Here is a 57,392-nt window from a genome sequence, read left to right on the forward strand (position 1 = left end):
GATCGTGCCGCCCATCGCTTCGGTGAGGCCCTTCGCGATCGTCGTGCCGAGGCCGGTGCCGCCATAGCGGCGCGACAGGCTGACGTCGGCTTGCTCGAACGCCTCGAACAGGCGCTCGCGCAGAGCGACCGGTACGCCGATGCCGGTATCGGTCACGGTGAAGCGCAGGCGCACGTGTTGGCCGTCGACCAGGGTTGGTGCCACGGTCAGGCGTACTTCGCCTTCGTCGGTGAACTTGACCGCATTGCCCGCGAGGTTCAACAGGACCTGGCGGAGGTGTCCAGCGTCGCCGCGCAGCTTCGCCGGGATGGCGTCGTCGACCTGGCCTTCATAACGCACCTGCTTGCCGCGCGCCTGCGGCATCAGGATCAGGCCGATGCTCTCGACCAATTCGCGTGGCGAGAACTCCACGACATTGAGCTTGACCTTACCCGCTTCAATCGCGGAGATGTCCAGCACGTCCTCAACCAGACCCAGCAGGGTCCGGGTGGAAGCCTGGATCGTCGACAGGCATTCGCGCTGTTCGGTATCCAAGCGCGTGGTAGCCAACAGCTCGGACATGCCCGCCAGACCGTTGAGCGGCGTGCGGAACTCGTGGCTCATGTTGGCCAGGAAACGGCTCTTGGCCTCGTTCGCACGGCGCGCTTCGTCGGTGGCGCGGGTCAGGTCGCGCAACAGGCCAGAGAGGTACATCGGCACGGCGATCAGGCCGAGCACCAGGCCGATGCCCAGTGTCGCGTTCGCGCGCCAGTAATCGTTCATCCACACCACCGCGGCGAACGCGGTGCTGGCCATGGTGACCGCGACCACCAGGTACCGGTTGCCATAGCGGAGGCCGTTGCCCACGGTAATCCACATCAGCACGACGTAGGCCCACGACAGCGGCTCGCCCATGCCGTTCATCGCTGCGGCCAGCAGGCCGTAGTCGGCGATCATGCCCAGCGCGCGACGGGCGTGGGACTTGCCCGGCTGGACCAACAGCCACGCGAAGATGCCCAGGCCATTGATCAGCCCGGAGGTGATGATGGTCAGGACGATGGTGTATTCATCGGCCGGCAGGGCCGCGCGCGACGAGGGCAGCAGCGCATAGGTCAGGATGATGGAGATCAGCGCAACGCGGATCAGCGCCTGGCCGTGCTCGCTGTCGCCGCGGTGTGCCAGCCGGGATCGTACCCAGGAGAAGACGTTGGACATGGCTCACTCCATCCCTGGACGGCTCTGCACCGTCGAGTAGCGTTCGCAGATGTCGTCCAAACGCGTCCGCCCGCGGATCAACGCGTCGACACATGCGGGGTCGAACAGGCGACCACGCTGGGCGTACAGGTAAGCCAGGGCGGCGTCCTTCTCCCAAGCCTTCTTGTACGGGCGCGGCGAAATCAGCGCATCGAACACGTCCGCAACCGCGACTATCCTTGCTTCCAACGGGATCTCGTCGCCGACGAGGCCATCGGGGTAGCCGCTGCCGTCGTAGCGCTCGTGGTGGCGCAGGGCGATGATGGCGCCGGCCTGGATGAAGCGGTTCTGGCTGCCGGACAGCAACTGATGCCCGATCTTCGGGTGCCGGCGCATGACCTCGGTCTCGTCCTCGGTCAGCGGGCCCGCCTTCATCAGCACCGAATCCGGGATGGCGATCTTGCCCATGTCGTGCAGCGGGGCCGCCATCTCGATGGCGCGCACCTCGTCCTCCGGCAGGCCCAACTGTTCGGCGATCAGGCCGGCCACGTGTGCCATGCGCTCGAGATAGGCGCTGGTGCCGCTATCGCGGTATTCGATCGCACGCGCCAAGCGCGACAGCGTCTCGCGCTCACGCTCTTCCACCTCGTGCATGCTGGACAGCAGGCGCTGTTCAAGCGAAAGCGCACGCTGCTTGACGTTCTCGGACTGCTGGCGGAGCTGCAGCAGGTTGCGGCAGCGGGCACGCAGTTCGCGTGGCCGCACAGGCTTGACCAGGAAGTCGATGACACCCGCCTCGAGGGCGGCCTGGCGGATGGGCTCGTCGCCCACCACGGTGATCAGGATGATCGCGATGTCGCGATGCATCGGCAGCCGGCGGAAGCGGCGGGCGAACTCCAGACCGTCCATGCCCGGCATGCGGTAATCGAGCAGCAGCAGGTCGGTACGGTTCTTCTCGCACCACTCCAGCGCGGCCAGGGGGTCGCCGAAATCGTGGACGGCCAACTCGGACGCGATGTCCTCGATGACATGGCGCAACATCGTGCGCGCAGACGTCTGATCGTCGACGATGACGATATTCAAAGCGTTACCCACCCCTTGGGGCCACATCAAGTGGCTGTCGGGCAAGGATACTCCGGCGGTGGCAACGCTCGCATCTAACATGTCGGCAGTCCTGTTCGACGACGCAGACCCCACAGGGGTCCGAGATCCACGAAGGGAACCGATGCGAATCGCGGGGCCCCCTCCCCCGATCTCTATCGGCGCGGACGGCCTGAAATTAACCGCCCTGCGTGTGAATCCACGCAGGAAGCGTGCCAGCCGGGGCCAGGGCATCTTGGGCTGGAACAACGGGACCTCCGTCACGGAATGAGGCCGTTCCGTCCATCCGTGACGGGCGACACACTGCGGGAGCGGTGGGCCGGCAGGGGTCCTGCTGCCGGGGTTGGACCTGCCGCGTCACACCGGCCGGAGCCGATACTGCCCCGGTGCGTCACTATCTTGACGCACCGGGCCTGCCGTCAACCCTGGCTTTCGGGCCGCATGTAGGGGAACAGCAGGACGTCGCGGATCGAGTCGGAGCCGGTCAGCAGCATCACCAGCCGGTCGATGCCGATGCCCAGGCCGCCGGTGGGCGGCAGGCCGACCTCCAGGGCGCGGATGTAATCGGCGTCGAAGTGCATGGCCTCGTCGTCCCCGCCCTCCTTGGCCTGGACCTGGGCCATGAAGCGGGCGGCCTGGTCTTCGGGGTCGTTGAGCTCGGAGAAGCCGTTGGCCAGCTCCTTGCCGTTGATGAACAGCTCGAAGCGGTCCGTGTAGCCCGGGTTGTCGTCGTTGGCGCGGGCCAGCGGCGAGACTTCCACCGGGTGATCGGTGATGAAGGTCGGCTGGACCAGGGTGTGTTCCACGGTCTTCTCGAAAATCTCCAGTAGCAGCTTGCCCCAGCCGTAGGCCGGCTTCACATGGATCTTGAGGCGCGCGCAGTGGGCCGCCAGCGCCTCGCGATCGGTGCAGTCGGCCGCGCTGATCTCCGGGTTGTAGTGGCGTACCGCTTCGTCCATGCGCCAGCGGCGGAAGGCGGGCTCCAGGTCGATGTCCTGCCCATCCCAGGTCACCTGGCCGGTGCCCAGCACCTCGTGGGCGACATCGCGGATGACGCCCTCGGTGAGGTCCATGATCTCGGTGTACGTGGCGTAGGCCTCGTACAACTCGAGCATCGTGAATTCCGGGTTGTGCCGCGTGCTGACGCCTTCGTTGCGGAAATTGCGGTTGATCTCGTAGACGCGCTCCAGCCCGCCGACGACCAGTCGCTTCAGGTACAACTCGGGCGCCACGCGCAGGTATAGGTCGAGATCGAGTGCGTTGTGGTGCGTGGTGAAGGGCTTGGCCGCCGCGCCACCGGGGATGTAATGCATCATCGGTGTTTCGACTTCCAGGAACCGCCGCGTGTCCAGCCACTCGCGGATCGCCCGGATGATGCGCGAGCGCTTGATGAACACGTCCCGCGCTTCCGGGGTGACGATCAGATCCACGTAGCGCTGGCGGTAACGCTGCTCGACATCCGACAGGCCGTGCCACTTGTCCGGCAACGGACGCAGCGACTTGGTCAGCAGACGCAGCGCCCCGGCCTTGACCGACAACTCGCCGGTTCGGGTGCGGGTCAGGCCGCCCTCGACGCCGACGATGTCGCCGATGTCCCACCCCTTGAAGGCGTCGTAGGTGTCGCCCAGCGCGTTGGACTGCAGGAACAGCTGGATGCGGCCGGATTCGTCCTGGATCTGCACGAAGCTGGCCTTGCCCATGACGCGCTTGGCCATCAGGCGGCCGGCCAGCTTCACGTGCCGGCCCGCGCCTTCCAGCGCTTCGACGGTCCACAGGTCGGCATCGCTGTACTGCGTCTGCAGGTCGCCGGCGTAGTCGCTGCGGCGGAAGTCGTTCGGGAACGCGATGCCCTGCCCGCGCAGGGCGGTCAGTTTGGCGCGACGCTCGGCGATGAGGCTGTTCTCGTCGGCGAGGGGTGTCGCGGGAGTCTGGTCGGTCATGGCGTCTGCGGATTGGGGGGTGGAAAGGGACGGCAGCGGGTCGCGACGGCCCGGGGGCGGATCGCAGGATCAGGCGTCGATGCGTTTGGCGCCGGCTTCCAGGCCGGATTTCAGGCTGGCCTCGACGAACTCGTCCAGGTCGCCATCCAGCACCTTCTGGGTATCCGAGCGTTCCACGCCGGTACGCAGATCCTTGATGCGGCTCTGATCCAGCACGTAGTTGCGGATCTGGCTGCCCCAGCCGATGTCGGACTTGGTCGCTTCCACGGCATCGCGTTCGGCGTTGCGCTTCTGGATCTCCAGCTCGTACAGCTTCGCGGCCAGCATCTTCATCGCGTTGTCGCGGTTCTGGTGCTGGCTGCGGCCGGTCTGGCAGGCCACCACAATGCCGGTTGGCACGTGGGTGATGCGCACCGCCGATTCGGTCTTGTTGACGTGCTGGCCACCTGCACCGGACGAACGGTACACGTCGGTCTTCAGGTCGGCCGGGTTGATGTCGATGTCGATGTTGTCGTCGACTTCCGGTGATACGAACACCGAGGTGAAGCTGGTGTGGCGGCGGTTGTCCGAGTCGAACGGCGACTTGCGCACCAAACGGTGCACGCCGGTTTCGGTCTTCAGCCAGCCATAGGCGAAATCGCCTTCCACCCGCAGCGTGGCCGACTTGATGCCGGCGACGTCGCCGCCGCTGGCTTCCATCAGCTCGGTTTTCCAGCCGCGCGATTCGCACCAGCGCAGATACATGCGCAGGAGGATTTCCGCCCAGTCCTGGGCTTCGGTGCCACCGGCACCGGCCTGGATGTCGACGAAGGCGTTGGAGCTATCCATCTTGCCGGAGAACATGCGCTGGAATTCCAGCTTGCCCACGTGCACGGCATAGCGCTCGACGTCAGCGACCACGGCCTGTGCGGTGTCCTCGTCGTTCTCCATTTCGGCCAGTTCAAGCAGTTCTGAGCCGCCGGCCAGGCCCTCCTCGATCTCGCGGATGCCGTTGACGGTCTTATCGAGCAGCGAGCGCTCGCGGCCCAACTGCTGCGCGTAGTCCGGGTTGTTCCAGATGTCCGGGCTTTCCAGCTCGCGGTTTACTTCTTCCAGGCGTTCGCGCTTGGCATCGTAGTCAAAGATACCCCCGGAGCGAGGCCAGCCTGTCCTGCAGGTCGGCGATGCGCTGGCGGATGGGATTCAGCTCGATCATGGTGCTCGTGAACGGGGGACGGAAACGGCCGGCAAGGATACCAGAGCCAGGCGCAGGAGCCGCCGGAAGCGTTTCCGGAACAGGAATTGCAGGGAAATGCGTGCCCCTGCCCCGAGTCGCCGTCGGTCATGTCCACCTCCGCCCAGTCGTCCCATCCCTTGCTGTCAGGCCTGCTCGGCCTGGCGATGCTGGTCACCCTGCCCTCGTCCGCGGCGGCGCCTGCCGAAGATCGTGCCGCGCAGGTCGGCCTGTGCCTGAAGATCCGGCGCGACGAACCGGTGAAGGCGGTTGCGCTCGCGCACCGTCTGCTGCAGGCGACCGATCTGTCGATCGAGGACGAACTGAAGACGCTCAGTTGCCTCGGCATCGCGGCCGGCCTGAGCGGCGAGCCGGAACAGGCGCTCATCGCCGCCGAGCGGATGGAGCGCCGCGTGGGCGAGCGCCCCGACCTGACGCCCGACCTGAAGATGCGTGCCTATTCGCAGGCCGGTTCCATCTACCAGGGCGCCGGACACATCCACAGTGCGGAAGCAGCGTATCTGCGTGCCTACGAAGTGTCGTCACGCCTGGATGCGCATGATGCCGCGCTGGTGCAGGCCGCCACGCTGACCAACATCGGCCTGATCCACGCGGATTACCTCGATTCGCCCGACGTGGCCGATGAGTACTACCGCAAGGCGCTGGCCGTCGCTGCCACGGTCGGGCTCGAAGACCCGCTCATCCTCCACAACCATGCGCTGAACCTGATCTCGCTCGGCCGCAATACTGAAGCCATGGCCGTCATCACGCAGGGCGAGGCCATGGCCAAGGCCAAGCAGGCGCATGCCGTGCTGGACCGTCTGCATGCGGAGCGTGCGGGTCTCTGGATCCTGCAAGGCAAGCGTACGCAGGCCAAACCACTGCTCGACGCCGCCATCCGCTCGCAGGAAGCCAGCCAGGATTTTCCCGGCCTGGCCGGCTCGCTGGCGAAGCGCTCGATCCTGCAGCGGCAGTCGGGCGATGCGCCAGGCGCGCTCGCAACCGCGCGACGCGCCTGGGCCCTGGTCGATGGCCAGCCGCAGCCGCAGAAGCAGCGTGAGGTGTTGCTGGCATGGATGGCCGCACATGCGGCGATGGGCCAGTCGGACCAGGCGCTCGCCGTCGGTGCGCGCCTGCATGCGCTGGAGATGGAATCCCTGAAGCAGCAGCGCCTCGAGCTGCTGGCCGACCTGCAGGCGCGCAGCGAGAGCGCCGATGCACAGCGCGAACTGGAACAGCTGCGTCACCAGGCGCAGATCAGCGCCCTCAACGACGACAAGGCGCAACTGCTGCGCCGGGCCGGCGGCGCGTTGCTGGGCTTGCTGGTGATCGCGGGCGTGGGCTTCGGCCTGCTGCAGCGGCGCAAGAACCGCCAACTGCGTGCCGTCAGTGCGACGGATCCGCTCACCGGCCTGCGCAACCGCCGCGCCGCCGGCGACGCCCTGCAGGCCATGGCGGCGCAGCGCGCTTCTCCGGGCATGCGCCATGTGCTGTTCCTGATCGACATCGATCATTTCAAGAAGGTCAACGACGGCTTCGGTCATCACGCGGGCGACGACGTGCTGGTGGGCATTGCCGATGCGCTCCGCGCCCTGTGCCGTCCCGGCGATGTGATTGCCCGCTGGGGTGGCGAGGAGTTCCTGATGGCCTGCCCCGACCTCACCGCGGCACAGGCCTGCACGGTCGCCGCGCGCCTGCACGAACGCCTCGGCGGAGCGCGTGAACTCGCGCCGGGACGCGCCTGGGACCTCACCGTTTCGCTGGGTTTCGCGCCGTTCCCATTCTTCGAGGAAGGCCGTGAAGGCTGGGAGTACGCCATTCGGTTAGCAGATCGTGCGCTCTATGCCGCCAAGGACCGTCGCAATGCATGGGCGGGCCTGTGGGGCCGCGCCTTACCCGATGGGACCAGCGCCGCCAACGTACTGGAGGAGCCCGAGAGCGCCGTGCGCGGTGGGCACGTGGACCTGATGGCGAGCTATGCCATCGAGCGCCTGCCCAAGGTGGTCATGCGGGCGGCCTGATCGCCTACGCCGGCTCCGCGCCGGTGCGGGCCCGTAGGTCCTGGCGGTAGCGCCGGCTGCAGGGCAACGTGGTGCCGTCGCGCAGGTGCACACGCGCGTCGCCGGTATCGAGCGGCTCGATGGACGCGACATGGTCCAGCGCCACCACATAGCTGCGATGGATACGAGCGAAACGGCGCGGATCAAGCCGGGATTCGATCCCAGCGATCGTGCTGCGCAGCGGGTAGTCGTGGCCGCGTACGCGCAGGTTGACGTAGTTGCCCGATGCCTGCAGCCACTCGATATCGTTCGCCGCGACGAGGAATTCGCGCCCCAGCTTGCGGATCAGGAAGCGCTCGGGACGGTCCACCGGCTCCAGTGGCGGGCCTTCGTCCGGTTCCGTCAGCAGGCTGGCTTCGCCCTGCCACCGCCGTAACAGCAGGCGATAAGCCTCCATCGTCAGCACGATATAGGCAAAGCTGCGAATGTCCTTCAGGTACTCATAGAGCAGTTCCCGGGGCCAAGGGCCGAACTCGTAGGACATGCCCTGCGTCCGATACACCGCCATGCGGAGCAGCACCATGCCCACCACGTGCACGAGGCATACCAGCACGCTGGCGACCGCGTACCGCGCCAACTGTCGACGCCAGTCGCCCCATTGGAACGGGTAGCGCCGGGTGAACCACGCCATGGCCGGCAGCACCACCAACAACCACATGACCGCGCTGCTGGTTTCCCACACCGCCGGTTCCCACGCCTGGATCGAGGAATCCCCCCGTCGCAGCTCCATCAGGGTCGTGAGGCTGTTGGCGATGCAGTTCGCGCCGGTTATCGCGACCCAGAAGCCGACCTCCGCCGCGCGCCGCCAAGGCAGATAGCGTTCGTAGGAAAGCGGGGCGCGTTCGGTCATGCACGCATTCTAGCGTTGGGCTCTGCAAGCGCCTTCGCAATTCGTCCCCGCATGCCGTCCATTCGCCCCACAACCGCCCCGCCCTATCCCTTCGCACTGGCCCCGCGTGCAAGGACGACCCACGCTGGCACCCTCGCCGACGATGGAATCTCTCATGCAACGCCGCCACGACCTGGATTGGGTTCGCGTCTGTGCCTTCGGGCTGCTGGTGCTGTACCACGTGGGCATGTACTACGTGACCTGGGACTGGCACGTGAAAAGCCCGGCCGCCAGCGATGCGCTGGAACCGTTCATGCTGCTCAGCTCGCCGTGGCGGTTGGCGTTGCTGTTCCTCGTCTCGGGCGCGGCTACCGCCTTCCTTCTGGAAAAGGTCCAGGGTGGCGCGGCCGCCGAAGGGCGGCGTGCCCGCTTCCTGGGCGGCCGTTCTTGGCGCCTGTTGTTGCCGCTGGTCTTCGGCATGCTGGTGATCGTGCCCCCGCAGTCCTACTACGAAGTCGTGGAGCAACTCCCCGGGGGCTACCACGAGGGCTATCTGGCTTTCTACCGCCGCTACCTGACCGGCTACGACGGGTTCTGCGACAGCGACGGCTGCCTCGACGTACCGACGTGGAACCACCTGTGGTTCGTCGCCTACCTGTGGTGCTATACGGTGCTGCTGTGGTGCCTGTGGCGCCTGTTGCCACGCGTCCTGGCGGCCTTGGGCGCTGCGCTCGATCGGCCGTTGGCCGGCGTCGGGGTACTCGTGTGGCCGGCGGTGTTCCTGGGTGCGGTACGCGTGGCGCTGGTAGGTCGTTTCGAACAGACGCACGCGCTGGTCGACGACTGGTACAACCACGCGCAGTACTTCAGCGTGTTCCTGTTCGGCTTCCTGATCGCCAGGAAAGACGGGATATGGGAAGCCATGGCCCGTGTGCGCTGGATCGCGCTGGCGCTCTGGCTGGGGAGCTGGGCGGGCCTGATCGCCTACTTCGTCCGATTCGACGGCGTGCAGCCGCCCGAGGCGCTGCGGATGGTCATGAGGCTGGTGTGGGGACTGGACCAATGGTGCGCCATCGTCGCGGTGCTCGGCTTCGCACGGCACTGGAACCCCGGTGACAGTCGCCTGCTTCGCTACCTGGTGCCCGCGGTGTTCCCGGTCTACATCCTCCACCAGACGGTCACGGTGGTGGTCGCGCATCACCTCAAGCCCCTGGCGATTCCACCGCTGGCGGAAGGCCTGCTGCTGGTCGCGATGACCTTTGCCGCCTGTTTCGCAGGTTACGAGGCGATACGCAGGATCAGTGTGTTGCGGCCATTGTTCGGCCTAAAGAGAGAAGCCGACACGCGCGCGTCGAAGTCCGAATCTCTGCCAGCCACAGGCGCGTGAGGGCTCAGTCCGCGGCCTGCCAATACCGGATCAGCAACTGGATACCGCGACGGTTCTGCCAGTCGTCGGTCTCCAACTGGTAGGCCGCATGGATGCGGCTGGGCGGCGGCTGGTCGTGCCAGCCGTTGAAGTGGATGGCATTGAGCGGCCCGGCATGGCCGGGCAAACGCAGCGAGAGCTTCAGGTGCTTCTCACCGATCACGCGCCAGTCGAGCACGTCGAACCTGCCGTCGAACATCGGCTCGGGGAACCCCTGCCCCCACGGCCCTGCGCCGCGCAGGGCTTCGGCGTGGGCGCGATCGAGTTCGTCGGACAGCAACTCGCCATCGCTCAGCAGCACTTCCTGCAACATGGCCTCATCGAGCAGCTTCGAGGCCTGTTCCTGGAAGGCTTCACGGAAGTCGGGCAATGCGCTTTCGTCCAATGACAATCCGGCCGCCATCGCGTGACCACCGAAACGCTGCATCAATCCGGGGTTCGTCGCATCGATCGCAGCCAGCGCATCACGGATGTGGAACCCGGGAATGGAACGCGCAGATCCGCGCAGCACGTTGCTGCCGGGCTCGGCAGGTGCGAATGCGATCACTGGGCGATGCAGGCGCTCCTTGATCTTCGAGGCAACCAGCCCGACCACGCCCGGGTGCCATTCCGGATCGAACAGGCACGGCGCGAGGGGTACGGCACCTCCAACGTCGATGCGCGCCAGCGCGGCATGCGCTTCCTCCACCATCTGCTGCTGCACGCCACGGCGCTCGGCATTGATGCCGTCGAGCACGCGCGCCATCTCGCCAGCCTGGGTGGCATCGTCGGTCAGCAAACAGGCGATGCCGAGCGCCATGTCTTCCAACCGGCCTGCTGCATTCAGGCGTGGCGCGATGGAGAAGCCGATATCCGCTGCGGTGAGCCGTGCCGCGTCGCGACCGGCGACATGCACCAACGCCTGCAGTCCTGCGCTGGCCTGGCCTGCGCGCAGGCGACGCAGGCCCGCTCCGACGAGCGCACGATTGTTGGCATCCAGCGGTACGAGGTCGGCGACGGTGCCGACGGCGACCAGGTCGAGCAGCGATGAAAGGTCAGGCTCGGGACCGTCGAAGGCGCAGCGCTCGCGCAGCACTCGCCGCAGCGCGAGCAGCACGTAGAACATCACGCCGACGCCCGCCAACACCTTGCTGGGGAACGGATCGCCGCGCAGATTCGGATTGACGATGGCATCCGCCGGCGGCAGCGCATCGCCGGGCAGATGGTGATCGGTCACCAACACCTGCCACCCGCGCGCCTTGGCCGCGGTGATGCCTGCGTGGCAGGCAATGCCGTGATCGACGGTGACCAGCAGCTCGGGCGATAGCGCGTCCAGTTCCTCGACCAGTGAGGGCGACAAACCGTAGCCATGGACCATGCGGTTGGGCACTGCTGGTGTAACCCGGCGAGCCCCCAGCAGGCGTAACCCGCGTACGCCGACCGCACACGCGGTGGCGCCATCACAGTCGAAGTCGCCGACGATGACGATGTGGCGGTTGGCGACGATGGCGTCGGCCAACATGGCTGTTGCAGCGTCCATGCCACCGAGCAGATCGGGAGGCAGGAGCTGTGCAAGCCTGGGCTGCGCCTGCTCCATCGAGCTCGCGCCACGGGCTTCATACACCCGCTGCAGCAGGATGGGCACGGTCGCGGGCCAGGTGCCTGCCACGCCGGCATCGCGTCGACGGATCCGCGCAGCAGACTTCATGCCGGCACGTGGTCGGGGCGCACCGTATCCAGGCGCGATAACGCACGGCGCCAGAATCGCCAGCGCTGGTCGCGCCGGAGCGCGAACAAGGCGCCGTCCTCGAAATCCAGCGTCAACGTATCGAGCTCGCCCTTCTTCAGGGCTTCGAGCAATGGCCGCAGCGCGTCACGACACAGCAGGTCGAGGTTGCGCAGATGGCGCAGGTCGATCAGCGCATCCACCCCGCCCTCGCCACCCGCATGGCTCGCGTCCACACCGGCCGTCTGTGCCAGCGCTTGCAACAGGACGTCGTTGCCCTTCACCTGGCGGAAGCCGGTGCGGACGAAATCCGGCAGCGTGCCCGCACCCCAGAACCACAGCGAATTCACCGGCGGCTTGCCCTGGGCCACGCGCTGCGCGTTCCAAGGGTGGTTGTGCAGCAATACCTGCGCCTCGCTGAGCAGGGCCCGCCAGCGTCGGCCGGCATCGCCGTGCGGCAGGTGCGCGAACAGGTCGTCGCCAAGCACGTCGTCCACCGGCGCGAACTCGGGCAGCTGTGCATCCAGCGGCAGACGCAGATACCAGCGCGCCGGATGCGGTGCATCCAGCAGCATGCCCGCGTCGCCGAACAGGGGCTTGAGCACCGGCAACAGGTTCGCTGCATCTTCCGCCGAGAGGCCGAGCGATTCGCCATGCGCGAGCATGCGCGCGCCGGTCATGTCGGGCGACACCCGCACGGGGTCCGCGCGCAACCAGCGTGCACCCGCGGCATCACCCGCATCGTGCTGGCGGGTCAACGCGGCGATCGGCCAGTGATCGGGCACCAGTTGAAACTGGCGCCGCAATTGAGCGCGCTCGCCCGCGTCCACCTGACGGCTGTCGCTGCGGCCCAAGGCACGTGCCACGTCATCGGGCAGCGCCTGCCCGACAAGGCGGGTACGCGCGGGCAGCAGCAGGGTGGCCTGGGCCATCGGGACTCAGTCGTCGCTGTACGAGACGCCGACGATTTCGTACTCCCGCTGGCCGGCGGGTGCATCGATGGTGACCGAATCGCCTTCGTGCTTGCCGATCAGGGCGCGGGCCAGCGGCGAGGAGATCGCGATCAGCCCCAGCTTGATGTCGGCTTCGAGGTCGCCGACCACCTGGTAGCGCTTCTCTTCGTCGGTATCCACGTCGGCCAGCACGACCTTGGCGCCGAACACGATGCGCGAGCCGGCGTTGAGCTTGCTGACGTCGATGATCTCGGAATGCGACAGCTCGCCTTCGAGCTGCTTGATGCGGCCCTCGATGAACCCCTGCTGCTCACGCGCGGCGTGGTACTCGGCGTTCTCCTTCAGGTCGCCGTGCGCGCGCGCCTCGGCGATCGCGGCGATCACTTCCGGACGCTTGACCGTCTTCAGAAGGTCCAATTCCTGGCGCAGGCGCTGCGCGCCCTGCATCGTCAATGGGGCTCTCACCCTTGAAGCTCCTTGTGCAGTTCCTGCAACGCCAGCACCGGGCCTGTCCCGCGGTATTCCAGCGAATGCACCAGCGCTTTGGCGCCGGCGACGGTGGTCGAATAGGTGACGCGGTGCTGCAGGGCCTCGCGCCGGATGGAGAACGAGTCGGCGATGGCCTGGCGTCCTTCCGTGGTGTTGACGATATACACGATTTCGCCGTTCTTGATCAGGTCCACCACGTGCGGGCGGCCTTCCAGCACCTTGTTGATCTGGGTGCAGTCGATGCCACGCTCGCGCAGCCACGCCGCGGTGCCTGCGGTGGCGACGATGGAGTAGCCACGGGCGACCAGTTCCTGCGCCACCGGCAACACGCGCTTCTTGTCCGGATCGCGTACCGAGATGAACACCTTGCCCACCGGCGGTGCCTTGATACCGCCGGCTTCCTGCGCGCGCGCCATCGCGGCGCCGAAGCTGCGGCCCACACCCATCACTTCACCGGTGGAACGCATCTCCGGTCCGAGGATCGGGTCCACGCCCTGGAACTTGGCGAACGGGAAGATCGCTTCCTTGACCGAGTAGTAGTCGGGCACGATCTCCTTCGTCGCGCCCTGCCCGGCCAGCGTCTTGCCGGCCATGCAGCGTGCCGCGATCTTGGCCAGCGGCATGCCGGTGGCCTTGGAGACGAACGGGACGGTGCGCGAGGCGCGCGGGTTCACTTCCAGGAGGTAGACGATGTCGTCGCTGCCGTCTTCGCTCGCCTGGATGGCGAACTGGGTGTTCATCAGGCCGACGACCTTCAGTGCCTTGGCCAACTCGACCACCTGGCGGCGCAACTCGTCCTGCGTCTTCGCCGACAGCGAATACGGCGGCAGCGAGCACGAGGAATCACCCGAGTGCACGCCCGCCTCTTCGATGTGCTCCATCACGCCGCCGATCAGGACGTTGCCTTCAGCGTCGGCGATGATGTCCACGTCCACTTCGACCGCGTTGTCGAGGAAGCGGTCCAGCAGCACCGGCGAATCATTGGATACCTTGACCGCATCGCGCACATAGCGCGCCAGGTCAGATTCGCCGTACACGATTTCCATCGCACGGCCGCCCAGCACGTAGGACGGGCGAACGACCAGCGGATAGCCGATCTCGCGTGCCAGCAGAAGAGCTTCCTGGTCGTTGCGGGCGATGCGGTTCGGCGGCTGCTTCAGGCCGAGCTTGTCGACCAGTTGCTGGAACCGTTCGCGGTCCTCGGCCAGATCGATCGAGTCGGGGCTGGTACCGATGACCGGCACGCCGTTGGCTTCGAGCGCGCGCGCCAGCTTCAGCGGCGTCTGGCCGCCGTACTGCACGATGACGCCCTTCGGCTGCTCGAGCTCCACGATCTCCAGCACGTCTTCCAGCGTCAGGGGCTCGAAGTACAGGCGATCGGACGTGTCGTAGTCCGTGGAGACAGTTTCCGGATTGCAATTGACCATGATGGTCTCGAACCCGTCCTCGCGCAGCGCGAGCGCCGCGTGCACGCAGCAGTAATCGAACTCGATGCCCTGGCCGATGCGGTTGGGGCCGCCACCGAGGATCATGATCTTGTCGCGGTTGGTGGGCTTGGCCTCGCACTCGTCCTCGTAGGTCGAATACAGATAGGCTGTGTCGGTCGCGAACTCGGCTGCGCAGGAGTCCACCCGCTTGTAGACCGGCTTCACGCCCAGCGCCTTGCGCAGCACGCGCACGGCGGCCTCGTCGGTGCCGGCCAGCTGGGCCAGGCGCGCGTCGGAGAAGCCCATGCGCTTCAACCGGCGCATGCGCGCCTTGTCCAGCGAGCCCAGGCCATCAGCGGCGAGCTGCTGCTCCGCCGCGATGATCTCCTCCATCTGGTCGAGGAACCAGGGGTCGATGAACGACAGCGCGTGCACCTGCTCGACGCTCATGCCGGCCCGGAAGGCGTCGGCCACGTAGAACAAACGTTCCGGACCGGGCGCCTTCAGCTCGCGGCGCAGCTTGGCCAGATCGTCTTCGTCGGCCAGGTCCAGTCCGGTGGGGTCGAGGCCGACCTTGCCGGTTTCCAGGCCTCGCAGTGCTTTCTGCAGCGATTCCTGGAAGGTGCGACCCATCGCCATCACCTCGCCCACCGACTTCATCTGGGTGGTGAGACGAGCATCGGCCTGCGGGAACTTCTCGAACGCGAAGCGCGGGATCTTGGTGACGACGTAGTCGATCGCCGGCTCGAACGAGGCCGGCGTCTTGCCGCCGGTGATCTCGTTCTTCAATTCATCCAGCGTGTAGCCCACCGCCAGCTTGGCGGCGACCTTGGCGATCGGGAAGCCGGTCGCCTTGGACGCCAGCGCCGACGAACGCGACACGCGCGGGTTCATTTCGATGACGACGACGCGGCCGGTTTGCGCATTGATGCCGAACTGCACGTTCGAGCCGCCGGTATCCACGCCGATCTTGCGCAGCACCGCGATGGAAGCGTCGCGAAGACGCTGGTATTCCTTGTCGGTCAGCGTCTGCGCAGGAGCGACAGTGATGCTGTCGCCGGTATGCACGCCCATCGGGTCCAGGTTCTCGATGGAGCACACGATGATGCAGTTGTCCGCAGTGTCGCGGACCACTTCCATCTCGAACTCCTTCCAGCCCAGCACCGACTCTTCCACCAGTACTTCGGTCGTCGGCGAGAGTTCCAGGCCGCGGGTCACGATGTCGACCAGTTCCTCGCGGTTGTACGCGATGCCACCACCACTGCCGCCCAGCGTGAAGCTGGGACGGATGATGGTGGGATAGCCGACGCGGGTCTGGATTTCCAGCGCTTCCTCGAGCGTGTGCGCAACCGCGGCCTTCGGGCACTCCAGGCCGATCTCACCCATCGCCACGCGGAACAGCTCGCGGTCTTCCGCCATGCGGATGGCGTCGCGCTTGGCGCCGATCAGCTCGACGCCGTACTTCTCGAGCACCCCATTGTCCGCCAGGTCCAACGCGCAGTTCAGCGCGGTCTGCCCACCCATGGTGGGCAGCAGCGCATCGGGTTTCTCCTTGGCGATGATCTTCTCGACCGTCTGCCAGTTGATCGGCTCGATGTAGACCGCGTCCGCCATCTCCGGGTCGGTCATGATGGTCGCGGGGTTGCTGTTGACCAGCACTACCCGATACCCCTCCTCGCGCAATGCCTTGCACGCCTGGGCGCCGGAATAATCGAATTCGCAGGCCTGGCCGATGACGATCGGGCCTGCACCGATGATCAGGATGGTTTTGAGGTCGTTGCGCTTGGGCATGGGGGACTGCTTCCAGGGTTACTGGGCCGCGGCGGGTTGCGCCTTGGGCCCGATGTACTTGTCAAAGAACGCCAGCATCTTGGTGTAGAGGTTGACGTTGTTCTGCAGGTCGCGGAATCCGTGCGCTTCCTTCTTCTCCACGATCACGTCCTCGGGCTTCTTGCCGACCTTGGCAAGCTGCGAGATCAGGAAATGCATATTCTTGATCGGGACGCGCACGTCCTTCTCGCCATGGACCAGCAGGATCGGAACCTTGATGCGTTCTACGCCGAAAGCCGGCGACTGCGCCATCCGCTCGGCGGCGGTCGGCGGGTAGACGTCTTTAAGATAGTTCCGGCCGCTCTCGCGCTCCATGAAGTCCGCACTACGCTGCGCGTCGAGGTCGTAAACGCCCACGTAGCCGACGGTGCAGCGGTACAGATCGGGTTCGCGCACCACGCTCATCAGCGCCGCGTATCCGCCATAGGACGCACCGTAAATGCAGACCCGGTTCGGGTCCGCGATGCCTTGGGCGATTGCCCACTTCACCGAATCGGTAAGGTCGTCCTGCATGGTCGTACCCCACTTGCGGTAGCCCATGCCCTCGAACGCGTTCCCGTAACCGCCGGAGCCGCGGTAGTTGATCTGCAGGACGGCAAAACCGCGGTTAGCGAACAGCTGCACTTCTGGGTTGAAACCCCAGTCGTCGCGGGGACCGTGTGGACCACCATGTGGATTGATGATCAGCGGGAGGTTCTTGCCGTTGCTGTCCTTGGGGATCGTGATGTAGCCGTGCAACGGCAGACCGTCGCGCGCCTTCACCACGATGGGCTTCATCGGCGACATTTCCTCGGGCTTGATCCAGTCCATGCTGGCTGCCAGGAACTTGGCCTTGCCTGCCTGCCTATCGAACAGGTAAGCCTCGGACGGCAACGTGTCCGCGAACACCCTCATGCCAAAGTAGCGCCCATCCTGGGATGGCCGCAGGAAGCGCACGGCTTTGCCCGGGAACGCCTTCACGAGGCCGGCATACACCTTGGTTTCGGGATGTTCGGGCGCTACCCAGTCCCAGTACGGAACGCCGTCTTCGTACCAGACGCCGAGCAGCGTCTTCTCGTCACTGCTCCAAAGATAGCCCGACGGACTGACCGTGCCGTTGCTAGACAGCTGTGTCTCCTCGCGGCTGTCGATGTCCAGCAGAACGATGGATTCGGGCTTGCCCTGCTCGCCCTTCGCCATGTAGACGCGCTTGTTCTCGGCGTCAAAGCCCAGTGGCATGTAGGTCGCACCGTTCCGCTCGCTCTCATGGATCAGCGTCCACTTCTCACCGTCGCGGCGATAGGTGACGTTGCGGCCATCGTTCATGGCACCCGACACGAAGCGTACCTTCCTGTCGTGATCCACGAGGAAGCTGCCTTGCTCCACGGGCGCGGAAGCGACCGTCGTCGTGCGGCCGTTGTTCACGTTCAATTTGAACAGGAACGAGGTTTCGACCGATCGCTCGACCAGGATCGTATCGGGATCTTCTGGCGTAAGGTCGACAACGCTGTAGTAGTTGCCGTTTGGAATATCGATACGACCGGTGCCGTCGATATTCGAGGCGTAAAGGTCGCCCTTGGATGTTTCGAAATCGAAACGTCCGGTCTTGAACGTCACGAAGAACAGCAGGCGATTGTTGTTGGCCCAGAAGACCTGGCGGAAATGACGGTTTTCACCGTAATCCCACTTGCCTACGACGCCCTGATCGGAAACACGCAACACCGCAAGGACGGTGCGATCCGCCTGCGGGACGGTGACGGCCATGTGCTTGCCATCCGGCGACACGCTGATCGAAGTGAACTCCGGATCCTTGAAGAAATCCTGGATCGGCACTTCACGCGCTAAACCCTGTAACGGCAGCAGCACGAGCAATAACAAGACACGGACCATCACTTTCATCTTCCACTCCCTGAGATGGGGCGGCGTCCCCCGCCGCCCGGTACGGACAATCGATGGCGCTGGGCCATCCCCCTCACGATGACCGCGCCTGCTCCATGCAGGCGACGAAGCGGTCGAACAGCGGTGCGACGTCATGCGGCCCCGGTGAAGCCTCCGGATGGCCCTGGAACGAGAAGGCGGGTGCATCGGTCAACTCGATGCCCTGGTTGGTGCCATCGAACAGCGAACGGTGGATCACCCGCACGTTCGCCGGCAGCGAAGCTTCGTCCACGGCAAAGCCGTGGTTCTGCGAGGTGATCATGACGCGGCCGCTGTCCAGATCCTGGACCGGGTGGTTGGCGCCGTGGTGACCGTGGCCCATCTTCATGGTCTTCGCGCCGGCGGCGAGCGCCAGCAGCTGGTGGCCCAGGCAGATGCCGAAGGTCGGCGTCTTCTGCGCGATGAACTCGCGGATCGCGGTGATCGCGTAGTCGCACGGCTCCGGATCGCCCGGGCCATTGGAGAGGAACACGCCGTCCGGCTGCAGCGCCAGCACATCGGCCGCGCTGGTCTGCGCCGGCACCACGGTCACGTCGCAACCGCGCTCGGCCAGCATGCGCAGAATGTTGTGCTTCACGCCGAAGTCGTAGGCCACGACCTTGTACTTGGCAGGCGCCTGCACGAAGGCATTGCGATCCAGGTCCAACTGGCCGTCGCGCCACGGGTAAGCCTTGTCGGTGGTGACCACCTTGGCCAGGTCCATGCCCTTCAGACCGGGGAATTTGCGTGCGGCTTCCAGCGCCTTTTCGACATCGATACCGTCGCCGGCCATCAGCGCGCCGTTCTGGGCGCCTCGCTCACGCAGCAGGCGGGTCAGCTTGCGGGTGTCGATGCCCGCGATGGCCACGATGCCGCGGGTCTGCAGCCACTCCGGCAGGGCCTGCTGGTTGCGCCAGCTGCTGGGGCGGCGCGGCACGTCGCGCACGATCAGGCCGGCGCACCAGACCTTGGAGGCTTCGTCGTCCTGGTCGGTGCAGCCGGTGTTGCCGATATGGGGGTACGTCAGGGTGACGAGCTGGCGGGCGTAGGACGGGTCCGTCAGGACCTCCTGATAGCCGGTCATCGCGGTGTTGAACACCACTTCGCCGACCGAAAGGCCATCTGCGCCTACGGATTCGCCCTCGAATACGGTGCCGTCTTCGAGTACGAGAATTGCGGGTCGAGTCACGGGGTTCGCCTTGGGGTGAAGGAACCCTGCCCCACCAACTTGCGGCTGCAAGAAACCGCAGACGCGGCGTTCATCCGGTCCGTGGCGATGGGTAACAGGCGAGCGGGAATTGTACGGGGAAGGCCTGTTCAGCGCCACCGTTTTTTGCACCCGGCCGCGGGAAACGGGCGTCCCAGCGGGGCTGCGTGTTCAGGTTGAACAGCGGCGCGGCTCGCGATGCAGCGTGTCACTCCAGCAGGTCGCGCACGCGGTAAGCGCCGGGCGCGCGGCCAGCCAGCATCCGCGCCACATGCAGCGCGCCTCTCGCGAAGATGTCGCGGTGGGTAGCCCGGTGGGTCAACTCGATCCGCTCGCCGAGCCCCGCAAACTGCACCGTATGCTCCCCCACGATGTCGCCCGCCCTGAGACTGGCGTAGTGAACGGGCTGCCCGGCACTGCCTGCCGCCTGCCCGAGGGTCAATGCAGTCCCTGAAGGCGCGTCCTTCTTGTGGATGTGGTGGGATTCGACGATATCGACATCCCAACCGGGCAGTGCCGCTGCCGCGCGTTCCACCAACTCGGTCAGCACGGCGACCCCGAGGCTGAAATTGGTTGCCCACACCAGCGGAATGCGCGTTGCGGCCGTTGCGAGCGCCCCCTGCTGGGCCTCATCGATGCCCGTCGTACCGGACACCAGCGGCAGGACCCGCTCGACGCACAACGCCAGGATCGGGTCGAAGCCTTCGGGCAGGCTGAAATCGATCGCGACGTCGAACGCGGGCACGCCCGACAGTTCCGCAGCGGCGAAATGCGGCACGCCTTCCACCACGCGCTGCGCAGGGGAACGACGGGTCACGGCGGCAACGACGGTGTACAGGGCGGGCTGCTCGGCGGCGAGGCGAAGCAGGGCCTGGCCCATGCGGCCGGAGGCACCGTGGATGAGCAAGCGTGTGGGGGCAGCGTTCATGGGGCCATGGTAGCGGCCCCTCGCGCCTCGGCGTAGCCCCGCGACTCAGGGCGTCTGCGGATATCCCAGATGGAAGCCCTGCGCGAACGGGACGCCGAGCGCCTTGAGTGTCTCCAACTGCCGCTCGTTCTCGACGCCCTCGGCGATCAGGTCGGCCTGCGTACCCTGCGCGAACGTCAGCAACGCGGCGATGAGCGCCTGCATGCGCGGCCGCTGGTCCACTTCGCGCACCAGGGTGATGTCGAGCTTGATGATGTCGGGCGCTAGCCGCAGCACGTGTCGCAGACTCGCGAAACCGGCGCCGGTATCGTCCACGGCGATGCGCGCCCCCAGGTCCTGCAGCGCGGAGAGGCATTGGTTCAACCGCCCGTAGTCGTCCACTGCGGTGTGTTCGGTGATCTCCAGCACCAGCCGGCGCAGGTCGTGCCTGCCGACGAGGCTCCGAAGCCGGTCGCTGCAGGCGGTTTCCGGCGAAATGTTGATCGACAAGAAGGCATCCGCCGGCAACGACGCCAAGTGTGCGAGTGCCGCTTCGGCCGCCGCGAGTTCGAGTTCGACACTGAGCCCGCTGCGCGCGGCATCTTCGAACCAGCGCCCCGTGGACAGGTCATATTCGATCGGAAAGCGCGCCAACGCCTCGTAACCGGCGACAACGCCATCGGCGAGGCGCACGATCGGCTGGAGTGCGGTCGCGATCTGCCGACGTTCCAGCACTTCCAACAGGCGCTCGCGGGCATCATTCACATGCTTGCGGTCGCGCTCGCCGTGTCCCATGCGGGCCTCGAGCGCCGCGCGCATCTGAGCGTGTTCGATCGCCTTGTACATGCTGGCCGCGACCAGCGTGCTCAAGTGTTCGAGCGTCTTGCAGTCGGTCTCATCGTAGGCATTCGGCGTGGCGGCCAACACCTTCAGCACGCCGACCACCTGTCCACGGAACCGGAGCGGTGCGACCAGCATCGATCGCAGGCCTACGCTGCGGCAGGCATCGCGATTGACACGCGGATCCTCCTCGCTGTCATCGCAACGCAAGACTTGTGCTTCCGCGATGCATCGTCCCGATAGGCTGCCTTCGACCGGCAGCGTCATGCCGATCTGGCTCTGCGCGATGCCGCTGGCCGACCAGTAGCGCATCAGGTCGCCGTCCCGGATCTCGAGCACGGCGCCCGCCGAACCCGTCAGTTCCTGCGCGCGGTAAGTGATGGCATCGACCACATCCTGCGGTTCGGGGCCGGCCGCGGCGATCTCCCCTTGCGCTGCGACGATGCGCGTCAGCAGTGCAATCGCCTCTTCGTCGGATCCGCCTGCATCGGGCGTGGACGGTGGCACTCGTACCGACGACAAGGACGTTACTTTTCGATCGCGACTCATCTCCGACACTCCCTGCGGATGATGAACATGATGCATCCCCCGATGCATTGAGGCCGTGATGCTAGAGCGAGCCGCGGTGCGATGTCGAGTAAACACATTTACGAAACGACCGAGCCGTCAGGCGGGGTCACTCTACAGGTGGAACACCGATCAACCGCTTCTGCCAGTTCTCCACGGCGCCGCGCTCCAGGCGCCGCTCGAACAGCGTCCGCCACGACGGCACCAAGGGCAACGCGAGCACTTCACGCAGCACGTCGACCTCGATGGCACGCTGGTACAGCAGGTCGATGAAGCGGGAAAGCGGCCACGCGGGATGTGGGCGCGCTTCCAGCACGATGGCATCGCCCTGCTGTACCTGCCCGGGCTCGATCACGCGGTAGTACCACCCCGTACGCCCGGTGTCCTGCACGCGGCGCGCCATGTCCGTAATCTCGAAACGGTCGGACAATTTCCAGCAGGGTTGGCGCGATTGCGACACTTCCACCAGCGCCGACCCCAACCGGAAGCGATCCCCCAGGCATACGTCAGCTTCGGTCAAGCCCGTCGTGCTGATGTTCTCACCGAATGCGCCTGCCTTTGCCAACAACGGATGGGGCCCGACGTCCTCGCGCCATGGCGTGTAGTGATCGTGGGGATAGTGGTGGATCGCTTTGTCGGGTCCGCCATGAACGCGCAAGTCCCCCTGCTCGTCAGCGGCGAGCCCCAATGTGGTGACACGTTGAGGCCCACGCACGCTCGCCTTGGCGATCGCGCTAACGCTCCCGGCGCGCGTGAATGGCACGGCCCTGCCGACGAGGACGTCTTCGATGACGCATGTCGTCGTGGTGGTCTTGGAATTCATGGCAATACCCTGCCCAATCCACTGGCATCGATCTCGCGCGCGGCACGCGCCAATGCCTCGCCATCCACGTCCGCATCGAATCCGATACGGAAATGCACTTCGCCATCCGGCGTGCGCGAAGAATGGATGGACGACAAACTGACGCCATGCTGTTCGAACACGTGCAGCAGCGCACGCAGCGAGCCGGGCCGATCCTGCGGGAGGTGCACGCTGAGCGCTTCGCGCCCGGCGAGGTCCGCCAGCAGGTACCCGATCCGCTCATAACTGTAGTTGCTTTCCGCGAGCATCGCAGCGCCGATCGCGTCGTGGTTGTCGGAGAGGAATTCCCGGCGGAACGCAGCGCGTGCCGCATCGCTTCCCTCCCCCACCAGTTCGGCCATGCGCCCGATCTGCCGACCCAGCGACGCCAGCACGTCGCCCGCGTAGGGGTTGCCGAACTGGATGTCTTCGTAGATCGCGGGGTTGAGCGACAGGATGCGGGCGATGATGGCGGCATCCATTTCGAACGACGCCGAGCGGAACGGCATCAGCGCCGCCAGGTCGCCGGTGTGCACGGCTTCGTTGCGCAGTACGCCGGCTTGCGCCAGATGGGTGGCATGGACCATCGCCTGTACCAGCGCCATCACGCGGTCATGCTGTTCGGGCGTTGCCTGCACGCATTCGGCTTCCAGCGCGGCAAGCAACGATGCGACCCAGGGTCGCCAGGTCTCTAGCCGTGCCTCGCTGACCACCATCACCCTGCCTTTCAGGGTTGGTGCCTTCGGCGGTGCGGTCATCGGATGCAGGCCCACGACCTCGGCCCGCGAGGCGAGCATCGCGGCGATGGGCGCCGCCTTGATGGAGGTCACGTCCAACCACAGCCGACCCGATTCCGTGCCGCCTGCGATATCGGCGTAGCGCGCGATCAGGGCCGCCGTGTGGCGGATGGGCGCGCAGAACACAAGTACGTCGGCGCGCGCGACCAGTTCCACCTCGTCCACGCTTGAGGCATCGGCCGGATCATGGCCGATGACCTCCAGACCCATCCGTGTGCGGAAGAACCGCGCCAACCATTGCCCGTACGCACCGGCGCTGCCGACGATGCCGATCAGCGGATGGAGGGCGGGCGTCACGCGTTGCACCGGGCAATGCTCACTGCTGCACCGCTCCTTCCCCGGTCAGGTAGACCACCTGCGCGCGCAGGTCGGGCATGATCTTGCGCATGACCCGGGCGAAGCCGTCGTTGTACTCCGGCGAGCACACCGGGCCCGGCGTGCGGTCGTCCAGCGTGCGCCGTACATGCAGGCGTGCGCCCTCCTGCCGGAACGTTGAGACGTAGCTGAGCGTACCTTCGCGCACACTGACGTCCTTCGGTACGGCGACGATCCGCATCGATGCCGGAAACTCGAAGGTGTACTCCTCATCCGAATGGTAGGCACCACAGCTGCTCTCGCCCGCCGGCTGGTCCGGATCGCCGAGTTGCGAGGCGACCAGCATGGAGACCGGCGTGAAACTGAGGAACCAGGGCTGCACCTGGAAGCCGCCGCTCGTCGGAAGCATCCGGTCGACTTCAAAGTCCGCATCCATGTTGAACGTTTCCAGCATCGGCACGGGGTCGTCGTACGTCACCTTGCCACTCGCGTTCAGCGCGTTCCCGCGGAAGTAATTGCGCACCAGCTTGTCGGCATCGCTGGCGCCGACGTTGCGGAACTGCGCACGCGCCGCCACTGCCATGCGTCCGCTCAACTCGACCCGCTGCGATCCCTTGATCGAACCGTCCGGTTGGATCCGGAGGGTCGTGCGCAGCTTCTGTGATTCCGAACCCACCTGCGTCACCGGCGTGGTGGTGCCGTCGCGATGCCCGTCCACCAGCAACACCGGCTTGCCTGCCGCACCGTCCGGCAGGCTGCCGAAGGGCACCGTCGCCGCGGTGGAGTCCACGTAAAGATCCAGGCTGGGGATGTAGTTGATCACGTGGTTGACGACCGACGCGACCGGGATGTCCGGCAACGTGTATGTACCGCCGGCGTTGATGAGCGCCTGGGTGCTGTCGATGCCGCGCGCTTTTAGCAACGCCTGCAGCAGGGTCGCATGGTCTTTGCAATCGCCCATGCGGTTGTCGAGCACCACGTCCAGGTCGCGCGGGACCACCGCGCCCAGGCCGATGCAGTTGCCTGCATAGGTGATCTTCGTGGAGACCCATTCGTAGAGTTTCTTGGCGGTCTCACGCGGGTCCTTGCTCTTGCCCACGATCTCCGCGGCGAGCGTGCGCAACCGGGGGGTCAGCGCGGCCTTGGCGTTGGCCGGGCCACCATAAGCTGCGGCGATGTCGACGTAGCTGGCGAAGGTGGAAAATGCGTAGCCCGGATAGCGATCGGCGGTGAAGACCGTATCGCGCAGGCTCTCGCGGTCGACCGGCTGGCGGTTGCTCCATTGCCAGCGCACGATCCGGCGGCCGTCGCGGGTTTCTACGGCGGGCTGCGTCATCTGCCAGTTGCGCCACGTCGCCTGCATGGCCTCCGGCGCGTCGATGGTGACCTTGACGTCGCCGTAGTACGCCGCCGGGCTGTAGTTGCGGATCACCGAGAAGTGGCCCGGGAACATCGGCTGCGTTGCGGTCACCCGGTAGGTGAACACCGTGGTGTCGCCGACAGCGAGCTCCGGGAACACGACGGTGAGTGTCGTCTGGTCGGAGTAGATCGGCGAATCGCCCTCCCGCCCCGAACTGCTGCTGACCTGGTAGTTGCCACGCGGCACATCGACGCGGCGGCCGTCGGGCTTCAACGTATAGGCCTCGACTACCTCGGCCTTCTGGATGCTGGTGCTGTAGCTGACCGACGCATCCTTGGCCGCCTCCAGGGCGCTGTCCTTCAGTACCTTGATCGCGGTTTCCTGTTCCTGCACGAAGCTGCCGTCGGCATTGAGCACGAAGCGCGTCGACTCGCGCTCCACCTGCAACGGCCGGTCATCGGCCGCCCATGCGGGCGCCATGACGACCAGTGCCAACCATCCCCACCTCTTCCCCATGTTCATGCGCACGCGATCTCCCTTCTTCGTGGACGTGAATGAAAACGGCCCCGGGGTCGCCGGGGCCGTCGCAGGATGCCACAAGCCGCGCGCAGGCGCGGGCGGCGGGATGTCGCGGGGGCTCAGGACGTCATGCGGTCCCAGAAGCCCTTAACGCCATCGAGGAAGGTGGCGGATTTGGGCGAATGCTTGCGCGCTTCGTCGCCGACGAACGTGGCTTCGAATTTCTCCAGCAGCTCGCGCTGTTCGGTCGTCAGGTTGACGGGGGTTTCCACCACCACGCGGCAGTAGAGATCGCCTTCGCTGCGGCTGCGGACCGACTTCACGCCCTTGCCGCGGAGGCGGAACAGTTTGCCCGTCTGCGTCTCGGCAGGCACGCGGATCTCCGCCTCGCCGTGCAGCGTGGGCACGCGGATGGTGTCGCCCAGCGCCGCCTGCGAGATGCGGATCGGCACCTCGCAATGCAGGTCGTCGCCATCACGCTGGAAGATGTCGTGCTCGCGCACGCGCACTTCCACATACAGATCGCCCGGGGGTGTGCCGGGCGGGCCCGCCTCGCCCTCGCCGGTCAGGCGGATGCGGTCGCCGTTGTCCACGCCCGCCGGGATCTTGACCGACAGGACCTTCTCTTCCTCGACGCGACCGGCGCCATGGCACTCGGTGCAGGGATTCTTGATGGTCTGGCCACGCCCGCCGCAGGCCGGACAGGCCTGTTGCATGGCGAAGATGCCGCGCTGCATGCGCACGTTACCGCGACCGCCGCAGGTGCTGCAGGTCTCGACCTTGCCGTCCGCCGAGCCCGAGCCTTTGCAGGGCTCGCAGGCGACCAGCGACGGGATCTCGATGCGCTTCTCGACACCCGCAACCGCTTCCTCCAGGTCGAGCTCCATCACGTAGCCGACGTCGGCGCCACGCCGCGCGGCACGCGCGCCACCGCCGCCGAAGATGTTGCCGAAGATATCGCCGAAGATGTCACCCATGTCCGGGCCGCCGGGACCGCCGGCGCCGCCCATGCCGTGCTCGAACGCGGCATGGCCGTGGGCGTCGTAGGTACGGCGCTTGGCCCCGTCCGACAGCACTTCGTAGGCTTCCTTGCATTCCTTGAACGCCGCTTCGGCCGCGGCATCGCCAGGATTGCGGTCGGGATGGTGCTTCATCGCGCAACGGCGATAGGCCTTCTTCAGGTCTTCGTCGCTGGCGTCGCGGGCCACGCCCAGGACTTCGTAGTAATCGCGCTTGCTCATGTGCTGTCTGGCTGGTCTCGCAGGGTCGCCGGATGGCAAAACGGGAGGCCGTGGCAGGCCACGTCTCCCGTTCGCCGCATCCCGTGGGCCGGGATTACTTCTTGTCGTCCTTCACCTCGGTGAACTCCGCATCGACCACGTCGTCGGCCGGCGCAGAGGGACCACCCGCGCCGCCGGCACCCGGCTGCTCGCTGGAAGCGGCCGCCGCGTACAGCGACTGGCCGGCTTCTTCGAGCGCCTTGGCCTTGGCTTCGATCTGGGTCTTCTCGTCGCCCTTCATCGCCGACTCGAGCTCGGCGATCGCCGACTCGACGCGACCGATCACATCGCCCGGCACCTTGCTGCCATGCTCGGTGATGGCGCTGCGGGTGGCGTGGATCAGGCCGTCGGCGTGGTTGCGCGCCTGGACCAGCTCCTGGAACTTCTTGTCTTCCTCGCGGTGCGCCTCGGCATCGGCCACCATCCGCGCGATCTCGTCCTCGGACAGGCCCGAACCGGCCTTGATCTCGACCTTCTGTTCCTTGTTGGTCTTCTTGTCCTTGGCCGACACGTGCAGGATGCCGTTGGCGTCGATGTCGAACGACACTTCCACCTGCGGCATGCCGCGCGGCGCGGCATCGATCCCGGACAGATCGAACTTGGCCAGCGACTTGTTGAAGCGGGCCTGCTCGCGCTCGCCCTGCAGCACGTGCACCGTCACCGCGGACTGGTTGTCCTCGGCGGTGGAGAAGGTCTGCGAGGCCTTGGTCGGGATGGTGGTGTTCTTCTCGATGATCTTGGTGAACACGCCACCCAGCGTCTCGATGCCCAGGCTCAGCGGGGTCACGTCGAGCAGCAGCACGTCCTTGACGTCGCCGGCCAGCACGCCACCCTGGATCGCGGCGCCCAGCGCCACGGCCTCATCGGGGTTGACGTCCTTGCGCGGTTCCTTGCCGAAGAACTCTGCCACCGCCTGCTGCACCTTCGGCATGCGGGTCTGGCCACCGACGAGGATGACTTCGCCGATGTCGCTGGCGCGCAGGCCGGCGTCGTTCAGCGCGATGCGGCACGGCTCGATCGTCTTCTTCACCAGGTCTTCGACCAGCGCTTCCAGCTTGGCGCGGGTCAGCTTGATGTTGAGGTGCTTCGGGCCCGAGGCGTCGGCGGTGACGTACGGCAGGTTCACTTCGGTCTGCTGCGAGCTGGACAGCTCGATCTTGGCGCGTTCGGCGGCGTCCTTCAGGCGCTGCAGGGCCAGCGGATCCTTGCGCAGGTCGATGCCCTGGTCCTTCTGGAACTCCTCGACGAGGTAATCGATGACGCGCTTGTCGAAGTCTTCGCCACCCAGGAAGGTGTCGCCGTTGGTCGCCAGCACTTCGAACTGCTTCTCGCCGTCGACATTGGCGATCTCGATGATCGACACGTCGAAGGTGCCGCCACCCAGGTCGTAGACGACGATCTTGCGGTCGGCGCCGCCTTCACCCTTGTCCAGGCCATAGGCCAGTGCGGCCGCGGTGGGCTCGTTGATGATGCGCTTGACGTCCAGGCCGGCGATCTTGCCCGCGTCCTTGGTCGCCTGGCGCTGGCTGTCGTTGAAGTAGGCCGGCACGGTGATGACGGCTTCGGTGACGGTTTCGCCCAGGAAGGCCTCGGCCGTCTTCTTCATCTTTTCCAGGATGCGCGCGGAGATTTCCTGCGCCGACAGCTTCTTGCCGTCGTTGGTCTGCACCCACGCATCGCCGTTCTCGTGCGCGATGATGTCGTACGGGACCAGGTCGAGGTCCTTCTTCACTTCGGCGTCGGTGAACTTGCGGCCGATCAGGCGCTTCACCGCGTAGAAGGTGTTCTTCGGGTTGGTCACGGCCTGGCGCTTGGCCGAGGCGCCGACCAGGACTTCGCCGTCCTTGGTGTAGGCGACGATGGAGGGCGTGGTGCGGTCGCCTTCCGAGTTTTCGATGACGCGGGCCTTGCCGCCGTCCATGATCGCCACGCACGAGTTCGTCGTGCCCAGGTCGATGCCGATGATCTTGCCCATGATGGATGTCGCTCCCTAGCGAATGCTGATGTTGGACCCGGCGATCGGCCGGGTGGATGGTCCCGATATAGGGGTGCGATGGCGCGGTTCAAGCGCCGTCGCGAGGCCGTTCAGTCGTGCTTGGCCACGACCACGAGGGCCGGGCGCAGCAGGCGGCCGTTGAGCACGTAGCCCTTCTGGAACACCTGCACCACGCTGCCCGGCGCCGCGCCGGGCGCGTCGGCCTGGCTGATGGCCTGGTGGTGTTCGGGGTTGAAGGCTTCGCCGGTGGGGTCCAGCAGGGCCAAGCCGTTGTCACCGGCCACCTTCAACAACTGCTTGAAGGTCAGTTCGAGGCCATCCTTGAGCGGATTCGGCTCGGCACCAGCCGCAGCCAAGCCGGCGTCAAGGCTGTCGAACACGGGCAGCAGGTCGCCCAGCAGACGCTCGTTGGCGAACTTGCGGGCCTGTTCGATATCGCGCGCGACGCGCTTGCGCTGGTTCTCCAGGTCGGCGCGCTCCAGCAGCGTGGTGGCGCGCAACTGGTCGAGCTCGTTGCGCAGCGTTTCCAGCTCGGCCAGCAGAGCGGCGTCGGTATCGGGGGACTCGGGCGCGTCGCCCGGCGTGGTGTCGTGATCGTGCGGTTCGTTCATTTCGGTTCCCTGGCGGCAGGTCCAGCCGCCCAACCGGGAACCTATGGGGCCGGCGTTTCCGGATTCAAGGCTGCCCCGAGGACATCGGCGGCAGCCTGGACCACGGGAATCACCCGGTCATAGGCCATCCGCGTGGGCCCGATCACCCCCAGCACGCCCAGCACCTGGCCACCCGCCATGTAGGGCGCAGTCACCACCGAGACGCCATCGTGCGGGGCCAGGCCGGTGTCTTCACCGATGAAGATGCGCACGCCCGGCGCATGGATCGTCCGCTCAAGCAGTTGCAGGATCTCGCGCTTGCGCGCGAACGCCTCGAACAGGTCGCGCAGACGCTCCAGGTCGGACAGCTCCTGCACGCCCATCAGGCGGGTCTGCCCTGCCAGGACGACGTCATCGTTCGGGGGGGTCAGCGCCTGTTCGGCCAGCTCGATGGATTCGGCCAGCAGCCCTTCCATCTCGGTCTGGGCGCTGCGCAGGTCGCGCAGCAAGGTGGAGCGGATGTCCGCCAGCGGCCGGCCGGCGAAATGGGTGTTCAGATAATTGGAGACGCGCTCCAGCTCGGAACGTTCATAGGATCTGCGCGTTTCGATGACCCGGTTCTGCACATCGTTGTCGGCGAAGACCAGGATCGCCATCACCCGCTTGCCATCCAGCGGCACGAAGTCGATATAGCGGAAGGCGAACTGTTCGCGCCGCGGCACGCTGACCACGCCGACGAAGTGGGTCATTGCCGACAGCAGCTCGGACGCATTGCCCAACAAGGCCTGGGTGCCGGCGCCACTGGACAACTCGGAGCGCAATCGCGCCACCTCGCCCTCGCCCAGCGACTTCACCTGCACCAGACTGTCGACGAACACCCGGTAGCCCTGCGCGGTAGGAATGCGGCCGGCGGAGGTGTGCGGCGAGCTCAGCAGCCCCACTTCTTCAAGCTCGGCCAGGATGTTACGGATCGTGGCCGGGCTGACCTCCAGGCCCGCGTGCCGGGCCAGCGTCTGCGACCCCACTGGCTCACCGTCGCGGATGTAGCGCGAAATCAGCGTGCGCAATAGGTGGCGGGCGCGTGGGTCCAGCGGGGGCGACGTCGACGACATGCCGCATAGATAGCGCCAACGCGGAGGCGCCCGCAAGCACCTTGCTTGCCGTCTCGGCCGGTGCGACGCCGGAGGGCGAGCATCGCGCGCCTTCGAACCGCCATCGCCCGGCCCTACACTATCGCCATGCTGACCCATCTCGCGATCAAGGATTTCGCCGTCGTCCGCGCTGCCGAACTCGAGTTCGGCGAGGGCATGACCGTCATTTCGGGGGAAACCGGCGCAGGCAAGTCCCTGCTGGTGGACGCGCTGGGCTTCCTGTCCGGGTTGCGCGCCGACAGCGGCGTGGTCCGCCACGGCGCCGAACGCGCCGAGCTTTCCGCCGAGTTCCAGCCCGTGGCCGGCTCGCCCGCCCTCGCCTGGCTGGCCGACCACGAGTTGGACGACGACGGCCAATGCCAATTGCGCCGGGTCATCCGCGCCGATGGCGGCTCCCGCGCGTGGATCAACGGCCGCAGCGTCACCCTGTCCCAGTTGACCGACCTGGCCGGCCGCCTGGTCGAAATCCACGGCCAGCACGAGCACCAGGCGTTGCTGGCCCGCCACAGCCAGCTGGAACTGCTCGACGCCTATGCAGGCAACCAGGCCGAGGCGCGCGCCGTCCGCGATGCTGCGCGTCACTGGAATGCGCTGTTGGGCGAACGCGAGCAGCTGTCGGGCCAGGGCGACGTCTCGGACCGCATCAACTATCTCGAGCACCAGCTCGCCGAACTCCAGCGCGAGGACCTGGCGCCCGTCGCACTCGAAGCCCTGGTCGCCGGCCATCGCCGCCAGGCGCATGCGGCCGGCCTGATCGCGGCGTGCGACGCCGCACTGGTCGGCCTGTCGGGCGACGACGGCCCGTCGTTCTCGCGCCAGTTGCAGCACACCCGTGCGGACCTGGCCCGCCAGGTCGAACACGAACCGCGGCTGCGGGGTGTCGACAACCTGCTGGAGAGCGCAACGATCCAGATCGAAGAAGCCCTAGCGCTCCTCGGCCAGGTGCGCGATGACCTGGATGTCGATCCCGGCCAGCTCGACGAGCTCGAGCGCCGCCTGGTGCGCGTCCACGATCTTGCGCGCAAGCATCGCGTCCCACTGGACGGCCTGCAGGAGCAGCACGATCGGCTGGCTGCGGAGCTGGAATCCCTGCGTGGCGCCGGCGAACGCCTGCTCAAGCTCAACGACGAGATCGAAGCCGCGCGCACGCAGTGGCGCACCACCGCTGATGCACTCAGCCGGACGCGGCAGCGCGCCGCCAAGGCGCTCGGCGACACCACCAGCGCGCTGATCGCCGAACTCGGCATGGGCGGTGGGCGCTTCGAAGTGGCGCTGGAACCGCACGACGGCGAACGGCCCGACCCGTCAGGCGCCGAGCGCACCGAATTCCTGGTATCGGCGAACGCCGGCCAGCCGCCGCGCCCACTGCGCAAGGTCGCTTCAGGCGGCGAACTGGCCCGCATCTCGCTCGCTATCGAAGTCGCGGCGCTGGGTCTGGACGCGGTGCCGACGATGGTCTTCGACGAAGTCGATACCGGCATCGGCGGCGCCGTCGCCGAGATCGTGGGCCAGAAGCTGCGCGCGCTCGGTGCGCAGCGGCAGGTTCTGTGCGTGACCCACCTGCCGCAGGTCGCCGCGCAGGGCCACGCGCATTACCGCGTCAGCAAGGCACCCGTGGATGGAATGACGCAGAGCGCCGTCGAGAAGCTGGGCGCGAAGCAGCGTGAAGAGGAACTGGCGCGCATGCTGGGCGGCGTGGAAGTCAGCAAGGAAGCGCACGCGGCAGCGAAGCGGCTGCTCGCCAACGCGGTCTGAATTCCGTTTTCTTAGGGGATCTCGAACTAGCGCTTCTTGCGCACGTAGAGCACCAATGAGTGCTCTTCCAGCTCGTAGCCGTGTTTGGCGGCGATCTCGCGCTGCAGCTTCTCGATCTCGCCGCTTTCGAACTCGATGATCTTGCCGGTGTCCACGTCCACCATGTGGTCGTGGTGTCCACCACGATCCAGCTCATAGACGGCCTGGCCGCCCTCGAAGTTGTGCTTGAGCACCAGCCCCGCCGCCTCGAACTGGGTCAGCACGCGGTACACCGTCGCCAGACCGATCTCGTCGCCGTGCTCCAGCAGTTGCCGGTAAATGTCTTCCGCGCTGAAGTGATGCTGATGGTTCTTCTGCTCCAGCAGCTCAAGGATCCGCATGCGCGGATGGGTGACCTTGAGGCCGACTTTGCGTAGATCCTGCGATTCCATGGCGTCTCCGTTCACTCTCGGTTTAGCGCCAGCTGCCTGAAGCTCGGTTGCGGCGGTCCGTGTGAGTGTATCATCGGCCCGGTTTCCCACCGTACCTGTCCCATGCGCAAATTCCTGCTGGTTGCCGTCCTCGCTTCCGCCACCGCTGGCTGCGGCATCCTCTACAAGCAGCCGATCTACCAGGGCAGCCTGCTCGAGAAGACGTCGGTGGACCAATTGCAGGTGGGCCAGAGCAAGCAGCAGGTGCAGTCGCTGTTGGGCAGCCCGTCCATTGCCGATCCGTTCCACGCGCAGCGCTGGGATTACACCGCGAGCAACCGCACCAACCGCCGCGGCACCACGGAAGTGAAGAACCTCACCCTGCTGTTCAACGGCGACACGCTCGCCAGCTGGGAAGGCGAATACTTCCCCGAAGCCGACCTGCAGCTGTCCAAGGACGTGCGCAAGTTCGGCCCGAACCTGGCCAAGGAAAAGAAGAAGGGCCGTCGCCGCTGAGGCGAGGCGCTACCTGCGCGCCCGTCGGCGGCGCGCTTCCTTCGGATCCAGCAACAATGGGCGCAGCACTTCCACGCGATCGCCCTCACGCAACACTACGCCAGCGTCCGCCATCACGCCGTGGACCGCTGTCGGCTGTGTCGGCGTAAGGCCGTCGAACCCGCTGGCAGCCAACGCATCCGCGACCGTCGATCCCTCGGGTAACTCCAGCACCACCGACTCCACACGGTGCGGCCACGCCCGGATCGCCTCTACCCGCATCTCAGGCGCCGCGGTCCGCAGCCCGAACGAAGTCATCGACCATCCGGTCGGCCAGGCTCTGGAAGCCCAATGCCATCGCCGGCGCGAGCAATCGGCTTGAAGGCTCGAACTCCAGCGTCAGCGTGACCTTGCAGGCCGACTCGTCCAGCGCATGGAAGTCCCAGCGCCCGTGCAGCTTGCGGAACGGACCATCGACCAGGTTCATGTCGATCCGGTGCGGCCTGTCCAGCGCGTTCTCGGTGGTGAACCACGTCCGCAGCGAACCCAGGCCCAGGTCGAGCCGGGCCACCAATCGCTCATCCCCCTGCTCGATCAGCTGCGCGGCGCTGCACCAGTCGAACCGGCGCGGGTAGGCCGCCACGTCGTTGACCAGGTCGAACATCCGGGTGGCCGAGTGTTCGACCAGGGCGCTGCGGCGGATCGTGTGCATGTGGCTCGCGTAGGGTTCCGCCTTCGGCGACAATAGGACGGATGGCAAAGAAACCGGACAAGAATAAAGCAACGGGCACGATCGCGCTGAACAAGCGCGCCCGGCACGAGTACCACTTCGAGGAGCGCTACGAGGCGGGCCTTGCCCTGCAGGGATGGGAGCTGAAGGCCATCCGCGCCGGACGCGCCAACATCACCGAGGCCTACGCGATCGTCCGCCATGGCGAGATCTTCCTGTTCGGCGCGCAGATCACCCCACTGATCCAGGCCTCCACCCACGTGGTCGCCGACGACCGCCGTACCCGCAAGCTGCTGCTGCATCGGAACGAGATCGACAGCCTGATCGGCAAGGTCGAGCGCGACGGCTACACGCTGGTGCCCACCTCGCTGTACTGGAAGGGCAACAAGGTGAAGGCCGAAGTCGCGCTCGCCAAGGGCAAGCAGACCCACGACAAGCGCGCCACCGAGAAGGACCGCGACTGGGCCCGCGAGAAATCGCGCGTGATGCGCCAGCACAATAAGAACGCGTGATTCCATCGCGCGACGCGATGGAATCCTCAAGATGCACCTTGCGAATCCTGGGGCCCGACGCTCGCTGCCGATCCCCCATTCGCGCTAACGCGCGAATGTGCGTCCATGCGAATCGGCCTGGATAGCAGCGTTCTCTCGCCTCATCTGGCTGAACGTGCCAGGGCGCGCGCCTTGTGAAGCCCGGGGTCCATCCCTACACTTGTCCTCGTCAGGACGTTTCTGACTCCCGGGGGTGCACTGGCTTCGACGGGGGTTGCGAAGTTGCCTGGTGCATGCCGAGGGGGCAGCTTTCCTCGTAAATCCAGCGGCAAAACTCTAGTTGCCAACGACGACAACTACGCTCTCGCCGCTTAAGGCGTAAGCCCTGAAACTGCTTGTGTCCGTGCTCGCAGCGTAAGGTCATTATCACGGAATCGCCGGGGGTGGCTGCCTGTCAGCGCTCGGTCAACCTAAAACAGGCTGGTCCTGCGGTGCGCTTCGCCCACCGTGCTGCTGCAGGACGAGATCCAACGGGGGGATAAGCATGTAGTACCGGGGATGGAGTGCCTTCGGACGGCGGTTCAATTCCGCCCACCTCCACCATTCAGCGAAAAGGCCGGGCCCGCGAGGGTCCGGCCTTTTCGTTTCCGGCGCCCGGCGGCGGGTCATCGCGGCGGGGGTTCCTGTAAAATCCCCGCTCTTTTGAGCCACCGCGTGACCACAGTGCAGTACCGGACGCCCACGGCGGCCCCCGCCTTCGTCCGCCTCCTCGCCCGCCTGGGCGGCGCCGAACTCCCCGATGCCACGCCGGCCCTGTCCGAGCGCCTCGGCCAATGGATCGACTGGAACCGCGCGGTCTCGCTGTCGCGGGCGCTCGATGGCGCCGGCGCGCCCGAGGCAGGCGCGCCGGCGTCCGACGACACCCATCACGCCGCCGTCGCGCGGGTGCGGGCATCGCTGTCGGACGCGATCCTGCGCGGTGCGCCACCTGATGCGGGCGACGACGACTTCGCGTCTTACCGTCGCTACTGCCTCGAACGCCAGCGCGCCATGCTGACCGGCACCGGCCCGCTGCGCGGGCGCCTGCGCGATGCCCTGGCGCAGCGTGGCGGCGACCTGGCCCGCCTGGCCGAGGTCGATGCCGTGATGGAAATGACGCTCAGTCCGCGCGAGAACGCCCTGCTCGCCAACACGCCGGCCCTGCTCGGGCTGCATTTCGACCGCCTCCGCGCCGGTGCTGAGGCCGCCTCCGGCCCTGCATGGCGGGCGCTTTTCCGGCGCGACCTGCAGGACGCCCTGCTCGCCGAACTCGACCTCCGTTTCCACCCGCTCGACGCGCTGCTCGCCGCGCTTCGGCCTTCGTGATGCCTGGATGCCCTTGATGAAACAGCACCTCTCCACCGCCCTCTTCCTCGCCGGCCTGGCCATCGTCGGCTGGATCGGCGTCGGCTACGTCGGCACGCACGCGCTGGGCGTGGTGGTCACCCTCGTGATCGGGGCCTGCTATGTCACCGGCGCGGTGGAGTTGCTTCGCTACCGCCAGGCCACCGCCACCCTCGCCCACGCGCTCGACGACACCGCACCGGCGAGCAACGGGCTGCAAGCCTGGCTCGCGCCGATGCATGCCAGCCTGCGCCAGGCCGTGCGCCTGCGCGTGGAAGGCGAGCGCGTGGCGCTGCCGGCGCCGGCGCTGACGCCGTACCTGGTCGGCCTGCTGGTGCTGCTGGGCATGCTGGGCACGCTGCTGGGCATGATGGTCACCCTGCGCGGCACCGGCCTGGCGCTCGAAGGCGCCACCGACATCGACGCCATCCGCGGCTCGCTGGCGGCACCGGTGAAAGGCCTGGGCTTCGCCTTCGGCACCTCGATCGCCGGCGTGGCGGCCTCCGCCGTGCTGGGCCTGCTGTCCGCCCTCGCGCGCCGTGAGCGCGTGCTGGTCGCGCAGCGGCTGGACGACGAGATCGCCACCTCGCTGCACGTGCATTCGCAATCGTTCCAGCGCGAGACCTCGTTCCGCCTGCTGCAGCAGCAGGCCGCGTTGATGCCGGAACTGGTCGAGCGCCTGCAGGCCATGGTCGCCTCCATCGAACAACAGAACACCGACGCCGCCGCGCAGCAGTCCGCGCGCCAGGAAAGTTTCCACGCCCGCACCGAAGCCGCGCAGGCGCAGCTGTCGGCGACGCTGGTCGCGTCGATGCAGGCGGGCGTCGAAGGCAGCGCCCGTGCGGTCGGCGCCGCGCTGCAGCCGGCGATGGAGAGCACGCTCGCCGGCCTGGCCCGCGAAACCACCGCCCTGCAGCAGACCGTCGCCACCGCCGTGCAGCAGCAGCTCGACGCGCTGACCACCGGCTTCGGCGCCACCACGACCGCGGCCGCCGCCTCGTGGGACGACGCCCTGGCCCGCCAGCAACACGCACACGACGCGCTCGCCGCGCGCCTGCAGGGCGATGCCGAACAGCAGGCGGCGCAGTTCGACCAGCGCGCCAATGCATGGCTCGATGCGGCGTCCGGCCAGCTCCAGCAGACCGCCACCACGCTCGCCGAAGGCTTTACCCAGGCGCTCGCCCAGCAGGCCAGTACGGCCGACGGCATCGCCTCGCGTAACACCGACGCGTTGGCCGCCGCCGGTGCCGACTTCCGCACGCAGGCCACGGCCCTGGTGCAGGCCGTGGACGCCTCGCACGCGTCGCTGCAGCAGACCCTCGCCGCGCAGGACGAGGCGCGCCTCGCCGCGTGGGCCGCGCAGCTGGCCACGATGAGCGCCACCCTGCGTGGCGACTGGGAACGCACCGCGGGCGAAGCCGCGCGCCTGCAGCAGGAAATCTGCGATGCGCTCGCGCGCAGCGCCAGCGACATCACCACCCAGGCGCAGACGCACGCGCAGCAGACCATCGCCGAGATCTCGCAGCTGGTGCAGGTCGCCTCGGAAGCGCCGCGCGCCGCCGCCGACGTGGTCGCCGAACTGCGCCAGAAGCTGTCCGACAGCATGGTCCGCGATACCGCGCTGCTGGAAGAACGCACCCAGATGATGGGCACGCTGCAGACCTTGCTGGACGCGGTGAACCACGCCTCCACCGAGCAGCGCACCGCGATCGATGCGCTGGTGGCCACCTCGGCCGACCTGCTGGAGCGCGTCGGCACGCGCTTCACCGACCACGTGCAGGCCGAGACCGGCAAGCTGGAACACGTCGCCGCGCAAGTCGCCGCCGGCGCCACCGAAGTCGCCGGCCTCGGCGATGCGCTGGGCAGCGTGGTGGAACGCTTCGGCCAGACCAACGACGCGTTGCTCGAGCGCCTGCAGGCCATCGAAGGCGCGCTGGAGCGCTCGCTGGTCCGCAGCGACGAGCAGCTGGCCTACTACGTCGCGCAGGCGCGCGAAGTCGTCGATCTCAGCCTGTCCGCGCAGCGCCAGATCACGGTCGACCTGCAGCGCCTGTCCGGGGTCGAAGCCGCATGAGCGTGGAAACCGGAGACGACGCCGACCTCGGCGCGCCCGTCTGGGCCAGCTTCGGCGACCTGATGTCGGTGCTGCTGGGCGCCTTCGTACTGGTGCTGGTGGGCGTGATCGCCGTGCAGGCGCAGCTCGCCCAGCGCCTCGACGAGGAAACCCGCCGCCGCGAACAGGAAGCGCAGCAGCGCAAGGCGCTGGAAGACGCGCTGGCCGCGCCGCTGGCCGAAGGCCGGGTGACGCTGGTGGACGGGCGCATCGGCATCCGCGGCAACGTGCTGTTCGCGCTGAACTCCGACCGGTTGCAGCCCGAAGGCCGCGACCTGCTGAAGAGCCTCGCCGCACCGCTCGCCGGCTACCTGCGCACGCGCGAGGACATTCTGATGGTCAGCGGCTTCACCGACGATCGCCAGGTCAGCGGCAGCAACCAGAAATTCGCCGACAACTGGGACCTCTCCGCGCAACGCGCGCTCACCGTCACCCGCACGCTGATCGACGAAGGCGTGCCGTCTTCGTCGGTGTTCGCCGCGGCATTCGGTGCCGAGCAACCGGTCAGCGCCAACACCAGCGAAGAAGGCCGCGCGCGGAACCGCCGGGTCGAGATCGCCCCCATTCCCCGCCCCGCCAAGCGCAGCGGTGAAGATGGACGGTGACGCCCTGCCACCGGCGGCGCAGTTGCAGGCGTGGCGCGCGCAGGGCGCGGATCGCGTGGATCCCACGCGCTTCGACATCCTGCTGGCGTTGGCCGCGCGCGTGCCCACACAGCAGGGCGAAGCCCGTCGCCTGCTGGACGCCCGCCTCGCCGGGCTGATGCGCGCGTACGCGGAAGGCCTCGCGCAGCGGCCGGCGGGTGCGCCACCCGTGCCCGTGCGTGATACCGGCCTGCGTGCGCTGGTCGCCGCGCTGCAGGCGCGCAACGAAGGCGAGCCGCTGCCCGGTGCAACATCGCTGGCGCCCTCCGCCCTCACCCAGGCCCGCGAAGTCTGGGCGCAGGTGCGCACCGACAGCCAACTGCGCGCGTCGCTGCACGAGGTGCCAGCCGATGCCGGCCCGTTGAACTCCGGCATGCTGGTCCACCGCGCCCTGCACCTGATGCGTGCGGTATCGCCGGGCTATCTGCAGCACTTCATCGCCTACGCCGACACCCTGTCGTCGCTGGAACAGCTCCAGCAGGCCGTGGCACCCCTGACGGCGGCCACGGATGCGCCGCGCCCTGCGCGTCGCGCACCCCGCAAGAAGAAAGCCGCGGCTCCGTAGCCTGCGACACCCCTCTCGCGAAGGCATGCGATACCGCACGGGCCGCGCGCGTGGCGCTCTGTGTGAGAAAGATCGCGCTCCGAGCTCCATCAATCGGGCTCAATGTGAGACAGATGGCTTTCCGAGCTCCATCTGCAAGGCGCCGAGCTCGGCAGATCGCCCTCGGAATGTCATTCGCCGGCCTCCGGCGCTCCATCGATCGCGCTCCGAAGGCCATCGATGGCTTTCAGTGTGAGACAGATCGGATTCCGAGCCCCATCCACGAAGCTCATCGCTCGACAGATCACACTCCGAATGCCGTGGCATGGCGTTCGGAGAGCGATCGATGGCTTTCCGAGGGCCATCGATGGCCCTCCATGTGAGACAGATCGGGCTCCGAGTGCCATCGATGGAGCTCCCCCACCCGGCGCGTCACACGTAGAGCCCCATCGACGGCGCAATGCGTGAGATGAGAGCGGCGCCCGGCCCCTTCCCCGCGCTCAGGGATACAGCAGGTGCTGCCGGCGCAGGGCGTCGAAGGCGGTGATGGCCGGCTGCCAGCGCGCTTCGATGGCGTCCAGGGTGTCGCCGCGCTCGAGAGCGACGCGCAGGTCGCCCACGCCAGCGAGGCGGTCGAAGAACGGCGGCTCGCCCGGCAGGAAGGCGAAGTCCTTCGGGTGCTGGTCGTGCAGGGCCTTCAGCACGGCAAGCCCGGTCCGCACCGGGCGGAACGCAACGCGGTCGGTCACGTGCAACTGCACGCCCGCGCAGGCCTTGCCCGCGTGCTTGGAGAACGTCGGCGTGAACCAGGTCGGCCGGAACCGCACGCCCGGCAGGTCCATCGCATTGAGCCGCGCCGCCAGGGCCTGCGCATCCACCCACGGCGCGCCCACGGTCTCGAACGGCCGCGTGGTGCCACGGCCTTCGGACACGTTGGTGCCTTCCAGCAGGCCCATGCCCGGATAGACCAAGGCGGTGTCCGGCGTGGGCATGTTCGGCGACGGCGGCACCCACGGCAGTGCGCCGCGCCACGGGTCGTCACCGCGCCGCCAGCCCTGCATCGTCACCACGTGCAGTTCGGCGCCGATGCCGAACGCGGTGTTGAACAGCGTGGCCAGTTCGCCCAGCGTCATGCCGTGGCGGATCGGGATCGGGAACTGGCCGATGAACGAGGCCAGCGCCGGGTCCAGTACCGGCCCCTCGACCAACACACCCCCGAGCGGATCGGGACGATCGGCCACGACGACGGGAATGCCGGCCCGCTTCGCCGCGCGCATTACCCCGGCCAGCGTGTACGGATAGGTGTAGAAGCGCGTGCCGACGTCCTGGATGTCGAACACCAGCACGTCGATGCCGTCGAGCATCGCCGGGGTCGGTTCGCGGTGTTCGCCGTACAGGCTGTGCACCGGCAGGCCGGTGGCGGCATCGCGTCCGGAGGCCACATGGTCGCCCGCCTGCACATCGCCGCGCACGCCATGCTCGGGACCGAACAGTGCGACCAGCGTGAATTCCTTGCGTTCGGCGAAGCGATCGACGTCGCTGCGCAACTGGCGATCCACACCGGTGGCGTTGGTCACCAGGCCCACGCGCTTGCCGCGCAGCAGGTCCATGCGTTCATCGAGCAAGACCTCGACGCCAAGCCTCGGCGCCGCATCCACGGGTTCAGCCGCGCCCGCACGCGCATGCAACACACCGAGCAACAGCAGCACGCCGAGGCCCACGGGGCGCAGTGCAGCATGCAGCGGACGAGCGAACCGGGGCATAGTGTCACGACCGTTTGCTATCGTGGTCGTGACGATAGCAGCCTGCGTGCGGCACCGTGCAAGGGGATCATCGCCGGTATCGACGCCTTCTTCCGTTGTCAGGTGAGGGATCCGATGTCCCGTAGGGCGAACCGCATCATGCGCAGCATGTCTTTCCTCGTGATGGCCTCGGCGGCATTGCCCGCCGCCGCACAACCGGCACCCGACCGCCTGGGTGTCGCTCCGTCGGCGCAATCGCGGGACTTCGTGGCGAACAAGCAGCAGTTCCAGCTGCACAGCCTGCTGACCGAACAGCGCCACCCTCGCAGCTTCGACCTGAGCACGCGCATCGCCGCCGACACCACCGACGGGCTGGCCGCGCTGCTGTCGGTGGATGAGGACATCACCGCCGCGCTGCAGGGCGTCGCTGACGATCCTGCGCGCTTGGCCGCGCTGGAAGACGCCAGCCGCGAGATCACCCGCGCCTTGCGCGAAGGGCACCGCCTCTACTTCTACGGCACCGGTTCCACCGGGCGGCTGGCCGAAACGATCGAAAGCGGCCTGTGGCGGCCGTTCTGGCAGCGCACCGCGGCATCACCCGCGATGGCGAAGATCGAGGCGCGCTTTCCCGGCCTCGGCGAACGCGTGCGCGGCGAGATCACCGGTGGCGACCGCGCCCTGATCGCCTCGCTGGAAGGTTTCGAAGACATTCCCGAGATCGGCCGCCTGCAACTGCAGGACAACGGCATCCAGCCGCAGGACCTGGTGTTCGCCGTCACCGAAGGCGGCGAGACGTCCGCGGTGATCGGCACGGCGCTGGCCGCGGCCGACCAGGCCGGCGCCGACGCGCGCCGCACGTGGTTCGTCTACAACAATCCGGATGCGGTGCTGCGCCCGTTCGAGCGCAGCCGCCGCGTGCTCGACGATGCGCGCATCACCAAGATCCCGCTGCCCACCGGGCCGCAGGCGATCACCGGCTCCACCCGCATGCAGGCCACCACCACCAGCCTGTACGTGCTGGGCGTGGTGCTGGAGGATGCGACACGCGCGCTGCTGCGCGACGTGCTGTCGGCCGACGAACTCGCCGCGCTCGGTTTCAACGACGCCGGCATCGCCGACCGCCTGCGCGGTTTCGCCGCGATCCAGCGCACTGCCGCGGCGGCTGCACCGAAACTGGCGGCATGGACCGATCGCGAGGCGGCGAGCTACGCGGCCGGACGCCATGCGACCTACCTGGCCACGCGCGCGCTGATGCCGGTATTCGTCGACGTGACCGAACGCGCGCCCACGTTCCGCCTGTCGCCGCTGGATACGGTGAACACACCGGAACGACGCTCGTGGATCCAGGTGTGGACGCCGGCCGCCGATGGCGCCCAGGCCTGGCAGGCGCTGCTGCACCGCCCGTTCCACGGGCTGGACAAGGCGCTGTACCTGCCGCCGTTCGAGACCGGCATCCCGGACCCGTACCTGCGCGAAGCCGCTCTGCGTGGTCTGTCGAATGCGGGCGACGAACAACAGACGCTGTACGACCTGTCGTACTCGCCCGCCAACGTGCAGCGCAGTGGGCCGCAGGCCGGCGACGCCGGCGCGCTGATCCTGCTCGGCGATGAAGCGCATGCCGACGCCAACCGGCAGTGGCTGCAGGCCTTCGCCGCGGCCGGTGCGGAGCCGGTGCTGGTGTCGGTTTCCGCGCGCCCGGTGGCGAGCGAGGTGCTCGCCGACGTGGCCGCCCTGCCCCGCGCGGTGCCGGTGATCGCGGTGACGGTGCCGCAGCGCGATGCGTTCGAACTCAACCAGACCATCGCCCTGAAGATGCTGATCAACGCGCACTCCACCGGCGTGATGGCCAAGCGCGGGCGCGTGGTCGGCAACACGATGACCAGCGTGCAGCCGGGCAACCTGAAACTGATCGGGCGCGCGACCTGGCTGATCCTCTCCCACGTCAACGCCGTGCTGGAAACGCCGGCGTGGCGCGATGCCGTCGGCAGCACGGCGCCGCTGGGCTATGCGGAAGCCAATGCCGTGCTGTTCGAGGCGATCGAGCAGCGCCGCAACGCGCCCGGTGCGAGCGGCCTGCCGGAAGTGGAGCTGTCGGTGGTCGCGGTGCTGGACGCACTCAAGGCCGGTGCGCCCATCGACTGGCATCAGGCCGCCACGCACCTGCGCGACGGTGGGCTGAGTCGCTATCTGGCGCCGTACGCCACGGCGACCGCGCGCCCCACCCCCTGAGTCCACGCCCAGGCCTCTCCCACGGCGGGGAGAGGCAGGCGCTTCGGATCAGTGGTTGCCTTTCGCCCGTGCGAACGCGGCGGCCAGCGCGTTGTCGGCGGGCGGTGCACTGGTCTTCGCCGATGCAGGACCACGACGCGGATCGCGCGGGTTGCCACGGTCGGGCCCGCGCGGCGGACGCGGATCATTCGTCCGGGCTTCGCGCGGCGCCTGCGGTGCCGGCGCGTCGTCGAGACGGCGCGTCAATGCGATGCGCTTGCGGGCCACGTCGACCTCCAGCACCTTCACCTTGACGATGTCGCCGGCCTTCACCACTTCGCGCGGGTCCTTCACGTAGCGGTCGGCCAGCGCCGAGATGTGGATCAGGCCGTCCTGGTGCACACCGATGTCGACGAACGCACCGAACGCGGCGACGTTGCTGACCACGCCTTCCAGGATCATGCCTTCGCGCAGGTCCTTGATGTCTTCCACCCCGTCGGCGAAGCGCGCGGCCTTGAACTCGGGGCGCGGATCGCGGCCGGGCTTCTCCAGTTCCTTCAGGATGTCGCGGATGGTCGGCACGCCGAACGTCGCGTCGGTGTACTGCTCGGCCCTCACCGCACGCAGGAACGCCGTGTCGCCGACGATCTGCTTCACCTGCCGGCCGCTGCCGGCCAGGATGCGCTCCACCACCGGATAGGCTTCCGGATGCACGGACGAGGCATCCAGCGGCTCGTCGCCATCGGCGATGCGCAGGAAGCCCGCGCACTGCTCGAAGGTCTTCTCGCCCAGGCGCGGCACGCCGAGCAGCGCCTTGCGCGTGCGGAACGCACCATGTTCGTCGCGGAAGCGCACGATGTTCTCGGCCACCGTCGACGACAGCCCGGACACGCGCGTCAGCAGCGCGGCCGAGGCGGTGTTCACGTCCACGCCCACGGCGTTCACGCAGTCCTCCACGCGCGCATCGAGGGCGCGCGCCAGGCGGAACTGGTCCACGTCGTGCTGGTACTGGCCCACGCCAATGGCCTTGGGCTCGATCTTCACCAGCTCCGCCAGCGGATCCTGCAGGCGCCGTGCGATCGACACCGCACCGCGGATGCTGACGTCGAGATCGGGGAATTCCTTGGACGCGAATTCGGAGGCCGAGTACACCGACGCCCCCGCTTCGCTGACGACGATCTTGTCCATCTTCAGTTCCGGCGCCTGCTTGATCAGGTCGCCCGCCAGCTTGTCGGTCTCGCGGCTGGCGGTGCCGTTGCCGATCGCGATCAGGTCCACCTGGTGCTTGGCGCACAGCGCACGCAGCACGTGCAGCGATTGATCCCACTGGCGTTTGGGTTCGTGCGGGTAGATCGTCGCGGTGTCCACCAGCTTGCCGGTGCGGTCGACCACGGCGACCTTCACGCCGGTGCGCAGGCCCGGATCGAGGCCGAGCACGGCCTTCGGACCGGCGGGCGCGGCCAGCAACAGGTCCTTGAGGTTGTCGCCGAACACCGCGATGGCCTCGGCTTCGGCCTTCTCGCGCGCCTGGTTGAACAGGTCCAGCAGCAGGTGCATGTGCAGCTTGGCGCGCCACGTCAGGCGGCAGGCATCCAGCAGCCACTTGTCGGCGGCGCGGCCCTGCGCCGACACGCCGGCATGCACGGCCACGCGTCCCTCGGCCTGCAGGTGGCCCGCCTCGGCCTCCATGCCGGGGTCGAGATCGAGCAACAGGATCTCTTCGCGACGCGCACGGAACAGCGCGAGCAGGCGGTGCGAGGGGATCTTCGCCAGCGACTCGGCGTGGTCGAAATAATCGCGGTACTTCGCGCCTTCGTTCTCCTTGCCTTGCGCGACCTTGGCGCGGATCACGCCGACATCGGTCATCCAGTGGCGCAGTTCGCCGACCAACGCGGCGTTCTCGCCCCAGCGCTCCATCAGGATGGCGCGCGCACCGTCGAGGGCGGCCTTGGCGTCGGCCACGCCTTTCTCGGCGTCGACGTACGCGGCAGCGGCCACGTCCGGTGCCTGGGTGGGATCGGCGAGCAGGCCGTCGGCGAGCGGCTCCAGGCCGGCTTCGCGCGCGATCTGCGCGCGCGTGCGGCGTTTGGGCTTGTATGGGAGGTAGAGGTCTTCCAGGCGTGCCTTGCTGTCGGCGCCTTCGATCTCGGCGCGCAGTTCGTCGGTCAGCTTGCCCTGCTCGTCGATGCTGGCGAGCACGGCGGCGCGGCGGTCTTCCAGCTCGCGCAGGTAGGTCAGGCGCACTTCGAGGTTGCGCAACTGGGTGTCGTCGAGCCCGCCGGTGACTTCCTTGCGGTAGCGGGCAATGAAGGGCACGGTGGCACCTTCGTCGAGCAGCGCGATGGCGGCCTTGGCCTGCGCGGTCTGGGCGCCGATCTCGGCGGCGATGGTGGCGGCGATGTGCTGGGCGATCTGGGGCGTACGGTCTTGCATTGCGTCCGGTGCTGGAAAACCCGATGGATCGGGTGGGACCCGGATTGTGGCAACGGATGGCCGCGCGGGAAACGGGTTGACACGCGCGCCCGATGCGGGCTGACGGACGGGGCGTCGCTGGCTATGCTCGGACACCCCGCAAGGACCCCTGCCCATGCGCACGCTGTATCCCGAGATCGCGCCGTACCGCACGCACCGGCTTGCCATCGATGCCCTGCACACGCTGCATGTGGAGGAATGCGGGAATCCGGACGGCATCCCCGTGATCTTCCTGCACGGCGGCCCGGGCGCTGGCCTGTCGCCGGTGCATCGGCGCTTCTTTGATCCCACGCGCTACCGCATCGTCCTGTTCGACCAGCGTGGTACCGGCCGGTCGACACCGTTCGGCGAGCTGCGCGACAACACCACCGCACATCTGGTCGCGGACATCGAAGCCGTGCGTTCGCACGCGGGCATCGAGCGCTGGCTGGTGTTCGGCGGCTCGTGGGGTTCCACCCTGGCGCTGGCCTACGCGCAGGCGCACCCCGCGCGTGCGACCGGCGTGATCGTGCGCGGCGTCTACCTCGGCCGCGAGGAGGAGAACCGTTGGTTCAACGAGGCCGACGGCGGTGCGCGCTGGGTGTTTCCGGAACGCTGGGCGCGCTACGAGGCGCATATCCCGGCGGACGAACGCGACACGATGATCGAGGCTTACTGGCGTCGCATGGACGATCCCGATGCGGCGATCGCGATGGCCGCCGCCCAAGCCTGGCTGGGCTGGGAAGACGGTGCGGCCACGCTGCTGCACGAGCCGGATGCCACGTCGGATGAAGATCCCGCCAAGGTCCTGGCCAAGGCGCGGATCGAGGCGCACTACTTCCGCCACAACACCTTCCTCGCGCATGGCCAGTTGCTGCGCGACGTCGACCGCATCCGGCACCTGCCCGGTGTGATCGTCCAGGGTCGCTACGACATCATCTGCCCGCCGCGCAGTGCCTGGGACCTGGCGCAGGCCTGGCCTGAAGCACGCCTGGAGATGGTGCTGGCGGGCCACGGTGCCACCGAGCCGGCGATCACCGATGCACTGATCCGTGCGACGGACGCGTTTGCGGACCGCTGAAACGAAGACGGGCCGCGCGAGGCGGCCCGTCGATGGTGCAACGTGCGCGGGTAATTACGAACGTACCGGCAGCACGCGGATTTCGACGCGACGGTTGAGCGCACGGCCCGCGTCGGTGTCGTTGCTGGCGACCGGATAGCGCTTGCCCATGCCGACGATTTCGAAACGCTCGCGCTGCAGACCCTGGCCGATCAGGTAGTTGCCCACCGAGGCGGCGCGCTGCTCGGACAACCGCTGGTTGACCGCGTCCGTACCGATGCTGTCGGTATGGCCGCTGACTTCCACGATGGTCTGGTTGTACTCGCGCAGCGTCGAAGCGACGTTGTTGAGGGCCGGATAGAACTGCGACTTTAGGTCGGCTTTGCCGAAATCGAAGGTCACGCCATCGGGCAGGTTGAGCTTGATGACGTCGCCGTCGCGGCTGACATCGATGCCCGTGCCGGCCGTCTGGCGGCGTAGTTCCGCTTCCTGGCGATCCTGGTAGGCGCCGATCGAGCCGCCCGCGATACCGCCGATGCCCGCGCCGACCAGGGCGCGCTGCCGACGCTCGGTGGCATCGCTGCCGCTGAGCAGGCCGGCCACCGCGCCGATGCCTGCGCCGATCAGGGCGCCGGTACGGGTGCGGTTCGGATCGTTGGGATCATTGGTCTGGCCGGTGTAGCTGGCGCAGCCGCCGAGCAGGGTGACAGTGAGCGCCGCCAGGGCGCCAGTCTTCAGCATCGTATTCATAGATCCTCCTTGGTGGCGTGCGGGGAATGCCCGGAACGGTCGCAAGCCTACCCAGCGAATTGTTTACAACGCGCGATTTGAGCCCTGTTCATTCAGGTGCCGTCGGGCTTCAGTCCATCAGCGCCACGGCGCCTTCGGCATCCAGTGTGTGCTCCCAGTTCCCCATCAGCGACAGGTACAGCAGCTTGTCGAACTCGGGGCCGAAGCGCCGGATGACCGCATCCGGATCGGGGATCAGCTTGGCGTCGGCGATCAGCCCGAAGTGCACGCGCCCGTTGTAGCTGAGGATGGACACACCGATGCCGATGGAGCCGGTCTGCGGCACCCAGAACATCATGTCCCGCAGGCGCGAGCCGCCCATGTAGAGCGGCTGCTGCGGGCCGGGCACGTTGGTGGCCACCGCGGTGGCCTTGCGCGAGAACAGCTCCAGCGCCACGCCCTGGATGGCCGAGGGCGCCATGCCAAGCGCCGCAAGAAGCCCAAACGCAACAATGGCTTGGCGCGAGTTCTTCAGGTCACGCATGCACTGGGCGACGCGCTCCAGGCGGCGAATCGGGTTGTCCTCGCCGACCGGCAGGTCCAGGAAGACCAGGCCGAAATGGTTACCCAGCTTGCGGGCGTGCTCGAGCGGACGCAGGTTCACCGGCACGGTCGCACGCAAGGTGACGCCATCGAGCTGCTCGCCCCGCTCCAGCATGTAGCTGCGCAGCGCACCGGCGGCGGCAGCCATCAGCACATCGTTGACGGTGCAGTCGCAGGCGCGGCCGACCGCTTTCACGTCTTCCAGGTCCAGCGGTTCGGCCCAGGCCACCCGCTTGCTGACACCAAGCTTGCCGCGCAGCAGCGTGGGCGGGTCGTCGGAGAGCGACAGCGCGTGCAGCAGTTCGCGGCCGATCTCGCCACCCTCCTTCGCCAGCATCGTGGCCAGCGTCGGGTCCTGCATCATCTCCATGCCCTTGCCGAGCACCTTGCCTCCGATCTGCACGTAACGATCGATGGCGCCGACGCGGCGCACGACTTCCGCGCCGTCCTTCTTGAGCCAGGCCGAACGCAGATCCTTGCCGGTGTCGGGCTTGCGGCTGGTGTCGGTGAGCGACAGCAGCACCTGCACCAGCGCGATGCCATCGGCGTAGCTGTGGTGGATGCGCGCGACCAGCGCCGACCCGGTGCCATAGCGTTCGATCAGATGGAATTGCCACAGCGGCTTGGTCTTGTCCAAGGGCGTGGACGCCATCTGGCTGGTGAAGCGCTCCAGGGCCTTCTTCTCGGATTTCGGATCGTGCCGGCCAGGCAGCGCGGACAGGCGAACATGCCAATCGAGGTCGAAGTCGGGATCAGTCACCCAGGACGCGCCTGCCGGCGTGTCGACCGCCTTCTGCAGGAACCGGGGATAGGCGAGGAAACGCTTCTTCACCACCTGCTTCAGCGTGTCGAGCGTCATCGGCTCGTCGAACATCAGCACGCCGGTGATCATCATCGGATTGGTCGGGCGGCACATCCGCAACCAGGCGGTGTCCACCCGCGACATCGGCTCGCGACGCGGCTTTGCCGGCGCCTTCTTCGTGGCCATGCTTGCCCTCCTCTCCCGCGTCGAGTGAAGCACGCGGCGACGAAAGGCGTCAACGCGGCTCAGTCGCCGGTCTTGCGGTAGGCGGCCAGCGCGCCTTCGCGTCCCTCGGCGAGGTCGACGAGGGGGCGACGCGGGTAACCCGGCGCAGCGCGAACGAGCGCATCCGGTTTCTGCCATGGCGCGAACCGCAACGGCACCGGCACGTCCGCCAGCTCCGGCACCCATCGCGCGATGTAGGTGCCCTTCGGATCGAATTTCTCCGCCTGGGTAACCGGGTTGAACACGCGGAAGTACGGCGCGGCATCGGCGCCGGTGCCCGCCGTCCATTGCCAACCCAAGGTGTTGTTCGCCAGGTCGGCATCGACCAGCGTGTCCCAGAACCAGCGCGCCCCGTGCAGCCAGTGGTAACGCAGGTGCTTGACCAGGTAACTGGCCACGATCATCCGCACGCGGTTGTGCATGTAGCCCGTCGCCCACAACTCGCGCAGCCCCGCATCGACGATGGGCACGCCCGTGCGCCCCTGCTGCCAGGCGGCCAGCGCGCCGGGATCAACCTTCGCCCACTCGAAATGCTCGAAACGCGGATTGAGGTTCTGCGTGGGCGTATGCGGGAAGTGGTGCAGCAGGTGGTAAGCGAATTCTCGCCACCCGATTTCGCGAATGTAACCGTCCATGTCCGCGCTGTTGGCGGCTGTGCGTGCGCGCTCCAGCTCCGCGGTAATGCGCCAGGGTGCGATCTCACCGAAGTGCAGGTGCGCCGACAGCTTCGACGTGCCGGTGCGGTCCGGCCGATCCCGATCGGTGCGGTAGCCGTGCAATGCGCCGTCGATGAAGACCTCCAGCGCCTCACGGGCACCGGCCTCGCCTGGCGTCCAGGTTTCCCAGAAACCGGCATCCCAGCCCAGCGCAGGCGCCAGTTGGCAGGTATCGAGGAGATCTCCCTGCACCTTTTTGTCGAAGGCGGGCAAGGTGTCCGGTGCATCCCAGGGTGCGGGAGCGCGCCACTGCGCGAGCGCCGAGCGCCAGAAAGGCGTGAACACTTTGTAAGGCCCGCCCTGCTGCGTGGCCAGGTCCCAGGGTTCGAACAGCAGGCTGCCGTTGAAGCTCTCGACGCGCAGCCCGCGCTCGCGCAGCGCCTTCTTCAGCGCGGCATCGCGCGGCTGGGTGGCCGGTTCGTACTTGCGGTTCCAGAACACCGCTTCGGCGCCGGTGTCCGTCAGCATGTCGTCCAACACGGACTCACTGGCGCCGCGCCGCAGCAGCAGGCGTGAGCCGCGGCTGCGGAGGTCGGCATCCAGCGCGGTGAGCGAACGATGCAACCACGCATCCGATGCACCGCCCGGCGCCCACTCGCCTTCCTCGCGCGGTGCACGAATGTAGAGCGGGATCGGCGTGTAGCCTTCCTCCAGCGCGGCACGCAGCGCCGGATTATCGTCAAGGCGCAGGTCGTGCCGGAACCAGACGAGGGCGTGGGGCATGGTGGAACTCGCGCAGGATGACGGAACGCTTACGCAGGATGCAGGGTTCTGGATGCAGGCGCCGTGAGGTACTCGCGCGGGATCCGCTCATTCAGGCCAGTCAGGATCTCGTACGGAATCGTGCCCGCCGCCCGCGCGACGTCCTCGCAGCGGATCGCCACGCCGGCCTGTTCGCCGATCAACACGACTTCGTCTTCGTTGTACGCGGAGCCTTCAGTACCCAGGTCCACCATGAACTGGTCCATGCAGATGCGACCGATGATGGGTCGGCGCTCGCCGCGCACCAGGACGTCGCCACGCGATGAGAGTGCGCGGGGGAAACCGTCGCCGTAGCCGATCGGCACGGTCACCACGCGGGTGTCGTGCGGCGCGGTCCAGGTGGCGCCATAACTGACGGTCCGGCCGGCACGCACGATCTTGAAATAGACGACCTGCGAGACCAGCGAGAGCGCCGGCATCAGGTCGATCGTGGCGCGTGACGCGGGGTCCGGCAGCACGCCGTACAGCGCGATGCCCGGGCGCACCATGTCCAGCCAGGTCTCGGGGAAATGCAGCACGCCGCCGGAGTTGGCCAAGTGCCGGACCGGCATCGGCGCGCCCAGGCGATCGAAGTGCGCGCACGCGTCGAGGAAGCGCTCGCGCTGCTCGGCCGTCATCGGCGAAGCCGGATCGTCCGCGCACGCCAGGTGCGAATAGATGCCTTTCACCGAGCACCACGAGGACGCCACGGCCGCCTCGATGAAGGCACCGGCGTTCTCGCTGTGCACGCCGATGCGCTCCATGCCGGTGTCCACTTTCAAGTGAACCACTGCCTTGCGTCCGGTGGCCTCGGCCGCCGCCTCGACCTGCCGCAGTTTGGCGATCGACGACACCGTCACTTCCAGGTCGTGCGCCAGGAACTGCGTCACCTGCGGCGCATGGATGCCACCGAGCACGAGAATCGGCACGGTGATGCCTGCGCGGCGCAACGCGATACCTTCCTCGACGAACGCGACGCCAAGTTGTTCGACGCCCTGTGCTTCCAGATGGCGCGCCACCGGCACCAGCCCATGGCCGTAGGCGTTGGCCTTGACGATGCCCATGACGGGCACGCCAACGTGGCCCTGGATGGCGCGCAGATTATGCGTCAACGCATCCAGCGCGACCCGGATGCGCGTGGGGCGGTCGTTCGCTTCGGGACGCGTGTGCGGGGCTGACAAGGCGGCATCCAGCGGAGTATCCATGCAGCGATTGTAGCGTCCGGCGCTTCGTCCCCGTTCATGCGAGCACGAACGTGCGTGCGCTAGGCTGGCGCCGGGTTCCAGGGATCGGCTCCGATGGCACTTCGCTCCAGATCGACCACGGTCATCGTCATTGGCGCGATCCTCGCCATCGCCATCGGCGCATGGCTATGGATGCGCACGACACCCACGGATAGCGGAGCGACTGCCGATGACCCCTCTCCTGTCCTGGCGTCCGTCCCGTCGTCCACCCTGCCCGCACCGACAGCCGACATCGACACGCCGGCCAGCGCGACCGACGCGCACGACACCTCCAGGAAGCCGATAGCGGAAACGCCGGGCCGTGCGCAGCTGTCCGCGCCGGCCATCGGTGCGCGAGCCGGCGCGCGGCCCTTGTCGGCCGAGGGAGAACGCCGGCTGGACAAATTCCTGGCTGGACTGCGCAACACCAGTTCGGATGCGAAGGACTACGAAACGCTGGGCCGTTCTGAACCAGCGGACCCCGACTGGTCGCCGCGCCTTGAAATGCTGATCCAGCAGACGATCGACCGGCACACCCATGAGTTCGGGCGACTCGAGATCGGCCGGCCACGCTGCAGTAAGAGCCTGTGCATGCTGACCGCAGTGGCGACCACGCGGAATCCGCAGCAGCTTGCCCAGGCAGACTTCCAGCGCCTCATCTACACCTACATGATGCCGGAACCCTGGTTCCGCGAATCGTTCTTCGATGCCAATACGACGGTGGCGGGCGATGAGACAGGCGACGTCTACGTGAGCTACTTCATCCGCAAGTAGCGGTCACTCGAAGCTGCCCACCGAGTCGTGGGCCAGGTTGTCGAAACGCGTGTATTCGCCGAAGAACCGCAGCTTGCACGAACCCGTCGGACCCGAACGCTGCTTGCCGATGATGATCTCGGCCAGGCCTTTGTCTGGCGAGGTTTCCTTGTTGTAGTAGTCGTCGCGGTAGATGAAGACGATCATGTCGGCGTCCTGCTCGATGGCGCCCGATTCGCGCAGGTCGGCCATCACGGGACGTTTGTCGGTGCGCGTTTCCAGCGAGCGATTGAGCTGCGACAGCGCAAGCACCGGCACGTTCAGCTCTTTCGCCAGGCCCTTCAGCGAACGCGAGATCTCGGAGATCTCGGTGGCGCGATTCTCGCTGTTGCCGGGCACCGACATCAGCTGCAGGTAGTCGATGACGATCAGACCCAGGTCGTGCTCGCGCTTCAGACGGCGCGCCTTCGAGCGCAGCACATCCGGCGACAGGCCCGGCGTATCGTCGATGAAGACCTTCGCTTGGTCCTTGAGGATGCGGATGGCGCTGGTGACGCGGCTCCAGTCCTCGTCTTCCAACGAGCCCGTGCGCAGGCGGGTCGCATTGATGCGCCCGACCGATGAAATCAGGCGCATGGCCAGCTGGCCGGCCGACATTTCCATCGAGAACACGGCCACGGCCTTCTTCGACTTGATCGCCGCGTACTCGGCGATGTTCAGCGCGAACGTGGTCTTGCCCATGGCAGGACGCGCGGCCAAGATCACCAGGTCGGTGGGCTGCAGGCCAGCGGTCATCATGTCGAATTCGTTGTAGCCCGTCGGCAGGCCGGTCACGGTACCGCCGCTTTCCGAACGAATGCGCAGGACCTCGAAGGCGTCCTTCAGTGCATCGTTCATCGCCACGAAGTCGGTGCGCCCGCGGGCGCCCTGCTCGGCGATGGCGAAGACCTTCTGCTCAGCGATCGCCAGCATCTCGTCGCTTTCCTTGCCCTCGGGCTGGAACGCGTCGTTGACGATGTCGGTGCCCACCTCGATCAGCTGGCGCATCACCGCCTTGTCGCGGACGATCTCGGCATAGGCGGTGATGTTGGCGGCGGAGGGCGTGGTGCTGGCCAGTTCGACCAGATAGGCACCACCGGCCACCAGGTCCATCTGGCCCTGGGACTCGAACCATTCGCCCAGGGTCACGGCGTCGAACGGCCGGCTACGCTCGGCCAGTTCCGCGATCGCGCGGTAGATCAGCTGATGGTCGCGACGGTAGAAATCGTTGGCGGTGAGCTTGTCGTTGATGCGGTCATAGGCTTCCGGCGCCAGCATGAGGCCGCCCAGCACCGCCTGCTCCGCCTCGGTGGAGTGTGGCGGCACGCGGAGCTGTTCGATGCGCGAATCGTGGGGATCCTGGCGGAAACCGGTGCGTGCGGACATGGGCGGTGCAAGCTCCTGCGGCGCATGCGGGGCGAAGGCCCGCACGGCCGGACATGGTAGGCAGTCCGTGCCCGGGGGTGTTGCAGATAAGTATGTGGATAACCGGTGGGCATCTCAGCGCCTGCGACAGGCGCGCCCACAAAACAGGACGGGCGCCTTGCGGCGCCCGTCTGTCGGCATCACGGGGTGATGCGCGGGTGGATCAGGCTTCGGCCTGCACGACGACCTTGACGGTCGTCTGCACGTCGGCGTGCAGCTTCACGACGATCTCGTACTCGCCGATGTTGCGCAGCGCGCCTTCGCCCATGATGACCTCGCTTTTCTCGAGCGGCAGGCCGGCGGCGGTGAAGGCGTCGGCGATGTCGCGCGGGCCGACCGAACCGAACAGCTTGCCTTCGGTCGCGGCATTGGCGGTGATCGTGACGCTCGCGCCTTCCAGCTTGGCGGCACGGCTTTCGGCGTCGTCATGCACGGCCTTGGCCTTGGCTTCGTACTCGGCGCGCTTGGCTTCGAACTCGGCGACGTTGGCGGCGGTGGCCGGCACGGCCTTGCCCTGCGGCACCAGGTAGTTGCGGCCGTAGCCCGGCTTCACGTTGACCTTGTCGCCCAGGACGCCCAGGTTGGTCACTTTCTGCAGAAGAATCAGTTCCATCGTATTGCTCCGTATTCGTTAGCAGGCGGGCCTGCAGCGATTGGCTGTCCGAATGACAGTGGGAAGAAGGAGCCTCCCCATGCGGGGAGGCCCTGGATTACACGTCGTGGTTGTCCGTGTACGGGATCAGCGCCAGGAAACGGGCGCGCTTGACCGCGGCGGACAGCTGGCGCTGGTAGCGCGACTTGGTGCCGGTGACGCGGCTCGGCACGATCTTGCCGTTCTCGGTCAGGTACTGGCGCAGGGTGTTGAGATCCTTGTAGTCGATCTCTTTCACGCCTTCGGCGGTGAACTTGCAGAACTTGCGGCGACGGAAGAACTTGGACATGGGTGGGCTCCTTAGGCGGCTTCGGCGTTGTCGGAATCGGTCGAAGCGGCGTTGCCGGCCTCGCCTTCATCGTCGTCACGGCGACGACGCTCGCCACGCTCGGGCTTGTCGCCCTTCTCGTCCTTGTTCTTCATGATCAGCGACTGCTCGGTATCCGGGCCATCACGCTTGATGACCAGGTTGCGCAGCACCGCATCGTTGAAGCGGAAGCTCTCGACCAGCTCGTTCAACACGGCCTGGTCGGCTTCGATGTTGAGCAGCACGTAGTGGGCCTTCACCAGGTTCTGGATCGGGTACGCCAGCTGACGGCGGCCCCAGTCTTCCAGGCGGTGGATCGTACCGTTGCCGCCCTCGATCAACGCCTTGTAGCGCTCGATCATGGCCGGCACCTGCTCGCTCTGGTCCGGGTGGACCAGGAACACGACTTCATAGTGACGCATCGTTTTGTACCTTTCGGATGTGGGCCCGACCGGGAAAATCCCGTGGGCGGAACAGCCCCCCGAACGTCCGGAACGGACGCGGTGGGGCAAGGACCCGGTTGCCAGACTGGCGGCCGGGAGCAGGAAAGTATGGCAGGTCAGTCACTTAGGGGCAAGTCCTGCCTCTGGACGTGGCTCAGGCGGCGTCCGCCGAGGTCGTGAAGCTCTCGCCGCAGCCGCATTCGGCGGCCGCATTGGGGTTGCGGAAGGTGAACGTCTCGGACAGCCCCTGCTTGGCGAAGTCGATTTCGGTCCCGTCCACCAGCGGCAGGCTGTCGGCGTCCACATAGATCCGCACGCCTGCGAACTCGAACACGGTATCGCCGTCGCGCTGATCGCGAGCCAGGTCCGCCACATGGCCCCAGCCGGAGCAGCCGGTGCGGGTAACCCCGAACCGCAGGCCCAGCGCGCCCGGCGTCTGCGCGACGAAACGCTGCACGCGTTCGAGTGCGACCGGGGTGAGGGTGATGGCCATGGGGAGCTCCTGTGCGACGGGACGATTATAGCCGCGGGTGCGCCGTCGGCCGCGCGGCTCTTGCTAAACTCCGCGTTCCATAAATAAGACTGTTACCGAAGGATTCAAGCCATGACGGTGGTAAGCGTCGAACATGCGCTGGCGGGCAAGCTCCCGGCCGGCGGCGAGGTCACGGTGCGCGGCTGGGTGCGCACGCGGCGCGACTCCAAGGCGGGGCTTTCCTTCGTCAACGTCAGCGACGGCTCGTGCTTCGCCCCGATCCAGGTGGTGGCACCCGACGCGCTGTCCAACTATGAATCCGAGATCAAGCACCTGACCACCGGCTGCGCGGTCGTCGCCACCGGCACCCTGGTGGCCTCGCAGGGCCAGGGCCAGAGCTTCGAGATCCAGGCCTCGTCGATCGAGGTGGTGGGCTGGGTGGAAGATCCCCTCACCTACCCTATGCAGCCCAAGCAGCATTCGCTGGAATACCTGCGCGAATTCGCCCACCTGCGCCCGCGCACCAACCTGTTCGGCGCAGTCACCCGCATCCGCAATTCGCTGGCGCAGGCCGTGCACCGGTTCTTCCACGAGAACGGTTACTTCTGGATCAGCACGCCGATCATCACCACCTCCGACGCCGAAGGCGCAGGCCAGATGTTCCGCGTGTCCACGCTAGACCTGGTCAATCTGCCTCGCGACAAGGAAGGTGCCGTTGATTTCTCGCGCGACTTCTTCGGCAAGGAAACCTTCCTGACAGTGTCCGGCCAGCTCAACGCCGAGGCGTACGCGCTGGCCATGAGCAAGGTCTACACCTTCGGCCCCACCTTCCGCGCCGAAAACAGCAACACCACCCGCCACCTTGCCGAATTCTGGATGATCGAGCCGGAAGTCGCGTTCAACGACCTGGCCGCTAACGCGCAGCTGGCCGAGGACTTCCTGAAGTACCTGTTTCGTGCCGTGCTCACCGAGCGCGCCGACGACTTGGCGTTCATCGCCGAGCGCGTCGAGCCGACCGCGCTGACCCGCCTGGAAGCTTTCGTCAACTCGCCGTTCGAGCGCATCGACTACACCGACGCGATCTCGCTGCTGCAGAAGTCGGGGCAGAAGTTCGAGTTCCCGGTCGAATGGGGCCTGGATCTCCAGACCGAACACGAACGTTGGCTGACCGAACAACATGTCGGCCGCCCCGTCGTGGTGACCAACTACCCCGAGCACTTTAAGGCCTTCTATATGCGCCTGAACGACGACGGCAAGACCGTCGCCGCGATGGACGTTTTGGCGCCCGGTATCGGCGAGATCATCGGTGGCAGCCAGCGCGAGGAGCGTCTGGACGTACTGGATGCACGCATGGCCCAGTTCGGCCTGGATCCGGCGCATTACGGCTGGTACCGCGACTTCCGCCGCTATGGCTCGGTGCCGCACGCCGGCTTCGGCCTGGGCTTCGAGCGCCTGGTGGTCTACGTGTGCGGATTGAGCAACATCCGCGACGCCATCGCCTACCCGCGCGCGCCCGGTAACGCGGAGTTCTGATGATCCTGTTCTTCGCCCTGTGCTTCGTTGGCGTGGCGATCGCCGGGTTCTGCGCCTTCGTCATCTTCTGGCCGTTGACCCTCGTGCATGTCCGCGACCGTCATGGCGCGCTCGGTGCCGAATGGGGCGAAGGCGCTTTCCTGAAGCCCGTCGCCCTGCGCTGGCTGCTCGGTGGCGGTTACCGCGCGATTCCGGACCCGTCGCTGTCGGGCTTGGCGACGCCGGCACGGATTTCGCTCTGCGTGATCCTGTTCGGCCTTGCGATGGCCGGCTTGTTGGCCCTGTGGGCCG

48 protein-coding genes and 1 other RNA gene (2 of these 49 cut by a window edge) are annotated in these 57,392 nt (G+C 67.1%); 15 read left to right on the forward strand and 34 right to left on the reverse strand.

The genetic code is table 11. The annotated features are described in order from the left end of the window. From BM365_RS01805 to prfB, 4 genes are all read right to left on the reverse strand, one after another. Positions 1-1,194: the 5' portion of an ATP-binding protein gene (locus BM365_RS01805; RefSeq protein ID WP_093486053.1), read on the reverse strand. 996 nt of this gene lie to the left of the window's left edge; 1,194 of the gene's 2,190 nt are visible here — the first part of the coding sequence; the start codon lies at positions 1,192-1,194; its stop codon lies off the left edge, out of view. 3 nt (positions 1,195-1,197) lie between these two features. Then, positions 1,198-2,337 carry a response regulator gene (locus tag BM365_RS01810; protein ID WP_093486055.1) on the reverse strand — a complete coding sequence of 380 codons (1,140 nt, stop codon included), beginning with the start codon at positions 2,335-2,337 and terminating at the stop codon, positions 1,198-1,200. Positions 2,338-2,693: 356 nt separating this feature from the next. Further along, the gene (gene lysS / locus BM365_RS01815; RefSeq protein ID WP_093486057.1) at positions 2,694-4,214 is read right to left on the reverse strand and encodes a lysine--tRNA ligase; all 1,521 of its coding nucleotides are present in this window, start codon (positions 4,212-4,214) and stop codon (positions 2,694-2,696) included. Between the two features lie 69 nt (positions 4,215-4,283). Further along, positions 4,284-5,409, reverse strand: a protein-coding gene (gene prfB / locus BM365_RS01820) for a peptide chain release factor 2 (protein WP_104367906.1) whose coding sequence is annotated in 2 segments (ribosomal slippage) — positions 4,284-5,333 and positions 5,335-5,409 — 1,125 coding nt in all. Because the reading frame shifts where the segments join, the coding sequence is not laid out codon by codon here. A 128-nt stretch (positions 5,410-5,537) separates the two neighbouring features. On the opposite strand from prfB, the gene BM365_RS01825 reads away from it, so the two are divergent. Continuing rightward, positions 5,538-7,448 carry a GGDEF domain-containing protein gene (locus BM365_RS01825; RefSeq protein WP_093486059.1) on the forward strand — a complete coding sequence of 637 codons (1,911 nt, stop codon included), beginning with the start codon at positions 5,538-5,540 and terminating at the stop codon, positions 7,446-7,448. A gap of 4 nt (positions 7,449-7,452) precedes the next feature. Here BM365_RS01825 and BM365_RS01830 read toward each other — a convergent pair whose 3' ends face one another. Next, positions 7,453-8,337, reverse strand: coding sequence for a LytTR family DNA-binding domain-containing protein (locus tag BM365_RS01830; protein WP_093486061.1), 885 nt, complete (start codon positions 8,335-8,337; stop codon positions 7,453-7,455). Positions 8,338-8,491: 154 nt separating this feature from the next. Here BM365_RS01830 and BM365_RS01835 point away from each other — a divergent pair, with 154 nt between their 5' ends. Further along, positions 8,492-9,703, forward strand: a complete 1,212-nt coding sequence (locus BM365_RS01835) for an acyltransferase family protein (RefSeq protein ID WP_233210781.1) — start codon at positions 8,492-8,494, stop codon at positions 9,701-9,703. Between the two features lie 4 nt (positions 9,704-9,707). Here the strand turns inward: BM365_RS01835 and recJ are convergent, their stop codons facing one another. The 15 genes from recJ to hrcA form a co-directional block, all read right to left on the reverse strand. Then, entirely contained in the window at positions 9,708-11,429 is a 1,722-nt protein-coding gene (recJ, locus tag BM365_RS01840; protein ID WP_093486065.1) for a single-stranded-DNA-specific exonuclease RecJ, read from the reverse strand. Next, positions 11,426-12,379, reverse strand: a complete 954-nt coding sequence (locus tag BM365_RS01845; RefSeq protein ID WP_093486067.1) for a phosphoglycerate mutase — start codon at positions 12,377-12,379, stop codon at positions 11,426-11,428. The genes recJ and BM365_RS01845 overlap by 4 nt, the downstream gene beginning before the upstream one ends. A 6-nt stretch (positions 12,380-12,385) precedes the next feature. Further along, a complete protein-coding gene (greA, locus tag BM365_RS01850; protein ID WP_175502069.1) occupies positions 12,386-12,853 on the reverse strand; it encodes a transcription elongation factor GreA in 468 nt (155 codons plus the stop codon). Between the two features lie 8 nt (positions 12,854-12,861). After that, positions 12,862-16,107 carry a carbamoyl-phosphate synthase large subunit gene (carB, locus tag BM365_RS01855; protein WP_093486071.1) on the reverse strand — a complete coding sequence of 1,082 codons (3,246 nt, stop codon included), beginning with the start codon at positions 16,105-16,107 and terminating at the stop codon, positions 12,862-12,864. Between the two features lie 18 nt (positions 16,108-16,125). After that, a complete protein-coding gene (locus tag BM365_RS01860; protein ID WP_158253461.1) occupies positions 16,126-18,159 on the reverse strand; it encodes an alpha/beta hydrolase family protein in 2,034 nt (677 codons plus the stop codon). Continuing rightward, positions 18,098-19,231, reverse strand: coding sequence for a glutamine-hydrolyzing carbamoyl-phosphate synthase small subunit (gene carA / locus BM365_RS01865; RefSeq protein ID WP_093486075.1), 1,134 nt, complete (start codon positions 19,229-19,231; stop codon positions 18,098-18,100). Before carA ends, BM365_RS01860 begins: the two co-directional genes overlap by 62 nt. A gap of 226 nt (positions 19,232-19,457) precedes the next feature. After that, entirely contained in the window at positions 19,458-20,177 is a 720-nt protein-coding gene (dapB, locus tag BM365_RS01870; RefSeq protein WP_093486077.1) for a 4-hydroxy-tetrahydrodipicolinate reductase, read from the reverse strand. Between the two features lie 45 nt (positions 20,178-20,222). After that, positions 20,223-21,518: a sensor domain-containing phosphodiesterase gene (locus BM365_RS01875; protein WP_233210780.1), complete on the reverse strand. Its 1,296-nt coding sequence runs from the start codon at positions 21,516-21,518 to the stop codon at positions 20,223-20,225. Positions 21,519-21,672: 154 nt separating this feature from the next. Beyond that, on the reverse strand, positions 21,673-22,386 hold the full coding sequence (locus BM365_RS01880) for an MOSC domain-containing protein (RefSeq protein ID WP_093486081.1): 714 nt from the start codon (positions 22,384-22,386) through the stop codon (positions 21,673-21,675). Beyond that, the gene (locus tag BM365_RS01885; RefSeq protein ID WP_093489385.1) at positions 22,383-23,498 is read right to left on the reverse strand and encodes a prephenate dehydrogenase; all 1,116 of its coding nucleotides are present in this window, start codon (positions 23,496-23,498) and stop codon (positions 22,383-22,385) included. The genes BM365_RS01880 and BM365_RS01885 overlap by 4 nt, the downstream gene beginning before the upstream one ends. 19 nt (positions 23,499-23,517) lie before the next feature. Continuing rightward, positions 23,518-25,398, reverse strand: coding sequence for a DUF3857 domain-containing transglutaminase family protein (locus BM365_RS01890; RefSeq protein WP_093486083.1), 1,881 nt, complete (start codon positions 25,396-25,398; stop codon positions 23,518-23,520). Between the two features lie 116 nt (positions 25,399-25,514). Beyond that, positions 25,515-26,636, reverse strand: a complete 1,122-nt coding sequence (gene dnaJ, locus BM365_RS01895) for a molecular chaperone DnaJ (RefSeq protein ID WP_093486085.1) — start codon at positions 26,634-26,636, stop codon at positions 25,515-25,517. Between the two features lie 94 nt (positions 26,637-26,730). After that, positions 26,731-28,650, reverse strand: a complete 1,920-nt coding sequence (gene dnaK / locus BM365_RS01900; RefSeq protein WP_093486087.1) for a molecular chaperone DnaK — start codon at positions 28,648-28,650, stop codon at positions 26,731-26,733. A gap of 110 nt (positions 28,651-28,760) precedes the next feature. Beyond that, positions 28,761-29,282, reverse strand: coding sequence for a nucleotide exchange factor GrpE (gene grpE / locus BM365_RS01905; protein ID WP_093489387.1), 522 nt, complete (start codon positions 29,280-29,282; stop codon positions 28,761-28,763). Between the two features lie 41 nt (positions 29,283-29,323). Next, positions 29,324-30,373 (reverse strand): heat-inducible transcriptional repressor HrcA, encoded by a 1,050-nt coding sequence (gene hrcA / locus BM365_RS01910; protein ID WP_093486089.1) that lies wholly within the window; start codon positions 30,371-30,373, stop codon positions 29,324-29,326. A 126-nt stretch (positions 30,374-30,499) separates the two neighbouring features. On the opposite strand from hrcA, the gene recN reads away from it, so the two are divergent. Beyond that, on the forward strand, positions 30,500-32,167 hold the full coding sequence (gene recN / locus BM365_RS01915) for a DNA repair protein RecN (RefSeq protein ID WP_093486091.1): 1,668 nt from the start codon (positions 30,500-30,502) through the stop codon (positions 32,165-32,167). Positions 32,168-32,193: 26 nt separating this feature from the next. Here the strand turns inward: recN and fur are convergent, their stop codons facing one another. After that, positions 32,194-32,598 (reverse strand): ferric iron uptake transcriptional regulator, encoded by a 405-nt coding sequence (fur, locus tag BM365_RS01920; protein ID WP_093486093.1) that lies wholly within the window; start codon positions 32,596-32,598, stop codon positions 32,194-32,196. A 102-nt stretch (positions 32,599-32,700) separates the two neighbouring features. Between fur and bamE the strand changes: the two genes are divergently transcribed. Continuing rightward, complete coding sequence (gene bamE / locus BM365_RS01925; RefSeq protein WP_093486095.1) at positions 32,701-33,093, forward strand: outer membrane protein assembly factor BamE; 393 nt, start codon at positions 32,701-32,703, stop codon at positions 33,091-33,093. Positions 33,094-33,102: 9 nt separating this feature from the next. Here bamE and BM365_RS01930 read toward each other — a convergent pair whose 3' ends face one another. Together BM365_RS01930 and BM365_RS01935 are read right to left on the reverse strand one after the other, a co-directional pair. Continuing rightward, positions 33,103-33,354, reverse strand: a complete 252-nt coding sequence (locus BM365_RS01930) for an RnfH family protein (protein WP_093489389.1) — start codon at positions 33,352-33,354, stop codon at positions 33,103-33,105. A gap of 1 nt (position 33,355) precedes the next feature. Beyond that, positions 33,356-33,784, reverse strand: coding sequence for a type II toxin-antitoxin system RatA family toxin (locus BM365_RS01935; RefSeq protein WP_093489391.1), 429 nt, complete (start codon positions 33,782-33,784; stop codon positions 33,356-33,358). A 41-nt stretch (positions 33,785-33,825) separates the two neighbouring features. Between BM365_RS01935 and smpB the strand changes: the two genes are divergently transcribed. From smpB to BM365_RS01965, 6 genes are all read left to right on the forward strand, one after another. Beyond that, a complete protein-coding gene (smpB, locus tag BM365_RS01940; protein WP_093486097.1) occupies positions 33,826-34,314 on the forward strand; it encodes an SsrA-binding protein SmpB in 489 nt (162 codons plus the stop codon). 228 nt (positions 34,315-34,542) lie between these two features. Beyond that, positions 34,543-34,896, forward strand: a transfer-messenger RNA (tmRNA) gene (gene ssrA / locus BM365_RS01945). Between the two features lie 99 nt (positions 34,897-34,995). Next, entirely contained in the window at positions 34,996-35,658 is a 663-nt protein-coding gene (locus tag BM365_RS01950; RefSeq protein WP_093486099.1) for a DUF3348 family protein, read from the forward strand. Between the two features lie 16 nt (positions 35,659-35,674). Then, a complete protein-coding gene (locus BM365_RS01955) occupies positions 35,675-37,750 on the forward strand; it encodes a DUF802 domain-containing protein (RefSeq protein WP_093486101.1) in 2,076 nt (691 codons plus the stop codon). After that, positions 37,747-38,394, forward strand: a complete 648-nt coding sequence (locus tag BM365_RS01960) for an OmpA family protein (protein ID WP_093486103.1) — start codon at positions 37,747-37,749, stop codon at positions 38,392-38,394. The genes BM365_RS01955 and BM365_RS01960 overlap by 4 nt, the downstream gene beginning before the upstream one ends. After that, positions 38,384-38,998 (forward strand): DUF2894 domain-containing protein, encoded by a 615-nt coding sequence (locus BM365_RS01965; protein ID WP_093486105.1) that lies wholly within the window; start codon positions 38,384-38,386, stop codon positions 38,996-38,998. The genes BM365_RS01960 and BM365_RS01965 overlap by 11 nt, the downstream gene beginning before the upstream one ends. A 479-nt stretch (positions 38,999-39,477) precedes the next feature. Here the strand turns inward: BM365_RS01965 and BM365_RS01970 are convergent, their stop codons facing one another. Then, entirely contained in the window at positions 39,478-40,740 is a 1,263-nt protein-coding gene (locus BM365_RS01970) for an exo-beta-N-acetylmuramidase NamZ family protein (RefSeq protein WP_093486107.1), read from the reverse strand. A 138-nt stretch (positions 40,741-40,878) separates the two neighbouring features. Between BM365_RS01970 and BM365_RS01975 the strand changes: the two genes are divergently transcribed. Next, entirely contained in the window at positions 40,879-42,948 is a 2,070-nt protein-coding gene (locus BM365_RS01975) for a hypothetical protein (protein WP_093486109.1), read from the forward strand. 48 nt (positions 42,949-42,996) lie between these two features. On the opposite strand, the gene BM365_RS01980 is transcribed toward BM365_RS01975, so the two are convergent. Further along, positions 42,997-45,360, reverse strand: coding sequence for a Tex family protein (locus BM365_RS01980; protein WP_093486111.1), 2,364 nt, complete (start codon positions 45,358-45,360; stop codon positions 42,997-42,999). 154 nt (positions 45,361-45,514) lie between these two features. Between BM365_RS01980 and pip the strand changes: the two genes are divergently transcribed. Beyond that, positions 45,515-46,459 (forward strand): prolyl aminopeptidase, encoded by a 945-nt coding sequence (gene pip / locus BM365_RS01985; RefSeq protein WP_093486113.1) that lies wholly within the window; start codon positions 45,515-45,517, stop codon positions 46,457-46,459. A 54-nt stretch (positions 46,460-46,513) separates the two neighbouring features. On the opposite strand, the gene BM365_RS01990 is transcribed toward pip, so the two are convergent. The 4 genes from BM365_RS01990 to alr all read right to left on the reverse strand — a co-directional run bounded on the left by BM365_RS01990 (position 46,514) and on the right by alr (position 51,459). Further along, positions 46,514-47,188, reverse strand: coding sequence for a YiaD family glycine zipper/OmpA-like lipoprotein (locus BM365_RS01990; RefSeq protein WP_093486115.1), 675 nt, complete (start codon positions 47,186-47,188; stop codon positions 46,514-46,516). A 109-nt stretch (positions 47,189-47,297) separates the two neighbouring features. Next, positions 47,298-48,758, reverse strand: coding sequence for a WS/DGAT/MGAT family O-acyltransferase (locus BM365_RS01995; protein WP_093486117.1), 1,461 nt, complete (start codon positions 48,756-48,758; stop codon positions 47,298-47,300). 59 nt (positions 48,759-48,817) lie between these two features. Further along, complete coding sequence (locus BM365_RS02000; RefSeq protein ID WP_093486120.1) at positions 48,818-50,236, reverse strand: cryptochrome/photolyase family protein; 1,419 nt, start codon at positions 50,234-50,236, stop codon at positions 48,818-48,820. Between the two features lie 29 nt (positions 50,237-50,265). Next, positions 50,266-51,459, reverse strand: a complete 1,194-nt coding sequence (gene alr, locus BM365_RS02005; protein ID WP_093486122.1) for an alanine racemase — start codon at positions 51,457-51,459, stop codon at positions 50,266-50,268. 93 nt (positions 51,460-51,552) lie between these two features. Between alr and BM365_RS02010 the strand changes: the two genes are divergently transcribed. Next, positions 51,553-52,251: a hypothetical protein gene (locus BM365_RS02010; RefSeq protein WP_093486124.1), complete on the forward strand. Its 699-nt coding sequence runs from the start codon at positions 51,553-51,555 to the stop codon at positions 52,249-52,251. A 3-nt stretch (positions 52,252-52,254) separates the two neighbouring features. Here BM365_RS02010 and BM365_RS02015 read toward each other — a convergent pair whose 3' ends face one another. The 5 genes from BM365_RS02015 to BM365_RS02035 form a co-directional block, all read right to left on the reverse strand. Further along, positions 52,255-53,655, reverse strand: coding sequence for a replicative DNA helicase (locus BM365_RS02015; protein ID WP_093486126.1), 1,401 nt, complete (start codon positions 53,653-53,655; stop codon positions 52,255-52,257). Positions 53,656-53,857: 202 nt separating this feature from the next. After that, the gene (rplI, locus tag BM365_RS02020; RefSeq protein ID WP_093486128.1) at positions 53,858-54,307 is read right to left on the reverse strand and encodes a 50S ribosomal protein L9; all 450 of its coding nucleotides are present in this window, start codon (positions 54,305-54,307) and stop codon (positions 53,858-53,860) included. 97 nt (positions 54,308-54,404) lie between these two features. Then, positions 54,405-54,635, reverse strand: coding sequence for a 30S ribosomal protein S18 (gene rpsR, locus BM365_RS02025; protein ID WP_056880329.1), 231 nt, complete (start codon positions 54,633-54,635; stop codon positions 54,405-54,407). An 11-nt stretch (positions 54,636-54,646) separates the two neighbouring features. After that, positions 54,647-55,075: a 30S ribosomal protein S6 gene (gene rpsF, locus BM365_RS02030; RefSeq protein ID WP_093486130.1), complete on the reverse strand. Its 429-nt coding sequence runs from the start codon at positions 55,073-55,075 to the stop codon at positions 54,647-54,649. A 175-nt stretch (positions 55,076-55,250) separates the two neighbouring features. After that, positions 55,251-55,589, reverse strand: a complete 339-nt coding sequence (locus tag BM365_RS02035) for a HesB/IscA family protein (RefSeq protein WP_093486132.1) — start codon at positions 55,587-55,589, stop codon at positions 55,251-55,253. A gap of 111 nt (positions 55,590-55,700) precedes the next feature. On the opposite strand from BM365_RS02035, the gene asnS reads away from it, so the two are divergent. Together asnS and BM365_RS02045 are read left to right on the forward strand one after the other, a co-directional pair. Further along, the gene (asnS, locus tag BM365_RS02040; RefSeq protein ID WP_093486134.1) at positions 55,701-57,101 is read left to right on the forward strand and encodes an asparagine--tRNA ligase; all 1,401 of its coding nucleotides are present in this window, start codon (positions 55,701-55,703) and stop codon (positions 57,099-57,101) included. Beyond that, positions 57,101-57,392, forward strand: the 5' portion of a protein-coding gene (locus BM365_RS02045) for a hypothetical protein (RefSeq protein WP_093486136.1). 14 nt of this gene lie beyond the right edge of the window; the window shows 292 of its 306 coding nt (coding positions 1-292); it begins with the start codon at positions 57,101-57,103; its stop codon lies off the right edge, out of view. Before asnS ends, BM365_RS02045 begins: the two co-directional genes overlap by 1 nt.

The organism is Pseudoxanthomonas sp. YR558 (assembly GCF_900116385.1).
Taxonomy (GTDB): domain Bacteria; phylum Pseudomonadota; class Gammaproteobacteria; order Xanthomonadales; family Xanthomonadaceae; genus Pseudoxanthomonas_A.

Excerpts from the sequence above, each read along its gene's own strand:
- BM365_RS01810 (WP_093486055.1), bottom strand. The coding sequence starts at position 2,337 with ATGTTAGATGCGAGCGTTGCCACCGCCGGAGTATCCTTGCCCGACAGC.
- lysS (WP_093486057.1), bottom strand. The coding sequence starts at position 4,214 with ATGACCGACCAGACTCCCGCGACACCCCTCGCCGACGAGAACAGCCTC.
- BM365_RS01825 (WP_093486059.1), top strand. The coding sequence starts at position 5,538 with ATGTCCACCTCCGCCCAGTCGTCCCATCCCTTGCTGTCAGGCCTGCTC.
- BM365_RS01830 (WP_093486061.1), bottom strand. The coding sequence starts at position 8,337 with ATGACCGAACGCGCCCCGCTTTCCTACGAACGCTATCTGCCTTGGCGG.
- BM365_RS01835 (WP_233210781.1), top strand. The coding sequence starts at position 8,492 with ATGCAACGCCGCCACGACCTGGATTGGGTTCGCGTCTGTGCCTTCGGG.
- recJ (WP_093486065.1), bottom strand. The coding sequence starts at position 11,429 with ATGAAGTCTGCTGCGCGGATCCGTCGACGCGATGCCGGCGTGGCAGGC.
- BM365_RS01845 (WP_093486067.1), bottom strand. The coding sequence starts at position 12,379 with ATGGCCCAGGCCACCCTGCTGCTGCCCGCGCGTACCCGCCTTGTCGGG.
- carB (WP_093486071.1), bottom strand. The coding sequence starts at position 16,107 with ATGCCCAAGCGCAACGACCTCAAAACCATCCTGATCATCGGTGCAGGC.
- BM365_RS01860 (WP_158253461.1), bottom strand. The coding sequence starts at position 18,159 with ATGACGTCGCACCGCTGTTCGACCGCTTCGTCGCCTGCATGGAGCAGG.
- dapB (WP_093486077.1), bottom strand. The coding sequence starts at position 20,177 with ATGAACGCTGCCCCCACACGCTTGCTCATCCACGGTGCCTCCGGCCGC.
- BM365_RS01880 (WP_093486081.1), bottom strand. The coding sequence starts at position 22,386 with ATGAATTCCAAGACCACCACGACGACATGCGTCATCGAAGACGTCCTC.
- BM365_RS01890 (WP_093486083.1), bottom strand. The coding sequence starts at position 25,398 with ATGAACATGGGGAAGAGGTGGGGATGGTTGGCACTGGTCGTCATGGCG.
- dnaJ (WP_093486085.1), bottom strand. The coding sequence starts at position 26,636 with ATGAGCAAGCGCGATTACTACGAAGTCCTGGGCGTGGCCCGCGACGCC.
- dnaK (WP_093486087.1), bottom strand. The coding sequence starts at position 28,650 with ATGGGCAAGATCATCGGCATCGACCTGGGCACGACGAACTCGTGCGTG.
- grpE (WP_093489387.1), bottom strand. The coding sequence starts at position 29,282 with ATGAACGAACCGCACGATCACGACACCACGCCGGGCGACGCGCCCGAG.
- hrcA (WP_093486089.1), bottom strand. The coding sequence starts at position 30,373 with ATGTCGTCGACGTCGCCCCCGCTGGACCCACGCGCCCGCCACCTATTG.
- recN (WP_093486091.1), top strand. The coding sequence starts at position 30,500 with ATGCTGACCCATCTCGCGATCAAGGATTTCGCCGTCGTCCGCGCTGCC.
- fur (WP_093486093.1), bottom strand. The coding sequence starts at position 32,598 with ATGGAATCGCAGGATCTACGCAAAGTCGGCCTCAAGGTCACCCATCCG.
- bamE (WP_093486095.1), top strand. The coding sequence starts at position 32,701 with ATGCGCAAATTCCTGCTGGTTGCCGTCCTCGCTTCCGCCACCGCTGGC.
- BM365_RS01930 (WP_093489389.1), bottom strand. The coding sequence starts at position 33,354 with ATGCGGGTAGAGGCGATCCGGGCGTGGCCGCACCGTGTGGAGTCGGTG.
- BM365_RS01935 (WP_093489391.1), bottom strand. The coding sequence starts at position 33,784 with ATGCACACGATCCGCCGCAGCGCCCTGGTCGAACACTCGGCCACCCGG.
- smpB (WP_093486097.1), top strand. The coding sequence starts at position 33,826 with ATGGCAAAGAAACCGGACAAGAATAAAGCAACGGGCACGATCGCGCTG.
- BM365_RS01955 (WP_093486101.1), top strand. The coding sequence starts at position 35,675 with ATGAAACAGCACCTCTCCACCGCCCTCTTCCTCGCCGGCCTGGCCATC.
- BM365_RS01960 (WP_093486103.1), top strand. The coding sequence starts at position 37,747 with ATGAGCGTGGAAACCGGAGACGACGCCGACCTCGGCGCGCCCGTCTGG.
- BM365_RS01965 (WP_093486105.1), top strand. The coding sequence starts at position 38,384 with ATGGACGGTGACGCCCTGCCACCGGCGGCGCAGTTGCAGGCGTGGCGC.
- BM365_RS01970 (WP_093486107.1), bottom strand. The coding sequence starts at position 40,740 with ATGCCCCGGTTCGCTCGTCCGCTGCATGCTGCACTGCGCCCCGTGGGC.
- BM365_RS01975 (WP_093486109.1), top strand. The coding sequence starts at position 40,879 with ATGCGCAGCATGTCTTTCCTCGTGATGGCCTCGGCGGCATTGCCCGCC.
- BM365_RS01980 (WP_093486111.1), bottom strand. The coding sequence starts at position 45,360 with ATGCAAGACCGTACGCCCCAGATCGCCCAGCACATCGCCGCCACCATC.
- pip (WP_093486113.1), top strand. The coding sequence starts at position 45,515 with ATGCGCACGCTGTATCCCGAGATCGCGCCGTACCGCACGCACCGGCTT.
- BM365_RS01990 (WP_093486115.1), bottom strand. The coding sequence starts at position 47,188 with ATGAATACGATGCTGAAGACTGGCGCCCTGGCGGCGCTCACTGTCACC.
- BM365_RS01995 (WP_093486117.1), bottom strand. The coding sequence starts at position 48,758 with ATGGCCACGAAGAAGGCGCCGGCAAAGCCGCGTCGCGAGCCGATGTCG.
- BM365_RS02000 (WP_093486120.1), bottom strand. The coding sequence starts at position 50,236 with ATGCCCCACGCCCTCGTCTGGTTCCGGCACGACCTGCGCCTTGACGAT.
- alr (WP_093486122.1), bottom strand. The coding sequence starts at position 51,459 with ATGGATACTCCGCTGGATGCCGCCTTGTCAGCCCCGCACACGCGTCCC.
- BM365_RS02010 (WP_093486124.1), top strand. The coding sequence starts at position 51,553 with ATGGCACTTCGCTCCAGATCGACCACGGTCATCGTCATTGGCGCGATC.
- BM365_RS02015 (WP_093486126.1), bottom strand. The coding sequence starts at position 53,655 with ATGTCCGCACGCACCGGTTTCCGCCAGGATCCCCACGATTCGCGCATC.
- rplI (WP_093486128.1), bottom strand. The coding sequence starts at position 54,307 with ATGGAACTGATTCTTCTGCAGAAAGTGACCAACCTGGGCGTCCTGGGC.
- rpsR (WP_056880329.1), bottom strand. The coding sequence starts at position 54,635 with ATGTCCAAGTTCTTCCGTCGCCGCAAGTTCTGCAAGTTCACCGCCGAA.
- rpsF (WP_093486130.1), bottom strand. The coding sequence starts at position 55,075 with ATGCGTCACTATGAAGTCGTGTTCCTGGTCCACCCGGACCAGAGCGAG.
- BM365_RS02035 (WP_093486132.1), bottom strand. The coding sequence starts at position 55,589 with ATGGCCATCACCCTCACCCCGGTCGCACTCGAACGCGTGCAGCGTTTC.
- asnS (WP_093486134.1), top strand. The coding sequence starts at position 55,701 with ATGACGGTGGTAAGCGTCGAACATGCGCTGGCGGGCAAGCTCCCGGCC.